This window comes from Paenibacillus sp. tmac-D7 (assembly GCF_006519665.1).
In the GTDB taxonomy this organism is placed as follows: domain Bacteria; phylum Bacillota; class Bacilli; order Paenibacillales; family NBRC-103111; genus Paenibacillus_G; species Paenibacillus_G validus.
Window position 1 is genome coordinate 1 of the sequence record NZ_VIDW01000031.1, and the last position, 57,671, is coordinate 57,671.

A 57,671-nucleotide genomic window follows, 5' to 3' on the forward strand; every position below is an offset into this window, starting at 1 on the left:
CGCTGCATCGGCAAGAGCAGCAGTTTGCCCGCTTAGGGTACATCCTGTCGAGGCAAACGATGGCAAACTGGATGATCTACGGCGCGGAGCAGTGGCTGATACCGGTAGTGGCGGTAATGAAGGCGTACTTGCTGAAGCAAGATATGCTGCATGCGGACGAGACGACGTTGCAGGTGCTGCGAGAGCCGGGGAAGTCGGCAGAATCCGCCTCGTATTTGTGGTTGTATCGGACAGGGCGTGACGCACAGCCCGCCGTGGTCTATGACTACCAGCGGACGCGAGGCGGGGAGCATCCGCGGAACTTCCTCTCGGGCTTCAACGGCTATCTGCATGTCGATGGTTATCCGGGTTACCACAAGGTGACGGGCGTCACGCTGGTGGGGTGCTGGGCGCATGCGCGGCGCAAATATGATGAAGCGCTGAAAGCAGCGCCGGAAGAACGTCACCAGGCACGCGCAGAGCGAAGCCGTCCGGTGCTGGATGCTTACTATGCGTGGCTGCGCCAACAAAAATCCCGGACGATGCCAAAAAGCCTGATCGGCCAGGCGATTGCTTACAGCTTGAACCAATGGGAAAAGCTTACGGCATTCCTGAAGGACGGGCGGCTGGGGATCGATAACAACCGCAGCGAGCGTTCAATCAAGCCGTTTGTGATCGGGCGTAAAAATTGGCTGTTCGCCAACACGCCCAGAGGTGCTGCGGCCAGCGCAGCGATCTACAGCGTGATCGAGACGGCGAAAGAAAACGGGCTGCATCCGTTCCGGTAACTCATGTACCTGTTCGAGCAACTGCCGCAGCTTGCCAATCCGTTGGATCCTCAGGCACTGGAGCCCTTTATGCCGTGGTCCCCGTCGCTTCCGGACTCTTGTCGCCTCACCTAATCTTTATCCATCATACATTCGCTCCCATCTGACTGCTAGGTGGGGGCTATTTGACGCTGCTATGAACGTGACTTGTCAAGTCCCCGTATTTGATCTGCTAGAGCACTGAGCACGAAGGCAAAATGTGAGCGACGGTTGGCACACTGCTATCCGTGGGTTGGGTACCACATGGTAAGCCTACGTCAAAGGGGCTGCCGCTAACTCACTTCGCATTTCAGGAAAGATTTCATCCTGATGCAGCGTCAAACCGCGGGTTCTCCCTTATACCTGTCCTTTGCCTTCGGGTTCAATGCTCTAACGGGAGCTTGTCAAGCGAACTCCTTGACAAGTGGATTAATTTTACCGACACTTTCAATTCCCTCACCCCGTTTTGCGGGTGAGACGCCACACGGCGAGTGTGGGAGTGCAGGGGGCAACGCCTCCTGCGTATCCCCCAGCGGGGGACGGAAGGGGGCTTCGCTTCCTCTAACATTCAAGCATCCTCTAATGTGCGCGCAACGGCCCAGATGAATCCTGTCAGTTCCCGTGCTACAGCGCCGATTGCTACATTCGCAGGCCTTCCTTTCCCATAAACCAACCGCTTATACTTGCCATGTAGGCGTTCTTGCGCTTTCCACGATATTGCTTGAACTTCGGCGGACTGTCCATCCAGTCGTTCTGCTAATTCTCCTTTGACGGCTGGGCTATAACGGTAACTCCAGGAAGCTTCAACGATGGCTCTGCGTAAGTGGGAATTCCCTGCTTTTGTCATTGATCCCCGCCGTACAGTTTGACCCGAGGAGTGCTCCCGGGGCACCAATCCCAGATACGCCATCAGTTGCGCAGGAGATCGGAATCGCTCGAAACTTCCAATTTCTGCCGCAATCGTAACGGCGGTTAACAGGGCAATTCCACGTAACGATTGCAAGACATGAATGACCGACGCTTTTGCTCCTTTCGACGCTTCTTCCATGATGGCAGACTCCAGTCGTTTCTGCCGTTGTTCAGCCTCATGGACAGCATATTTGTATTCTTTCCACATGGCTTGATGGGCGGGTTGCGTTTCAAACTTGAGCGTGTCCAGCCAATTCCGGTGCTTCTGCGTCCAGCGTCGTTTGATCGTGACGGGAGGATGGATTTGGTGACGCAACAAAAACTTGATTAATCGCTGTCTGGCACGATGTAAGTCCTCCCTTGCATCAGATCGTGCTCGAATCAGATCGCGCAGTGCTTCATCCTCACGAGTTGGGACGTAAATAGATGTCAGCTCCCCGGCACGAAATAGCCGCGCCAACTGCAGCGCATCACGGCGATCCGTTTTAATGCGATCCCCTGCACGCTTGGGAATCAGTGTAGGTGCGATTACACAACATTGTGCCCCCATCGACGTAATCCACCGATAGGCTTCATAGCCGGTTGGTCCGGCTTCATAACAAAAGGCCAGCGTTTCTTTATCTCCCAGTTGTTTAATCAATTTTCGAAGCGCCTAAGCGGTATGTGGAATCGTACCGTACCATCTGGGCTCTTCTCGACCTGCTTCAGCAACAGCAACAGCAATTTTTTCCTTTGAGACATCTAAACCAATGAATTTTGTGGTAGACTGCATACTAACAGCTCCTTTTGCTTAGTAGCTCTGAAATGGTTGGTTTCCTTACTTTCCATTTTAACCTACGATTCTCAGCAAATACGGAGCTGTTTCACGTTCATCATAACTCACCAATGTCTTCTCGATGTGGCTCCATCAAGAAAAACTGGTATTACATTCAATTCTTGGATCACTCCCATATATCTTCCTTCATCAATTCATCCTCTTTAGCCCCTTTTTGAACTTGGACAGTCAACCCCTTATTCCGATACAATAAAAGTAGCCGGAGGGGAACAGGATGATGAGAAATCAGTACGATCTAAACTTCAAGAAAAGCATAGTGAGTAAAGGGCTTGAGATCGGGAACATGACAGCGGTGGCCCGGCAGCATGAGCTGGATCCCAAGATGGTGTTGCGTTGGGCCAGAGAGTTGAAACGCAAGGACATAGATCAATTAGATGGTGATGGTAAAAAACAACCAAAGTACGTACCAACAGCAGAAGATTACGCCCAGCTTGAGAAAGAACTCGAGCGCATGAAGAAACTCTATGCCGAGTAAGCACTGGAGCGTGAGATTCTCAAAGACCTACTAAAAAAAACGAACCCTCACTTAAGGATAAAATAGAGATTGCTCAGAAATACATCGGTGAAGGACACTCGGTATGTCAGGTGCTGCGTGTGCTGGAAGTGGAACGATCGACGTATTATGCACATCTTCCAAAGTCGAGCCACCAGCAAGGCGCAATCCACAGAAAAGGCCGTCCCGTACCTGGTTTATCGTATACACAAGCTGGGAAACCAGTAAGTGACGAACAGATTCAGGAATGGATTATGGAGTTCCTGTCCGGAGAAGGATCGGTCTACGGCTATCGAAAGCTAACAGTACTGCTTAGACGCAGACATGAGCTGGTAATAAACAAAAAGAAGGTTTACCGGCTGTGTAAGCATCTCGAGGTGCTTCGTCCACAGCGGCAGTTAAAGTTGAAGCATCCGAGACGATTCGCGAATAACCGCGTCTTAACCACGTCCAATGAGCTGTGAGAGACGGACATTAAGTATGGCTGGATTGCCGGCGAACAACGCTTCTTCTTCCTGATGTGCATTATTGACGTGTTTGACCGGACGATCATTTCCTACCACATTGGCTTGACCTGTGAAGCAAAAGATCTCGTGCAGATCACACAGGAAGCGCTCATGAAGCGACAGCTCTTCAGTCAAGAGGCCAAGCCGATCACTCGCTCAGATAACGGCCCACAGTTTATAAGCCACCGCTTCGAAGAGGCTTGTGCGGAGTTCAAAATGACACATGAGCGCATTCCTCCAAAGACACCGAACAAAAATGCACATATTGAAGCGTTTCATGCAATCCTTAAACAAGAGTGCTACCAGCGCAATGAATTTGAAACGTATCCGCAGGCCTATGAAATTGTGAGTGAATTCATTCAAGAATACAACCAAAATCGCATACATGGCAGCATTTATGATCTGTCGCCCTATGAGTACAGAGCAGCTTTGAAAGCAGGTTCCGTAAAGCCGATTGAGGTTAAGGTCTAATAAATACCGGGTAATAACGAGCAATTCGGAGCATTATGGGATGAAATGAATAAGAGGTGCAGTGTCCAGACTAAGGGAGTTTAACCGCATCCACTACATACCGAGCATCTTCAGCAACTCCACCTATCAAAGCTGAACCTCTACGGTATTGCCAAGGTAACCCAAGGAAAAAAAGTCCACGAATGGAGCTTTTACCTCTCTGATGAATCGGTTTTCCTTTATCATCGAATGCCTTATTTATATCGATCCAGTTATAGTCAGAAGTAAATCCAGTGGCCCAGATTATATTCTTCACTTGAACCGAGCTTTTATCTTCAAATAAAGCGACATCCTCTGTCATCTTGTACGTTCTCGGTTTTAGAACGACTTCGCCATTCTCAATACATTTTTTTAGCTCATATCCAAAAATCGGATCATACTGCTTACTGATCCATCTTCCAAGCTTAGAATCGATACTTGCACTTAGAATTCCCAGCTTTTTGAACCACTCAAAAATACTTTTACCAAAAAACTCAAGGGGAAGGAATTTCATTTTGTGACCGACAGATAGTATTACTTCTCGTTCTTTCGCAAGCTCGACTGCGATTTGTGCGCCTGAATTTCCAGCTCCAATCACAAGAACTTCTCCTTCATTTAATTGAGAAGGATTTATGTAGGAAGAACTGTGGACTTGGAAAATATCATTACTTAGATATTCAGCCATCTTGGGAATAATCGGTTTCTGGAAAGGACCTGTTGCGACAATAATATGCTTGGCTGTATATTGGCCCTGATTTGTCATTACTCTAAATCCAGTAGATGTTTGTTCCAAGAGGATAATTTCCGTATTCATTTGAACCGGTATTGAAAAATATTCTGCGTAGTATTCTAGATAATCTGCAATTTCATCTTTACCTGCATACCCATTGGGATCGCCTTTTAAGTTTAACCCTGGCAAAGAACTGTACCAGCGGGGAGTAAACAAAACCAATGAATCATAACGATTTCTCCAGCTATCCCCGACGCAAGTCCCTTTATCTAGAACAACAAAACTGTAATTATTTTTCTTCAAATAATAACCCGCCGCGAGTCCAGCCTGACCGGCACCAATTACAACCACATCATATTCACGTTGCAATTCCATCACCTTCAAATAGATTATTTTATTATATGAGAATTTATTCATGTATAATTATTGTTAAATTTTTGCTGGTTGTCAACAAAAAAACAATCTCATGCGAGATTGTTTATAAATTAATACATGGTGGTGTTCTATGCTACGGCGAACATCAATGAGAGGTATCCGCATACTACAAAGAACGCTGAAGCTGCCAACGACCAAAGGGTTCTTTGTTTTTTCCAAGCCATATATAAACCGATGTATAATCCAAGAACCGCTATAAGAAAGAGAGTTATACTTAAAGCATCAGGAGAAAATGAAAGCGGAATGACTTGCTTCAAATCATTTCCCGCCACAGACAAGAACAGAGGCGACGGCCCCACCTCTTTTATAAATTCCTCAAGATCTTCATGCACAGGAGATTGCTGGCCCATAAAGGCCGTAACCGCAAAGAGAACAACAACGAATATGCCTTCCGTTTTCAACCAAGGTAAAGGATTGGAGGCAACTTTGCGGAACAGGAACGTATTTAGTAACGCCAATCCTAATATAGGAACAATCAGCAAATGTTTTATCAACATGGCCTGGCCATAAGATGATATCCAAGAGTTTAAATAATTGGGGGTTACTTTGCTCATCAGCAACAGGCCGGCAGCTATTGTAACCAAGACACACCCAATGGCTAACGGCGTAAACCAACGCAGGAAGGCTGTCCAGTGAACAACCTCCTTAACGAACCAACCGATGACCAGCATGACCCCGATCCATACAATTGCAGCTAAAAAATGTAATGTATGTGCGGCAAAACCAATCCATTCATGGACAGTTGCTGAATGACTCGCCCACCCCATGGCCAAAACCAAGAAAAAATTAAAGACGGAGATACCTATCCATTTATAGCTCAACATTTTGGAATCGGGCTTTAAGCCCAGAAAATACAAGATTCCCATCGCCGCAAATATTGTAACAAACCATGCATTGCCGATTTTATAGTCGCTAAGGACTGTGAACGTAATATATCCGATCTCATACCCCAAGTTAACTCGAAAAAATATTATAAGCTTGATAACCTGCACCGATGATAACACGACGATTCCGAGTACTGCCCACGTTAATATCGTATCGGACATCTGAATGATAGGCTTCTTCCGTTCCGGAACGATCGCAAGCACACATGCTCCTGTTAACAAAGCGAAACAGACATAGAGCAAGGCTTCAGAAAGAACATAAATCAATTATTTCTTCCTCCTGGTTAAGACAACCAGTGAGATGGCAACCAAGATCGCAAGGGCTCCAAGCAAGTACACGACTGTGTTAGAAGACGGTGCTGTATCTTCAGGGTGATCTATCTGTCCGGTATTGCCCCCGCTGGACTGTGGCGTCGCCGGGGCAGTCGTCGTATCCGGTTGTTTTTGCTCTGGTTCCGTTGGTGTTTGAGGCGGCGTTTTAGGTTGTTTTGCCGGTTCTGCCACGGGCTGTTTGCTTTCCGGTACATTTACATTGAAAGAAAACTGCCCCTTAATCGGATGACCGTCTTCTCCGACAATCGTCCATTGAACCTGATAGCTTCCATTCGCTAAAGGTTGGGCCAATTTCCCCGACATCGTTTTTTCTTTTATTTGTATATCCGTTACGTCTACATTTTGATTGCTGCTGTCCAAGAGCTTAAACGTGCTCAAGTTTTCCACCTTACCGGCAAAGGTCAACGAAATTTCCTTTAATTCGGTAGTAATCTCTTCTCCATCTTTTGGATTAGAAGCTTCAAGTCCTGTGTGAGCCGTAACGCTAACCGAAAGAATCAAGGAAAGAAACAAAGAGAGCAGGGTTAACCAAAATGTTTGTTTGAATTGTCGACTTTTAAGTAACATAGCCATTGCTTATTCCTCCGTTTATCGATTCAAATATTTCAAAGGGTTTTGCTGCGTACCGTTTTTTCGAATTTCAAAGTGAAGATGGATGCCGGTTGAATTCCCTGTGCTTCCCATGACGCCGATCTTTTCGCCCTTTTCAACCGTTTGTCCGCTTTTCACCTCAATCTTACTTAAATGGGCGTATAAGGTTTGATATCCGTTTTGGTGATCTATAATGATGCAGTTTCCGTACCCGGATTTTTCCCCTGCAAAAGCGACTTTACCACGATCAGAAGCTAGAATAGAACGATTGGACGAAACTGCATCGGCTCCGGCATGCAGCTTACCCCAACGTTTTCCAAACTCGCTTGTCAGTTTCGGCGAAACTATAGGCCAAACAAACTTGCCTGTCCCGTTACCAGGAATCACTTTCGTGCCCTGTCGCACGATTTTATCGACTGGTTCTTCAAGCACAACCTCATTCTCAGGTACTTCCTCCACCAGCTCACCATTGATTTTTGTCAGACGGTATGTAATTTGCTTGATACCGTCTTTTCCTTCCTGGACTACCTGGGAAACGCCGACTCTCATAGACGGATCGTTCTGAACTTGTGTACCACGGGGAATGGTTAATGTATCCGTACGCTTTTCCAACGATTGCACCGAGAGAATTGGTTTGGATACCGTCAAATCCAATACATCCCCGATATTAATAAAATCATCTTGAATCCAAGGATTGTTTTTATAAAGAAGGGCCAAAGGTATATTAAACTTTTTCGCAATACAAGAGACACAGTCTCCTTCTTGTACCGTATACTTCACCGGTTCTACCCCGCCTGTTTCCAATGTGCTGCGAATTTGATCAACCGCACTGATTTTATCCGGTGATGTTACCGTTTTTTGCAAACTCACTTCTTGTACAAACTGAAGCGATTCTAAAACAGGTTTGCCTGTCTTATCGTCATTATCCGCCGCGGAAAGCGAACGCACTTCATTCGCATTTAATGTATCTGGGTGATATTTACGTTTAATCCCTTCAAGTAAAGCCTGGGCTGTATCATAATCCTTGACAACCCCGATGGCTTTGCCGCCTATACGTATTTCAACACCTACTGCAGCTGGCGTCAAACGTTTTTCCAGTTCGGTAATGACAAGGTTATTATCATAATCCTTTCGGATCGTTCTCTCCAATTCAAACCGGACTTGCCCGCCTTGCAGCTTCATGCTGGCATGCGGGAATTGCGCGGATAAAGCTTGTTCTTTCTTTTTGATCCATTCTTGTACTATTTCTTGATTGCTTACAGAACCAATATAGGTTTGATCAAGATACACACGATATCTATCAATCGCGCTTGCATTAACATAGGCAACAATTCCAACAGCTCCGAGAATAAGTGCAATTAGCGTGAAAATCCACTTTCGACGATGGTAGTTGAAAAGATCGACAGATAATTTCACAACAACCTCCAGTACGTAAACAATGTTGTTCTTTCACCTTATTCTTAACATATCACATGGCCATTGGAATAAAAACGATGTTTTATAGTTTTATTTGACAAGTTTATGAAGCAAGCAGCACAACAACGATAACTGCCATTGAAACCAACGTACCCAAAATACCTCCGAGTAACCAAGACTCTTTCTTCTTCATGAAGAAGGACAATAATAAATGTAATACAAACGGTGCCAGATACACAAACAATCTTATGCTTTCAGGAAGTCCGATAAATTTGTCTACCGCAAATGCTATCAGCAATACAATAATGATCTGGATTGCACTGTTTCTTACTTGCTTAAAGTCCAACACTCCGGAAATATGAAAATGCATGAATTGTCTCTCTCCTTGTAGTTATGGACGAACTCCTGTCCATAGACAGGAGTTCGTTTTGCATGGAACGATCTATTAAGGCTTGCTCTTTAAAAGTCTCATCCCGTTAGCAATAACAATAAGTGAACTTCCCGTATCAGCCAGCACCGCCATCCAAAGCGTTGAACTTCCGGTAAAAATAAGGATTAAAAAGATCGCTTTAACCAACAGTGAAAATGCAATGTTTTGTTTGATGATATTTAGTGCTTGGCGGCTCAATCGGATCGCAAAAGGTAGTTTGCTTAGGTCATCCGACATTAATGCAATGTCAGCCGTCTCCAAGGCCGTGTCTGTGCCTGCAGCCCCCATGGCAATGCCGACCGTTGCAGTCGCCAGTGCAGGAGCATCGTTCACACCGTCACCTACCATGGCTAAGGACCCGTGCCGCTCCATAAGCTCACGGACGGCAGTTAACTTTGCTTGGGGTAGCAGCTCTGATTGGACATCAATCTCCCCCAATTCCGCCGCTACGGCTTGTGCCGTGCCTCGATTATCCCCTGTGAGCATGACCATTCTTTCTATTCCTTCTTGTTTCAAAACCTGCAGTGTCTTCCGGCTCTCTGGACGTATTTCATCCGATACAGCAAATACCGCGATAGCTTCAACATCTGTACCAAGGATCATAACGGTTTGACCCTGTTGTTCCATATTTTGAATCGTAGTTTTTGCTGTTTCCAAAGAAACATTCAACTCATGTATAAACCACCGTGGATTACCGATATAATACGTTGTTCCTTGAATGGTTGCCTTGGCTCCTTTTCCGGGAAACGAAGTAAAATGCGAGCTCTCCAGGATTTCAATATTTCGTTCTTGAGCATGTTTTACTATCGCTTTAGCCACAGGATGCTCCGACTGCTTCTCAACCGCCGCCGCAACGGAAAGCACGTCGTCATCTTTGTATTGTCCAAAAGCCACAATCTGGTTTAATTTAGGTATGCCCCGCGTTAACGTACCGGTTTTATCAAATGCAATAACGTTTACAGCGCCTAATCTTTCTAGATGAGTGCCGCCCTTAATTAGTACCCCGTTTCGGGCTGCATTGCCGATGGCCGAAACGATGGACACGGGAGTAGAAATCACTAAAGCGCAGGGGCAAGATACAACAAGCATCATAAGCGCACGATAAAACCAAACGTCGAACGGTTGATTTAAGAATACGGTAGGAATGATGGCAATTCCTAATGCTACAACTAGAACAATCGGAGTGTAGTATTTAGCAAAAACATCAACAAATCGTTGAGACGGTGCTTTCTGGGCTTGCGCTTCTTCCACAAGATGAATGATTCTCGAAAGCGTGTTGTCTTGGGACCGGCGTGTCACCCTTACTTCCAAGGAACCGTGTTCATTGATGGTACCCGCAAACACATCATCCCCCGTTTGCATTTCTACCGGAATGGACTCACCGGTTATTGGTGCTTGGTTGACCGCTGAAGCCCCTTTGACAACAACCCCGTCCATTGCGATTTTTGAGCCCGGTTTCACGATCATGATATCGTTAATCTCAATCTGATCGACGTGAAGCATCATCTCGTGGCTTCCCCTACGAATTAAAGCTTCTTTTGGAGAAAGATCCATCAAACCGCGGATCGATCGTCTTGTTCGGTCCATGGTATAAGCTTCTAACGTTTCACCGAGCGAGAACAGAAATACGACGGCGGCCCCTTCTTCCCACTCCCCGATTAACGCCGCTCCAAGTGCAGCAATCGTCATTAGAAGATCCATACCGATGGTACGGGACTTCAAGCCATACAATCCTGTCTTGGCAATCCGGTAACCTCCGGAGATCATGGCAGCTGCGTAGAACACATTCGATGTAGATTCCGGAATGAGTTCAAAGAATGAGAGAAGCCATCCGAGAATAAATAATGTACCCGATATAAGCGTCGGAACCGCCTTTTGGTTTCGACTCCAGAAACTTGCTTCTTCAACAGATCGCGAAGACGTGCCGCTCTCAACTGTTGCTGAATACCCAGATTTTCGAACAGCCTCGCTTATATCCGTGATAGCTGAACCATCGTGAACTACCGTCATTTTGGCGGCACCGTAATTAACTGATACATCCTTTACAGCTGGAAGTGCGCCTACCCGCTTTTGCAATTTTTGAGCGCAGTCGGCACAATCCATACCATCAATTCGGAAAATAGTTTTCACCGTGTGATCATCATTATGATAATCCACGCTGTAGCCAAGCTGGCTTACCTGTTTCTTGATTACGTCAATAACTCCCTCATCCTGATACTCCACTTTCATCTTTGCCGTGGCGAAATTCACAGAGGCCTTATCGACTCCTGCAAGCCGTGAGACAGCTATTTCGAGCTTCGCGGCACAGTCCCCGCAGTGCATCCCTTGAAGGACTAGCGTCGAGTGAATCGAATGTTTGGCATGTTCCGAGTGATCTGAGTGTTCATGATGGTGAGAACCGCAGCAAGCTTCATGCTGATGAGTCGTACGTTGCTCAACTGCTGTAACTTGGTTATGGTTATGATCATGACCGCAGCCACAAGATTCTTTTTCCGACAAACATGTTTCGTTTTCTGATGAGATCCGGGCGTCACACGCTTTGTCGCTCATACTCTCCAACTCCTTAATCATTACATATGAACACTTATTCATTTATTAATTTTATCATATGTTCTTTGAAGTTGAATGTCAATCGTGCTTATGTCTAATTTTCATTATTTTGCGAATTTGATGGCTTCAATAAAAGCATGCACATGATTATAAGCAAGAAGGCAGTCAACGCTAAGAAAGGAATCGTAATAAAACCTAACCAATCGATGTAATCAACGTTGCAAGGAACTCCTTGCGTACACGGTTTAATCTCTACAAATCCCGGTATTTTCTGAAGCATATAATGGTATAAAGAAATGGAGCCACCGATGATGGACAACGGCAACACATACTTTTTCAATGATTTTTCATTGTAATAAGCAGCAATACCAAGGATCACGCTTAGAGGGTACATAAAAATTCGTTGATACCAACACAAATCGCAGGGGATAAAACCTAATACTTCACTAAAATAAAGACTTCCTGACGTTGCAACTACCGATACGATCCAAGCAAAATATATTAAATAATTTTGAATAAAAGATGGTTTACCTGTTTCCATCATTGTTTATCCCCTATTTCTTTATCTATCAGTTCTTTGATCATATTTATATCAAACGGATTTTCCAAGACCGTACCGTTGATCATGACTGTAGGCGTTTGTTTAACCCCAAATTTCTGCACCAATTCATTGTCTATTTTAACCCTTGAGGCTACTTCTTGATTTTTCAAATCTTCTTTCAGTTTTGTCAGGTCAATCGTTGGAGCTGCCGTTTTGACAACTTCCAAAATTTTCTCTTCCGTTATCCATAGTCCGTCATGATTTGCTTGGGGTTGAGCTTCATACAACGCTTTATGGAACATCCAAAACGCTTGTAGGTCTTGCGCAAAAACGGCTTCCCCGGCGAGAGCGGCCAGTACGGACTCCTGCTCGTGAAATAATACATTGATATACGCAAATTTCAGTTTACCGGTATCAATGTACTCTTTTTGCAACTGTGGGTAAACAACATTACTCCAAGCTTTGCAGGACGGACATTTATAGTCTCCAAATTCAATAAGGGTTACAGGAGCATCATCGTTTCCGAGAACTGGCTGATTTACAAGTGAAGGTGGCTCTTGAAATACTGTAGATGGTTGATTTTTATTTGACGCCATGTTTGAGAATATAAATAGAGCTATAAGTAAAACAATAACTGTTAACGTTATGATAACAAGAGGTTTGGTAGAGTTTCCGGTTGGCTTCGACGAGTAATTCATGTGTTTATTTTTTGACATCTCAGTTTCCTCCAGCTAAGATTTTATGAATTGCTTAAATATTCCTTATTCTTCCTGCTCGTCAGAACGTTCTTTTCGGTACCATCTAGAAAAAAGAATACCTAGAGCTATACCGAATACGCCCTCCTGCATAATTTTCATGATGACTCCACCCAATTGCTGGTCTCCAAGAGGCGTTAAAAAAGGAAACCATGGCTGTACAGCATGAAAGGGTTTGTAAATGAGATTATCAGCAAAAATAATAAGTGCACATGCTGGGTATAATAAAAAACCGTTTAACACAACGTAACCTATCTTCTTCAAATGACTTAGTTGGTTGAGATCCGGATCAGGACATGTTACGACAAACCACATTTGCATAGCAGTCAGGAATAAAAGAGTATGAGCAAACACAGCAGCTAACGGCTGTTCTCCTGACATTATCCAATCGTAAATCGCTGGAAAATGGTAAAAAGATAATAAACCATTAAATAAAAAAACTGCTAAAATTGCATTTGTAATCTTAGGCAATATTTTTTGTCTAAAAGCCTGTGGAAGTATGCTTCGAAACAACCAAGTTGGGATTCCTGCCCATAATAAAGGAGGGACGACGAAATAAAGCAGAGACTGCTGGAGCATATGGGCGCTAAACAAATAATGATGTCCGAGAGTGCTTAATGGGCTTCCCAGCGCTCCTCCTGCGACGATCAGGCCTAAGACAAAATAAAACCTTTGGATCGTCGGTACCGGTTCTCCTCCTTTAAATTCTTTGTGGAGAGGTCCGGTAATTAGTAAATAACCGATCAGTAAGCAAATCACCACAAGCCAAGCATAGGGGTTCCACCAATCCAAGAAAGTTAAAGACTTGCTCAAATTAATCATCCTCTACCATTCGAAATAACTACAACGCATCGTTTTAATGTTATTTCAATTCCAAGGAGAGTGTCAATACGTCATATGAACATTTGGGAATATGTTCTTTTTTTGGACAAATAAAAAAGCGAGGTTTGTCCTCGCTTTAGTTATAAACAACTGAATATTACGATAGTTGTTACAAGCATTCCTATTCCAACGGATGATACTAAAGTTTTGTTAGAGAACAACTCCACACCTTGTCGTTCTTCCAAATCTAAAATTTGCTTTAACCGATAATTGATCGCCGTTTTTGAAAAATCAGCACAAATTGGAACGAAATGTATAGAGCCCAAATTAATCATTTTAACAAGTGCGGAAGCAATTGGTGTTGAATCCTCCATTCTCTCAATCGCAAATCGGTCGGCCAAAAGCTCAATCCAGATGGCGTAATAATTCGATAAACCTTTAAGAACAGGGATATAAAACATTACTCGCGCTAATCGTTTCAGTAACCATTTTTTAATGGGATGGCGATAAGTAACGTGGTAAGCTTCATGAAGGAGAACGGCTTCCATTTCTTTTTCATCTAAACCTTGAATTAGTCCTGTAGAAAGTATTATTTTTGGATTACTTATACCCGATGTCAATGCCAAAAACTGTTGTTCCTTAATAACGAGGATCGGCATTCCCAGGAAAGCAAATTTCCGATTCCAATGTTCAGATAACCTTTCATCCTTATGCTGTCGGACGAACCGATTCCAGCGCAAATGATCGAAAACATCCTTGAATCCGTTAAACACCAGGGCACTAATTGTGATGATTGAAATAAAAGTTAAAACCGTTTCCCCAAAGGAATGGGCAAACCAGAAATCCTGCCAAACAAAGCGGGAAAGCCGCATAAAATCAGGTATCCAATTGAGGTCATTAAACTGATGAAAGAAGGACCAAGCGAGCTGAATCCATATAATACAAGCAACGGCCACGAAGACACCAAAAGCGAACTCAGCTGGATTTTGAATTTTTTTCATGCTGATTCCTCTGTTTCGCTTCTTGTAATTTCAGCTCGACTTTTTGCAGCAGCTGAGGGTCCACCTCTTCCAGAACATCAATCATATGAGCTACAATCACTTCTCCGAAATCTTTGACTAAACCTTCTGTTACATTTCTTGTTTGCTCTTTAATAAAGGCTTCCCTGGATACTACAACCTTAAACTGAGCAAGTTTACTTCGGCCTCTTCCCCCAGCTTGTTTCTTAATAATACCTTTATCGGCTAGTCTATTTAAAACCGTCATAATCGTATTAACCGAATAGTCGTATTCTTCCTTTAAACCCTCCCGAAGTTGATGAACATTCATCCAGTCCTCAGATTCCCACATTAATTCCATGATGCGTGATTCTAAAGAGCCCAGAAATCGGTTTACCCCTTCCTCTTGCATACGATATCCAACTTGTTTCATCTTCATTCGCTCCCTTCCTCAGCTATGTTTAACGTGCTGAAGCATCTGTACAAAAATTTGTTCGATATGTTCGTCGTCAAGTGAATAAAAAACGGTTTTTCCTACTTTTCGCCGCTTGACGATACGAAGATTTCGCAAATACCTGAGCTGATGAGAAACTGCGGATTGCCCCATCTCTAATACTTGAACGATATCATGAACGCAAAGCTCGTGTTTGAGAAGGGTATGGATGATCTTTAGGCGTGTAGGATCCCCTAGAGCCTTGAAAATTTCAGCTAAACTTGACGCTGTTTGTTCCGATATTAATTGCTCTTGCAGCACATGGATATTCGATGTTCCCCCACATGTATCTTCACATTGCTCCTGAATGATATTCTCCATTGTGTTTCCCACCTTTTGACGATAAAACTTACGATTAGTTTATTATAACAGAAATCATTTTATTTTACCGCCAGCATTAGACATGAATATCCGGGAATAACAAAAGATAAACCATTTCCAAGGATGGGACGTCAACGGCAGGGGAAACATAAAAATAAAAGTACGAGAAAGAATATGGCTACCATACTTAAGAACAAACGGCTTATCCAAAGGCAATAAGAATAAGAAGGTATGTTAACATTAAATATTGCCTTTCACGACAATGTGGAATATAATAACATATGAATAGTTGTTCATATGTTATTATGGAGGAATGTACGATGTCAAACAATATTCATTCGCATCATGATCATGACCACCACGATCACAACCATGCTCATCGGCATGGACATAACCACGGACATGCTCACGGGCATGGACATTCGCATGCACCCAATAATAAAAAAGGATTAACAATTGCTCTTATTATAACGAGCGGAATCATGTTATTAGAATTTTTTGGAGGTTTGATCACTAACAGTTTGGCCCTCCTTTCGGATGCTGGCCATATGCTCAGTGACGCCGCTTCTTTAGCTCTAAGTTTGATTGCTATGTGGTTTGCTGTAAAGCCTGCCTCTCCTCGGAAATCGTATGGGTTCTATCGATTTGAAATATTAGCCGCGTTATTTAACGGAGTGACGCTGTTTGTCATTGCAGCTTTCATCATCAAAGAAGCGTATGGACGATTTTTCGATCCGCCAACCGTTTCCAGCGGATCGATGATTTTAATCGCTTTGTTTGGATTGCTGGCCAATCTTTCGAGCGTATGGGTGCTGCTCAAGCAAAGTGATGTCAAAGATAACATTAATGTACGCAGTGCTTATCTGCATGTCATCGGAGATGCTTTAGGTTCTGTCGGCGCCATCCTAGCCGGATTGCTAATGCTTTTCTTTGATTGGTATATCGCTGATCCTATAATTAGCGTCCTCGTTGCGGTACTTATTCTGAAAAGCGCATGGGGGGTCATACGCAATGCTGTTCACATCCTCATGGAAGGTACACCGATAACGATTGATTTAAATCTAGTGAAACATACGTTAGAAAAAATCGATGGCGTAATTAATGTTCACGACCTTCACGTATGGACAATTACTTCAGGCCTGGACTCATTAAGCTGCCATATCTTAATTGAAGATTCCAAAGACAGCCAAGAAGTATTACAAAGCGCTGTTCAAGCAATTGAACAAACGTTTAAAATCCAACACACGACGATCCAAGTGGAGAAATCAAATTTACAACACGCTGAATGTAAGGTCTGAGGAGCAAGAGTAAAGACGAACTGTTCCATTGGACGGTTCGTCTTTTGATTAGAGCTTTATTAATTTTTATCTGCCTTTACTATTTTTTCAATACGGGTTTGAATATCACGTTCCGTCATTTCTCCGACAAATATGTCTTGTATGATTCCATTTGCATCAATGTAAAACGTTGTCGGATAAGAAGAGACTTTGTATTTCTTCCTTATTTCATCTCGGTCCATAAGAATAGGGAAGCTTATATTATACTGCTGTAGAAACGAACGTACTGTTATCGGACTTTCATTCAGATTAATACCAACAATCTGTACCTGCTTATCTTTCCAAACCTTGCTCTGCTTCTCCAAGGCCGGCATTTCTCTTACACAAGGCGGGCAGAACGTCCCCCAGAAGTTCAGGACCAAACCACTCCCTTTAAAATCCGATAACTCATATGTTTTCCCATCCAAAGACGCCAATTTAAAATCAGGAGCTTTTGCCCCTTTCTTCACTTCTTCCGAGTCCTTCGCGGCAGAACTCCAAAATGCAAACGCCCCGGCCGCTATTACACACATTAAGATCCCCATTTGAATCCACCGTCTGCGCAACGTACCACACGCTCCTCTGAAAAATAAATACAAACTGAATACAAATATCCACCTACACGCTAGACTTGAAGCCTGTTGTATTTTTTCTCTTGTGAATCCCATCGATTGCTAAAAATAATAATACCGAGGGTTGGGAGCAGCACTACTCTCGAGATTAAGTAACTCATTTCGAGCGACCCTCTTGTCACGAATTCCACAAGCGTAAACAAAACAGTCAGTGTTATTCCAAAGCCAATGAAACCATTTCGAAAGACATATCTTTGCCTACCCAACTTCCGCGTGCTGGCCCATTTAAGCAAAAAACGACCATTGGGATTTTCCATTGTTTGTTTCCTCCCACTATTATTTAATGTTTTCTCGCGTTTTCTCACTCGTTCTTAGATTTTCAACCATCGACCATCCTGAAAGATGGAGAAGTCATGTAGCTATGACATAATTATCTGGAGGAGGCGGAGGCGGGAATAGAGGTTGGGACGCTGTTCCCAATCTATGGATGAGTCGTATGACCGCACTCTGGATATCCACTCTATTCCCCCGACGGCTTACCCTCCTCCCATGTCACGCTGGGTCTTAGCCCTTACATTCCTTCGTTCTGCCTCTCGAGGTGTGGACGCCGTTTCCTTGCTCCTTTACTGGGTCGTTGCCCTTATGGAAATAGATCCTACGGCTGCTCCGTGCTTCAATTGTCGTTGGTTTATTTCAAGTTCTGTGTGAGAAACGTGAAAATGGTTTGAATTAAGCTGCCATCTGTAACTGGGCCTGACGTACCGGCCCCAGAACATCGGATGGCTGGTACGGAATGCGTTTGGTGCCTAGCGTGTACAATACTCGGATTAATTTACCACAGAGCGCCACAATGGATTGCTTCTTTTTCAGCGGGTTGTGACTTCGCTTCGTGAAGTACTGGTGCAACGCCTTAAACTCGGCGTTCTTCGCCACCATCGGCATCATCGCTCGGAACAACAAAGCCCGAAGCCTGGATCTGCCACGCTTTGTAATCGTCGATTTGCCTTTCTTCTTGCCAGAGCTGTTTTCTTTTAGATTTAAGCCAGCGAGCCGAATAATCTGCTGGCCGTGGTCGTAACCACTAAGGTCCCCGACTTCAGCCAGGAAGCCGGCGAGCGTCACGATGGCAACACCAGGGATGGTCAGCATTTCTTTCGTTCCCGGAATTTGAGCTAACAAACGCTCCACTTCCATCATGATGTCCTCAAGCTGCTTGGCGAACATCTCGTATTGCTCCAGAAGAGTCTTCAGCTCGATTTTCGCTGCTGCCAGTCCTTGTTTAAGGCCGATGGAGGTTCTCGCCGTTTCAAGCAACTGCGACGCTCGTTTGGGACCGACGGCGCGCTTTACGTCTTCTTTCCAACGACGCACGATTGCGCCCACACCTAGCGCCGCAATCTCGCTCGGAGTCGGGAATTCACTCAGCGTAATCAGCGAAGCCTTGCCCTCCCAGTCCTTAAACACCTGGCCATACTCCGGAAAGAAGCGGTCTAACCAATTCTGAATGCGGCGCTGGACTTGGCCGAAGTTAACCATGACCTTCTCCCGAAGATTCATCAGGATCCGAAGATCTGCGTAGACGTTCATCGGCAATTTAGGCTCGCTGTATTTCCCATTGCGCACCAGATCGGCGATAACCTTGGCGTCTTTGTAATCGTTCTTGGTCGGTGAGTTGTCCTCAAGCTCTTTGCTCTTGTTTACGTGATGCGGGTTAACAACGACGACTCTTACGCCTTCACGCTGCAGATATTCAGCCAGTGGAAACCAGTAGTGTCCGGTGGGCTCGATCCCCAAGACGATTTCCGTCTTGTGATGTCGCCGCTGAAGCTCCTTCATCCACGTTACATGTTTCGTTAAGCCTTGATGATCATTGCCGAACACGCAGTCTTTACCGAGCTCGATTCCGCGGAAATCGACGGCTCTGGCGACATGTGTTTTCTTGGCAATGTCGGCTCCGACAACAAGAGTTGATTCGGTAATTTGTTGAATTCGTTGATTCTGTTTCCTGGCGTGTTTATACTTCATTGTAGAGTGCCTCCTGCGCTGGGATTTGTTCTTTGGTCGGAACGTTCCCCAGTATACAGAAGGTACTTTTTTCATTCAAACCTCGAATTCATTCATTACAGGAATGGCTCCTATTTTTCTGCAAGACCCACCGCACCCTTGCCAATACTGAGATTCATTTTTCGAATATTAAACCACCAAAGGAAGCTCATAAATGTAATAAGTAATCCACGGCCAAATGGCATTTCCAAATGATTCATAAGGTTAAATACACCATGAAAACAAGCTGGGAGGAGGATGGAAAGAATATAGTACCGTATTTTCGGATTGTTTTTCATTTTAGCAAAATAGTATCCCATAGTAATCCCAAACAAAACGTGTCCGGAAACAGGAAGCAGTGCACGCGTCCAGATTACAGAAAACTCGTTTCCGTTCCCTAGAATAACATAAAAAAGGTTTTCAACCGTTGCAAAACCAGCCGCTATCGCTACGGCGTACACAATTCCATCAAAAAATTCATCAAACTCAGTATGGTTGTATATTAAAAAGTACAGCAGAAACCATTTGATGAACTCCTCAAACAATCCCGACAGCAGGAAGGACTCGATCCATATGCCCCCATTATAAGGAGCAAGTATACTCTGCACAACGATTAACGGAAACACGACTAATCCGCCAATGATAAACACTTTGATTACCAGTTTAAAAGGCTCTGGTTTTAACTGGTCTTTTAAATAAAAATAAGCAAGCAGGCACACCCCCGGTGCCACGGCTCCTATAAGCTTTGAAATTACCTCCATGCGCACCACCCGGTTTTCGGTTCTTATATAATAGGCCATTCTGTTAACATCAGAATCCCGTAAATCCTCCATATAAACGAATAAAGAAAATGGTAATTTTCGTCATCTGATCTGTATATAGAAGTATGCCGACGACTACCATCATCCCTCCCCCAATTTTCATCATCAAGGCCGAATATTTCAGGAATATTTTAATCTGACTAATAAAAAAGCTCATAATGAAAAATGGTACGGCAAATCCGATCATATAGGCCGTTAAGTAGTACACCGATTGCTCCGGATTTGTAACCCCGAGTGTCATAATTGTCGTCAAGATCGGTCCAATGCACGGAGTCCAACCTGCTGCATAGGTAATGCCAACAAGGAATGAACCTACATACCCTACCGGTCTTGAATTCAACTGAACCCTCTTTTCCTTCAACATCCATGTTGGCTTGAAAATCCCTACCATTGTTAGCCCCATAACCACAATCAAAATTCCGCCCAACTGTCGTAGTAAATTTTGATTTGACGTAAACAATTGTCCTATCAAACTTGCCGACATACCTAAAGCGATATAAATGATTGAAAATCCCATTATAAAGAAGAGCGTATGTAAGAGCACCCTCTTTTTCTGCAAATGATTTCTCTCTTCAATATCCTTGACAGAAACACCGGTAATATACGAAATGAAGCTTGGATACAGCGGTAAACAGCATGGTGACACGAAAGAAAGAATTCCCGCTCCTAATGCTACCCAAATTGTAATATCCGTTGTAAACATAGATCACCTCGTAATGTTTATCCGTATGCAGGCCTACTAAATTAATAAATGATCATATCATTATATATAAAGTACCACATCGATTATTGATTAAATACTATGCGATGTAGTATATTAATGACAATCTCATGAAACTTTTAGAGACTCTTAGTATAGCACCAAAAGATTAGAGGAAGTTCTATTGAGAATGTTCAAAATATCGCTTCATTTATTTAACTAACTGCCTTTTTTTTCTTGTATAATAAGTTCGAGATATCCATTTTACAATAGCGTTACAGTTTTGATTTGGTTTTGTGAAAGGGCCGTGTTTGTTTTCGGGGCCTTCATCATGACTATTTTAAGGAGAAGAAATGGTATATATTACTGAATTCCTTTTATATTGTTGCTTTTGTATCTTAGTCGGACATCAAATATTAACATTTGTACCTGAACATAAGCGTCCTGAAATTATAGTTCCTGATTGGTTAGTGAACGTATCTATAGTCGGAATAGCTGTTTTATCCTTTTTCCCACTTCTGAGGATTACGACTATGCTTTCAGGAGAATTTGAAGCTGAGTTTGGAGTTATTTTTAAAGGAATACTGTTTGATTTTAATATAGGACACGCTTGGCTGATAACATTAGTATTAGCCGCTGTATTGATAAGTGTACGCTACATTAAGAAAAATACAAATGAACCAAAACTTGAATATATAACATCAATATTTACATTTGCTTTAATATTGGCATTTGGCTGGGCCAGCCATTGCACAGCCAGTTATCAGTTAAAGGGCTTTATTCCACACGGAATTCATTTTCTGGCCGTATGCATTTGGATAGGTACTTTATTAGTCGTCTCCTGGTTTTCCAAGAACAGTGATAATTGGCTAGCTTTTTTAAAATGGTTTAGTCCAGTTGCTTTAATTTGCTTAGTCGCAACAATAAGTGCTGGCTTCTTTTTAATGACGCTTTTAGTACCCGATTACGTGAATTCGTGGATCGTTCCTTATGGTCAAGCTTTACTATTTAAACACTTATTTATTATACCTTTGCTGACATTTGCCTTTATAAATGGTGTTTTGGTAAAAAGAAAACTATACTCTAATCCACAATTTAATCCGATACCGTGGGTCAAGGCAGAAAGCATTTTTGCTTTACTGGTTTTCTCTGCAATGGCGGTAATGGGACAGCAATCTCCAACAGAGAATCTCGCGGCTGTCATCCAATTTGAGAAGCCATCTGCATTGTTCCAAACTTTTTATCAGGAAACAATCGAGCCTTCAACTTCAATACATTTGGTGCCAAACGAAACCAGCATTTTGTTAGCATTTATTGCAGTACTCTTTTTGCTCTCAATGCTGATATTATTCCAAAAGCGAATAAACAGCGGATTGGCAACGGTTTTTGGGATTTTATTTGTCTGTACCGCTTATACTGCATTAATGTTAGGAATTCAATAATATTCTGCACTCCCAAGCGGAGTGCTTTTTTAATACTCCCAAAGGCTGAATCAGTTCATCATGCACATCATAAACATCATAGAACCGTTCATCATGGAACCATTCATCGTTTCATCTGCCCTCCCTGCTTCTATGTAGTGGATTCATTTAAAAATCCCCCTAGTTGCATGAGGCCACTGAAGAACTATCGTTTTTTTGTCTCAATAGCCTGAACAACCACAAAAAAGACATCTGTCCTCAATATTGGGACGGATGTCTTCTTTTTTAGATCATATCCGGTCATTCGAGCTAGAAGTTTTAATCAGCTAACTTCAATATTCGCTTGAGATTTATGGCAAATATGGCCATAGCGCCTTGAAGCTCCATGCCAAATAGACCCGAGGATGTGGCTACATCATACCCGTGCCTGTGTTTGAGCTCACTGTTTTTCGCTTCAATTTTGTAGCGCTCCTTGGACTTTTCTTTAAAATACTCCGTCTCTTGGAAAGCTATTTGCTCCGAGTGTTCTTCAGATTTAATACTTACGGAATAGCTCTTGCTTTTGGCGCCTTCCTTGTAACAGCCTTCTTTGAGCGGACAACGCTTGCATCGCTCTACATCAAAATAATAGGTGTCCACCTGGTTTTTACCGACGCCTTTCTTGCCTTGTCGAGCTTTACGGATGGCCATGTGGCCAGCCGGGCATACGTACATGCCGGCATCTTTGTTGAAAAGAAATTCGTCCTCTTTCTTACGGTTGCCTTGCGTAATGAGTGGATTAAGCTTGGCTACCAGTTCAATCTTATTATTCTTCGTGTATACAATGTTATCTTTCTCGGAGTAAGCTGTATCGCCTATGACGGTTTTGATCTGCATGCCGGTTGCCTTGCTTTTTTCGATGAGTGTCTGCAATTGTTTACCGTCATTCTTTTCGCCCGTTGTAATAACAGCCGCTGTAATGATGCGTTCCTCGGTGATCGCCAGATGTGTTTTGTATCCAAAGAAGGCAGAGTCTGTACTCTTATGTCCGACCCGCGCATCCGGATCCGCCGCCAGACGAAGGTGTTCAACGTCATCCGCTACGGTTTCCTTCAGCAGGTTAAGAGGCTCTAGAATTTTCGGCACTTGTGCGATCCCGGATTCGGTTTCGATGAAGGCGACGAGCTTCTGACAATACTCGATTTCGTCTTCAAGTACATGGGTAGTGTTCTTTGCTGGCATTTTCGATTTAGCCGACTCATCCATGGTATACACCGCTTTACGCAATTTCCGCGCACGATCTTGCAGGATTTCTTGCGGTGACTTCTGGTTGTAACGTGCTTTCGTATGCGTAGCGTCCACGATAATGGAGTTACTCTTCAGAATATTCTGCTCAATAGCAAGAACCACCGTCTTACCAATGAGCATGTCCAACAAATTCATATCTCTTAACCGCAGTTTGCGGAATTTTGTCAGGGAGCTCGGGTCGATAACAGAATCCTCCGGTGCCATGCCGAGGAAGTATTTAAACGACATGTCGTACTTCGAGCGTTCGACAATGTCTACGTCAGACAGTTCAAAGATGGCTTTCAGCGCAAGTATTTAAACATGCGAATGGGATCAATGGCGTTACGTCCATTGTCCAGACAGTATTTCGCTTCTAGTTCTTCATAAATGAAAGTGAAATCCACCAGTTCGTTGATTTGACGGAGCATATTGTCCTTTGGAACGACGATGTCATACAGTGCCGCATAAGGACTCAGAACTAAGGTTTGTTGTTGCCGAATCATCCGCTCTCACCCGCTTTTCGTGATGACTCCATTATACGGCAAAAAAGGTACAGCCTCTTCAATTTTCTTGAAGAACTGTACCTTTTTCTAGATGGCGGACTTTTTCAGTGGCCTCAGTTGCATAGGGGGATTGAGCAAATTACTTAGCTGATATCAATCCGTTACGCGGCCATGGCCCTGCAAGCTTTCGCACAGGAGAAGCACGCTTCGGCACAACGTTGATAGTGCTCGTGTTCATGCTTTTTGCATTCATTCCCGCAAGCCTCACAAACCTCCGCACAGATACGGCAGAGCTCTTTCGCGTAGGAACTGTTCATCGACATTGCTTGCGCGGTGAAGGCACAAATATCGGCACATTCCCGGTCCAAACGAATGCATTCTTTCATCATCGCGACATGATCTTCTTTTAGACAAGCGTCATAACAGTGATTGCACCCCCTTGCATACAACGGATACATTCCTCAATGCAGGATTGAAATTGTTCGTGCGACATGGGTAGTAGCCTCCTTTTGTTTGTTCTATATGGTTACCCCATTTGAGAGTAAAACCATTCATTAATGTTTCATGCCCGGCATGCTAAACATATCATGTCCTGCTGATCCTCCGGTAGTATTTGGCTGTGTGGTGCCTGTGTTCGTTGTGCCACCACCATGACCTCCATGGCCTTCCCCAGATGCGGATACGATCTCAAGCATCGTATCGATCTCGCCCTGTGCCGCGGCGCTAAGTGCGTCATCGCCGCCGGTTAACCAAGCATGATTGTAAGGCCCTTCGGTGGGAGATTCTTTATACTTCGGTTGAATAGACATCACATACGACATAACGGAATCCGGCATCTTAGCTTTATTGGTCCAAAGCAGCGGCGCATGTTTACCTAAATGGGAGAACGGCGCAGCGGCCAGCGCCAAGGCTGGCGTATCCTTACTTACAAACGAAAAATTGTGTCCCGGCGTGGTAATGCCCCATCCAAAACCGGTTGCTGGGTCTTTGTATTTCGCAAACGCAACGGCATTTTCATACGGATCGTTCCCGGCAATCCGAACAACCTTCCCGTATTCATCCAATTGCTTTTCCACGTTTGCGGATACTACAGATTCCGGTCCAAGAATGTAGATATTGGCTTTTCCTCCACGCGTTTTTAGGGCATCTATAGTTTCCGCAGGAACTTCATCCTTTTTGACATAAAGCAATGGCTCCGGCATGTGAGCGATCCAGTTTACCGCAGGGATCGTATATTCCTGACTGTCCATCGAACCAACGATGACCGAAGGCGGATTCTCACCTGCGGTTTTCGTATAATAGGCATCAATTGCTTTGGCTACCGCTGCTGGATTGCCGCCTGCGATTTTATCCGTTTTCAGTCCAAGCTCCTTGACTTGATCCTCTACTTTTTGACCGAGATCGCCGACGAGCACGACCTGAACGCCGCTGTTCATCTCCACGCCTTTCGGCTTTAGCCGCTTGAGTTCGTTTAAGGTGACGTCGGGAATCCCCTCCTTATTCACGAATAACACAGGACCGTTATTCGGATGGTGAATCAAATCCGCGCTAGCCAGCGTCGTTTGCCAATCCTGTGGATTCGCAAGGACCACGCCGCCCGGCCGGTTATCATCACTTGTGGCCATCCAGAGGGTTTGCGATATAACGGCGGCAGCCTCGGCCGGATCGTTTGTGTTGATGCGCGTCGTGTTTTTCGATGCCAACCATGGACTTTTAACCGCTGTCGCCGGTTGACTTTGGGTGGTACTCTCCTGCTGCCCCACACCCGTATTATGTCCCTCTTGCTGCGAGGACGAATCGTTATTGTTGAAACAGCCCGTCAAAGCCAAGGCCGTAGCCACAGAAACGATTCCGACTTTCATTATCTTGGCCATGTTTTTTTTCATTTCACAACCTCCTATTCATGGTTTTTTTTGGCTTGTCCTTGATCAACGATTTGCTGCCAAGCGACACCATTATCAGTGGAAACATAAACGTCTTTTTTTCGGTGGCGGAGGCCCATTCTTTCGGACTGGTCGGGCTCCCCGATAGGTACGCAATCACGTCACCGTTTTGCACCGGCGTTTTAATGGTGACCGGTTGTTTCGTTTCCAGATTAACGTTAACCAGTTCGGATTTTCTGGTACCGATCAGCAGCTCCCCTTGATCCGTAAAAGCTTATGCAGAAACCGGCTGGTCGGTATAAACAGCGGCAAACGTTTGACCGTTATCCTTCGAAAGATAAGCACCCGAGGTTGTGCCGATGGTGACGATCGTGTCCTGTGTCGGATGAACTGCGAACGCCGTAATCTGCCCGGAAAGACCAGTCATTGGGCTGTTCACCCACGTCTTGCCCTCATCTCGACTGTAGAACAACCCAGCATGCTTCATTTTCGATTTTGGCTCGGAATTCAGGACATAAACGGTATGCGTTCGGTAACTCACGCTCATGCCATGAAGTTCCACTTCACCCTCCAAAGCCAGAACGGTAATGGATTTCCCTTCATCGGTACTTTTAATCAGGCCCATGGGATTTTTGTAGGTGGAACCGACTGCAGGATGACCGCTGCTGTAAAAACCGTTATCGGCCATCGAAAAACCCATATAATCATGCTTCTCCCCTGGGGCGTCACTCCACTTGCCATCGGCATAAACTTTTAGCCCGTTAAGTGCCGGAATCAAAAGACGTTTGCCGTCGCTGGAGTAACCAAGGCCATGAATGTGCGTAAATGCTGTACCCCCCGCATCGTGGGAGCCATGCCCATCGTCGGCCGTTTTCTTGGAACATGCTGTGACCGCTGCTGCTATGACAACTGCCATCGCGAGTGTGAAGATTTTTTTCAGGAAAACATCCCCCTAAACCGATTTTCTATGTGTTGATCTCCGCGCCAAGTCAGACGATTGGCTGGATAGTATAAGTATAACCAGCACTTGTGAAGATCCTGTGTAGATGTACAGGTGTTTGGCTTAAAATGAACGGTTTTCTTTAGGCAGTCGGATAGTAAACTTGTTCCATGCTTGCTTTCTGCCCACACTTGCCCGCCATGAGCGGTGACTAGCTTCTTTACGATAGTTAACCCCAAACCGCTGCCGCCGGTTTTCCGGTTTCGCGACTTGTCCCCCCGGTAAAATCGCTCAAAGATATACGGTAAATCCTCTTGCCCAATGCCGCTGCCCGAATCCTGCACGCGAATCAGCACGTCTTGTGGTTCCTCGACAGCTTCAACTTGCACCTGTCCATTTTCCGGCGTGAATTTCAATTGAATCGGTGTCCATAATCCCCCCATCCAAACCGAGACGGCAAGCAAGTGGACAAGATCCATGCCCACAGCGAAGTATCCCCCATAACGCGGGTAAGTGGAATGGCCGGTAGAAAATGGCCAGATCAAAACCGCGACCACCAAGCCTACGAGCTGAAGTTTGTTGCGCAGCAGAAGGGTGCTGGTCGACAAAAGGATGATTTGCAAAATTGGAATCCAGACAAACTGCAAAGCTAAAAATTCAGACAGCGGCATTTGCTGCAGTTCCAAACGTCGCAGAATAATTAGTAAGAAAAGCACCACGACACTGGAGCCGTATAACTATAGCTTATTCCGACAAAATTTGACTTTAAAAACGATGTATTGTAGTTTTTATTATGGTAGTTCTTTTGAATCTTTGCTGCAGAGGAGGAAACATGAGAAAAAGCTACTATTTCATTATTTCGACTTTGATACTGTCTGCCATTCTCCCTAATACCGGGATTGCTCAGATGAATCAAAGTCAAATTAATCAAGAACTAAATAAAATTAATAAGTCTATCACCGAAGAAAAAGCAAAATCATCAACAATAACGAAAGAAATTAACCAAATTGAGCAACAAAAAAAACAAATAAAATCGGAAATAACAGCTATTCAGGGTCAGATGGATGCTGCAGGAGAGAAACTTTTTGATCTTCAGCAGAAGCTGAAAATAAAAGATTCAGAACTTCAGGATAATGTGAACCGGTTAAATGAAGCCATTGAACGAGTTGATGAACGCAAAAAATCAATGGAAACTCGGTTGAAAGTGATGTATATGAATGGAATGATTTCATATTTCGACGTTCTTTTCAGCTCAACTAGTTTCGGGGATTTTATCGAAAGATTTGAAGCCCTCAAGTCTATTCTGGAGCAGGACAAGCGGCTATTAGATTCTTTGGAAAAAGACCGTGAAATGATTGCTCAAACCAATTTAGCCATTAAGCAGCAGCAGGAATCATTAAAGCTATTATTACAAGAAGCAGAACGTGTAAAGTCCGAGCTCGCTCTAAAAGAAAAAAACAAAGAAGTTGCTATCCTGTCACTAAATCAAAAAGAAGAATATCTGGAGGAAGTATCGGAAGAACAAGAAAAGAAATTGATGGCTTTAGCGAGTAAGCAAGCTGCACTGCTGAAAGCCAGAAGCAATACTAGTGTAAAATCGTCAAATAGCAAGCTTCAGTGGCCTCTTCCTAAAAAGTACCCCATTACATCGAATTTTGGAACTCGTATCGATCCTATAACTGGTAAATCGGGGGCTTCTCATAATGGTCTCGATATCGGCGCCCCTTCAGGAACATCCATCCTCGCAGCTGAAGCAGGGACAGTAATTGTTGCTCAGTGGTGGAGCACTTATGGAAATACGGTAGTTATCGATCATGGAAACGGTCTTTGGACCCTATATCCTCATATGAGGATGAACGGCATAAAAGTGAAAAAAGGGGATTTGGTAAAACGCGGCCAACTCATTGGTGAAGTTGGTTCTACTGGCCGTTCCACTGGACCTCATTTGCATTTTGAAGTTCGGGTTAATGAAAAGGCAATAAATCCAGAATCATTTTTGAACTAGTGACCCATATCGTCATGTCTAGGTAAATTTACTACCTTCCGAATAAGCAATCAGAATACTGTGTCTACCAAATATCGAAAGGGAAGCAAGGCTATTTAGGGCTTGCTGAACGAAAGAAAAAGCCAATAGTAGCAAGGGTTTGGCGCCTCTTTTGTCGAAATGAAGTGCAAGGAAAACAGAGGCTTACCGTGAAAAACCTTGCACTTGGAGGCGTCCGAATTGTATCAGCGAACCGAGAGCCAAATGATCATGCCAGGCGACTTCTTCCTGCCGTTCGGCGGGAAGCTCGCAGAAGATAACCGCTGGGTGCTTCTGGCCCAGATGATTCCCTGGTGGAAAATCGAGGAGAAGTATGCGAAAAACTTCAAAAAGAGCCTCAAGGGTCAAAAAGCCGTATCGATCCGTGTCGCGCTCGGCGCGCTCATCATCCAGGAGCGGCTGGGCACCGACGATCGGGAGACGCTTCGGCAGATCCTGGAGAATCCGTATTTGCAGTACTTCCTCGGTCTTCCGGAATACCAATACCGACGTCCGTTTCATCATTCGCTCATGACGCATTTCCGCAAGCGGCTGGGCGGCGAGATCATCGATGAAGTGAATGAGTGGATCGCACTCGAAGAATCGCGCAATAACAGCGAATCTCCAGATCAATCGGACGACGACGATGATCCAAGCGGCGGAGCTGCCGCGCACACATCCGACGAATCGGCAGAACCGCAGCCGCGGCAGATAGAACTGACGAACGAGGGCGAACTGCTGCTGGATGCGACCTGCGCGCCGGCGGACATCGCCTACCCGACGGATCTGTCTCTTCTGAATCAGGCCAGAGAAAAGCTGGAGCAAATCATCGACATCCTGCATGAACCGGAACGCGGAAAGACTCGCAAGCCAAGAATATACCGGGAGCGTGCCCGCAAAGCCTATCTGGCGGTTGCCAAGCAAAGGCGCGTGAAGCCGCGCACGATGCGCAAAGCAATCCGCAAGCAGTTGCGGTTCGTGTCCCGTGATCTGCGCATCATCGCCGAACTTGCCTCCACGGGCGGCCTGACGCGGCTGCCACGCCGCATGTACAAGGAACTTCTGGTCATTCAGGAACTGGTTCGCCAGCAGCAAGCGATGTACGACAAACGTACGCACAGCGTACCGGATCGGATCGTCAGCATCGCGCAGCCGCACGTGAGGCCGATCGTGCGCGGCAAAGCCCGCGCGAACGTCGAGTTCGGGGCGAAGCTGGCGATCAGCGTGGTGAACGGTTATGCGTTCCGGGAGCACCTGTCCTGGGACAACTACAACGAAGGCCAGACGTTGCAGGCTGCAGTGGAACGCTACCGCGCTCGGTTCGGCACTTATCCGAAAGCGGTGCTGGCCGATCAGATTTACCGCACGCGGGACAACTTGCGCTTCTGCAAGGAGAAGGGAATACGATTGAGCGGACCGCAATTGGGTCGTCCGTCAGCCGATCAGCAAGAGCAGAAGAAAATCGCCAAGGCGGATACAACCGCGCGCAATGCGGTGGAAGGAAAGTTCGGCGAGGGCAAGCGCAGCTACGGGCTTGGCCGTATTCGAGCGCACCTTCAGACGACGAGCGAGACCATAATCGGGCTGCAACTGCTGGTGATGAACCTCGAAAAGAGACTCCGGGTTCTCTTTTTGCCTGTTTTGCAATGGCTGTTGTCGAGACTCGCAGTCCGCTTGCTCCTGCTACCGTAAAATGTGACCCGTTCAGCAAGCCCTATTTACCATCGCTTCCCTTTTGAAAATTCCTCCTTGTAAAACTTGTTATTCACCCTGTTCTCCACTATACAGACAAACACTTTGCGTACAGTTTTTGACACCCTCATTTTTTGCCTTAGGAAAAAATTGTTGTACTCGTAACACTTTTTTTGTGATATCATAAAATATACACATGAACATTTATTCATTGGTTTTTTACGACCTAAAAGTTGCCCTAGGCAAACATTGTGGCGGTTTGCTCAATTTAACGAGGAGGATGAATCCATGAATGCTCCCCATCTTATCCCTCTATCTGAATGTAAAACTGGACAGTGTATTCAATTAGTAAAGTGTGAAGTGCCCGGTGTGCTGCGGAGAAGACTGCTTGACCTTGGATTTGTACCTGGCACAATAGTTAAAGTGCTGCAAAAAAGTCCGTTAGGCGACCCCGTTGCTTATCGTGTAAGCAATACAACCATAGCACTACGAAGAGAAGAAGCAAATCTGATTTTTGGCGAACTAAAGGAGGCAGAATAATATGGTGACCTTCCGGATTGCTTTAGCAGGAAATCCTAATACGGGAAAAAGCACCTTGTTTAATACATTAACGGGATTGCGTCAACATACAGGTAACTGGGCAGGAAAAACCGTTATTCGAGCCGAAGGGAGTTATGAATATCAGAATCAAACTTACAAAGTCATCGATCTCCCGGGTACTTATTCATTGTTCACTAACTCCGTGGATGAAGAAGTAGCTCGTGACTACATTATTTTAGAAAAACCGGATGTAACCGTGGTGGTCCTTGATGCTACATCTTTGGAAAGAAATTTGAATCTCGCATTACAGGTTCTCGAAATGACCAGCAAAACGATCCTTTGTATTAATTTGATGGATGAAGCTCTAAAACTTGGAATTGAAATTGATGAAAAAAAGCTTTCCGAAAAATTAGGAGTTCCTGTCGTGAAGATATCGGCCCGCAAAAAAGAAGGAATCCAAAGCTTAAAATCATCGATCTATGATGTCGTATCAGGAAATATTGTACCTAAACCCAGACAAATTCTATACAGAGAAGAAATAGAAAATCGAATTAGAGCTATAGAGAGTGAAATTAGAAATTTGCTTGGCGACAGTTATCCTTCAAGATGGATGGCACTCCGTATTTTGGAAGGTGATCAAAGCATTCTGGACGCCATGGAGAGATTTGAAAGCAGTGGTGTTGGAAGGGAGCTGAACACCTATGGAAACTCAAGCTGTCACACATAATTCAGCTGTAAATCAATTAAGACAAAAGTTTCTTACAGGTGACGAAACCATCCGTGAACAGATGGTCAGCGATATTTATGCCAATGCAAGAGAATTATGCCAGGATATCCTGATTTATAAAGATCGTAAAAAGTTAATGAGTACGTACCATTTGGATAAAATCTTGACATCACCGATTTGGGGATACCCAATCATGCTCGCCATACTCGGCATCGTATTTTGGCTTACCATTGCCGGTGCAAATGTTCCCTCATCCATGCTGGCTACTTTCTTTGGATGGATTGAAGGCTATTTAGTTACAGGATTTGAAGCTATCAATGCTCCAGCTTGGCTGACCGGTTTGCTGGTCTTAGGACTGTTCCGCGGCACTTCATGGGTTATTAGCGTGATGCTCCCTCCGATGGCCATCTTCTTTCCCGTTTTCGCCCTATTGGAGAATTTCGGCTATCTCCCCCGTGTTGCCTTCAACATGGACCGGTTGTTTAAGAAGTCCGGCGGGCATGGCAAACAGGCCCTTACGATGTCTATGGGATTCGGATGCAATGCAGCTGCCATTATGTCAACAAGAATTATTGAATCGCCGCGTGAACGTATGTTGGCTATTCTGACCAATAATTTTGTGCCATGCAATGGCAGATGGCCTACTTTGATATTACTCTCTTCCCTCTTTATGGCTGCTGGTGTAGCTGGTCAACTACATTCTCTGACCACCGCACTGGTCGTTATGGGAATGGTATTGTTCGGCATTGTGGTTACATTGACTATATCTTGGGTGCTTTCCAAGACAGCGCTGAAAGGTGTTCCCACCCATTATACGCTCGAACTTCCTCCATATCGCCGGCCTCAATTTTTAAAAACAATTTTGATCTCATCCAAAGACAAATCTTGGTCTGTATTAAAACGTGCGATTATTATAGCTGCACCTGCTGGAGTTATCACTTGGATTTTCGGAAATATTTTCATTGACGGTACCAGTGTGTTAAATCATATGGCCTCATTTTTTGATCCATTTGCCCAATTACTTGGACTCGACGGTTTTATTTTGATGGCCTTTATTCTCGGCCTTCCGGCAAACGAAATCGTGCTACCGATTTTGCTTATGGGTTACCTTTCTTCAGGGGCAATGGTGGACGCAGATGGTTTTGAGAATATCAAAAGTATCTTTCTCGATCAGGGATGGACGTGGTTGACCGCTCTGAACATGATGTTATTTTCACTCCTTCACTATCCCTGCGGCACAACATTAATCAATATCTTTAAAGAAACACGTAGTCCAAAATGGACATTCCTGGCATTCTTGATACCTACCTTTATAGCCATTTTCGTAGTTTTTGCCACAACACAACTCGCCAGAATTTTTGGATGGGTATAAGTAAAAAAGGTAGAAAGAGTCAGCTTTGTAATTCGACTCTTTCTACCTTTTTTTGCAGTCAATTCAATAAATAATCTAATGGCTTTTCAAACTAAACAATGAGGTTATCTCTAAATCACCCCATGTGTTGTGGGGGTACCATCAGATATCCTTTGGCTATAGCAAAATAAAACAAAAACATACTCATTATTAACAAAACAGCCCAAATGCTCGCTTGAAGTTTTTTGCCCTGAAAAATGCGGACAAAAGCCAAGCCAAAGAATGATCCCATGACCACCAAAACCAGGATCCAAACAATTGTTAACATATTGAATTCTCCTCATACCATAGAAGTTAGCAAATAAGCACATTTTAATAATGTCAGTTGTATGAATGGATCACCTCGTCATCCGTTCCGTGTGCCGACTTTCTTTGATTGACGAATAATTTTCGTCTACCTAAAAATAACACATATATCCATTATTAAATACTACGTTTGATAGTATATTAATGACAATACCTTGAAACTTGTATAAATCATCTTCACAATATTCCTTTAATGATGTTTTTTCCATTTGTCCATAAAATTTCCCCTTAAGAGGCTGTTCAAAAAGCACTATTTCAGTTTGAAGACAGCAGCATAAGTAGCCAATAGAGACTCCAAAATTGGAAATGAAAGGGGTGCCATGGGATCGATTAATCTTCATCGGCACCGATTCAATTTCAGTCCTTAATTTTGGACAGACGTATCCCTTGTGCCGTGATTTTCTTTTTTTTTTCAATTGCTTCTGGAGGTGATTTACCCTGCCAGCGGCAGCGAGATTTGCTCCACTTGAATCTCTTGCAGCTTTTTCATGTTTGCAACATGATTCGGTGGTAGAACCGTCTCCCGTACATGCGCAATCATTCGCTCAATCAACCGAAACGCATCTCGCAGGATGAACCATTTCTCGACGCATTTGGTTGTACGAACCGGCACCTTCTTATGCTTCATGACGGAAGTCAGCTGATTCGACTCTTGTGCAAACGCCAACTCCACCTGCTTACGGAATTTCAGCATGTGTTCTTGCAGCATGCTTCCCTGTGGTACAGGGCCGTGGAAAACCGGGGGTTCCGTGAAGGAATAGTCGAACTGCTTCTCGCAAAGGCCTTGAAGCGGACAGGCGGCGCATTTCTCATCGTCTCCGCGAAACCAGGCGGTGTATGTATCTTTATCGAATCCGTCGAACATAAGGACATGACCTTGCTCGCATTCCGGTTTTCCTTCGGGGGAGCAGTGTTCAGGAATGATGGTGTTTTTCTTGTTTTCCGTTACGACCGCCACATCGTGCTTCAGGAGCGCCTCCTTTTGATCGTCGGCATCGAAATAACCCAAATCCGCCACCAGATAGTCGACCTTCAATCCTTCGATCTTCTTCATCATTTCAATGAGCGGCAGCATCACTTTGACGTCCGCCGTATCATTGGGGAGGAGGATAGAGAACAAGACAATTGGACCTTTCGGGCTGGGACAGACGATAGAATGCTTCCGGTAGCCAATGAAAAACTTGTTCTGGTTCGCCTTCGTTCGCTGCACACCGCAGGTGGCATCCGGATCGGAGTATGTCTTCTCACAAGCGCACTTGTTCTGATCCGGGCAAGAGCAGCGTTTGTGCTTGTATCCGTTGACGTTAGCCCAAATCGGCCTGGAATCGATGCCCGTAAGCGTCGGCAGTAAAAAATCCTTCAGTTTTAACGCTTGGGCAATGAGATCGAAAAGAATGGCATAAAACAATTCGGCACTGACTTTGGCTCGGAAGTTGCTCAGGCAGCTGTGAGCCGGCACCTTTTTGATATTGGGGACCCCGATAAAGTTACGCTATGCTTGGTTTTTGGGCTCCTTTAGTTGCATCACCAGATCCCGAGACGAGGAGATCTCCGGGCGTGTAAAGTAAAGGTAGTGCATCCGAAAGCAGACTCTTGGGTCGATAGGAGGACGACCGCCATCTTTGTAAAGCGGTCTAATTTTCTCAAGCAAGACAATTCGCCGATTTCGTGCTGAACTAAAATAGCTATCTTCAGGTTATCCACATTCCGCATTCATGTTCATATGAATGTCAGGAAAATTTAGAAAAACGACAGAAATACTTGACGATTTTGTGAACTTGATGAATAATATACAAAAAAGGAGAATGAGTGAAATGGAATCATATGTAAAAATATTAAATGCTGTGAAATATATAGGTGGTACTGTACTAATAATTGGAATTGTCATTTTCTTGTACGGTTTTTTTGTAACCGATTACAGTTCAGTAACAGGCATTGGTATCGGTACAGTTATGGGCGCTGCTTTTATCTTTTTAATGGGGGTGTTTCTAGTAGCTTCTGAAGAGATGGTGACAAAGATTAAAAAATAAAGTGAATATGTAATTTGCATATATAGATGTGTGTAGGAGGAATAGTAGATAAAATTAAATGGTGGCTGCGCATTACATGAACAAAAAGAGAGCGCCGGATAGACGCCCTCTTTGATACATTCGTATTATTAGTAGTATCCCCAGATCAATGTTAGTAAAGTACCGAAGACGGTAACTAGAGCTATGAATAATCCATAATATATGCTCGTATAGATTGATTTTTTATCCTTAGTTTCACCAGCGTGCATAAACACAACTAGCTGAACGGCTGCCTGTATGAATGCTGTTACAAGAAGAATCGTCGAGCCTACTGTGAATGACATGTCAAAGAAGTAAACAGTTAGAGCAACTGCAGTAAGGATCAGTGAAAATACAAAGCCCACTACTTGTTTGCGCGGGAATAATTCTTTCATGTTTACATCATTCCTTTCAGGTAGACGAAACTAAAGATGAAGATCCAAACTACGTCCAGGAAATGCCAGTAAAGAGAGAAGATGAATGCTTTATTGGTTGTTTCAGGAGTCAACCCGCGCTTTTTAACTTGTTGGATGATGAATAATCCCCAGAATAAACCAAATGTAACGTGCGCTCCATGCGTTCCTAATGTAAGTAATAGGATAGCTGTAAATGCACTAGTTTGTAGTCCTGCTCCTTCGTGAACATACATAACGAAATCATAAATTTCAACTCCTAAGAATCCTAGACCAAGAAGTAGCGTGATAGCAAAGAATGTCATCATCGCTTTTTGCTTGCCGATACGCATTGCGTGAATACCAAGACCAATAGTAAAACTACTTGTTAAAAGCAAGATTGTTTCAATTAGTACTGGGGTAATTTCGAAAATCTCTGCTCCAGTAGGACCGTTTCCAGTCCGATCAACTAATGTGAAATAGGATGCGAAAAGCGTTCCAAAAAGCGCAATTTCCGCTCCAAGAAAAATCCAGAATCCTAAGATATTTAAGCGATTTTGTTCCGTGCTATATTCAAGTGGCAGCGAGTGATCTATTTTCATTAGTTAGCACCTCGCAATTTTTTTTCTGTCTCTTCAATTTCTTCAACAGGGATGTAACGGCCGTGATCTTTTTCAAATGAGCGGTGGGCCATACAAGCAAAGATACCGATTGTTGTAAGGATTGCAACAGTCCACATGCCGAATACAAATGCAAAACCCCATACGAAGAAGATGCTACCCATGATAAACGGCACGCCACTGTTATTTGGCATATGAATTTTCTCTATTTTACCATTGAATAATTTAAAGCCCTTTTTCTTCGAATCCCAGAATGCTTCAGTTGAATTAACTGTTGGTACAATTGCAAAATTGTATTCTGGTACTGGACTATGAGTAGCCCATTCAAGAGAACGTGCATCCCATGGGTCAGCATGAATATTTCTTGGTGAGTAACGAATACTGTAGTAAACGTTATAAACAATTAGAGCAAACCCGATCGCTAGCCCGATGGCTCCAATGAAAGAAATCATGTTCCATAGACCAAATCCAGTTGATTCAGAGTACGTGTACATACGACGTGCTTGACCATCTAAACCAGAGATAAACATTGGGAAGAATGTTACACAAACGCTGATTGAGATAAACCAGAACGCCCATTTCCCAATTCTTTCATTCAGCATGAAACCGAACATTTTTGGCCACCAGTAAGTGAGACCGGCAAGCATAGCGAATACAACACCAGGAATAATTACCAAGTGGAAGTGAGCTACTAAGAACATTGTATTATGGTATTGGTAGTCAGCGCTTGCCATTCCAAGCATAACCCCGGTCACCCCACCGATTGTGAAAATCGGAATGAAACCTAATGAATAAAGCATTGGAACGGTAAAAACAATTTTACCTTTTCTAAGCGTGAACAACCAGTTAAAGATCTTAATCCCGGTCGGAACAGCAATCGCCATAGTTGTAATCGAGAAGATACTGTTAACTAGTGCTCCCTGACCCATTGTAAAGAAATGGTGAACCCATACTAAGAATGAAAGCAGAGAGATAGCCACCATAGAGATTACCATTGATTTATAGCCATACAGGTTACGACGTGCAAAGGTTGAGATAATTTCACTATAAATACCGAATGCCGGCAAGATTAAGATATAAACTTCAGGATGTCCCCAAACCCAGAACAAGTTCGCCCAAAGCATGTCCATCCCGCCATTAGTCGAAGTAAAGAAGTTTGTTGCAAATAGTCGGTCCATTGTCCCCATTATAAGCGCCACTGTTAATACAGGGAAAGCGAAAACGATGATAAGGTTAGTGATTAAGGCAGACCATGTGAACATTGGCATTTTCATTAATGTCATACCAGGTGCTCTCATTTTAAGAATGGTAGTGATAAAGTTAATACCCGTTATTAATGTACCAAGACCTGAAATCTGAAGAGAAAACATATAATAGTTCGTTCCTACAGATTCACTGAATTCAGTACCTGCAAGTGGAAAATAAGAAGACCAACCTGCATCAGGAGATCCACCAATTACGAAAGAGATGTTGAACAACAGCGCTCCGAAAAAGTAAAACCAAAAACTTAGTGCATTTAAACGTGGGAACGCTACGTCACGAGCTCCAATTTGTAATGGAACAACGAAGTTCATTAAGGCCATAACGAATGCCATAGCCATAAATATAATCATAACAACCCCATGCGTAGTGAAAATTTCATTATACTCCTGTGCACCTAGCAACGTGTTTTCAGGCACAGCAGTTTGGGCACGCATCATAATAGCATCTACACCGCCGCGGAATAGCATTAGCAAAGCAGATATCAGATACATAATACCGATACGTTTATGGTCAACTGTCGTTAACCATTCACGCCATAAATAGCCCCATTTTTTAAAATAGGTTAATCCAACGATTATCGCGATAAGAGTAAGAGCAATGGCAACCATCGATGCGTAAATCGTAGGACCTGGATTAGGTACGGCAAATCGATCAAAGAAATCCATACTTTTGTGACTCCTTTCAGGAAATATATTGCTTTAATGCAAAACTAGTTGTTTTATCGAACGATTGTTAAATCTTAATGATTCATGTTGTTCATGTTGCTTTGGTCAGAATTTTTTTCGGGTGAATCTTCGTCAGATTCATCGGATTCCTCAGAGTCAGTTTCTTTAGTGTCAGATGATTCTTGGTTATGATGACCTTCTGGAGGTGGTGAGAAACCTAAATGAGTTCCAGTGAACGTGGACTGTCCAAGGTGACCTGGTTCTAATAATTCATAGAATTTTTCTTTAGTAAGAGGTTCAGCAGTAGCTTTAATTTCATCTACCCATTTATCGAATTCTTCTGGAGGCATTGCCTTAACGTTGAACGTTTGCTGAGCAAAACCTTCACCGGTGAAGTTTGCGTTTCGACCCATATATTCCCCTGGAACATCAGCTGCCAAGTTTAACGTGTTAACCATGTCAGCCATCGCATATTTTTGTCCTCCAAGTTGAGGAATCCAGAAACTGGAGATTGGTCCATATGAATAAAGTTTAAATTGAATTGGTCGGTTTGTTGGTATAAACAGGTAATTAACAGTTTCAATATTTTCTTCCGGATAACTAAAATGCCACTTCCAGTTAGATGATGAAGCGTAAATAACTAATGGTTTTTGTTCGTATCCTTTCGGTATTGCCTCAACTTCATATGTCGATTTAACCGTAACAACTGATAGGAAAGCTACGATTATAATCGGGATAGCCGTCCAAATTATTTCAAGTTTAAGACTACCTTCAATATGAGGAGGTTCATAATCTTTTCTTTGTTTAGACGCACGGTATTTTATTATCATAAATACGTAAAGCAAGATAACGACAATGACAACAATCGCCATTGTCCAAATCGATATCATAATGACATCGGCTGTCGTTCGAGCTTGAGGCCCTTTAGGATCCAAGACCGTTAACGGCTTTTCGCAACCGGTTAACACTGTGATAATAGTGAAAATGAAAACAAATAAAGCCCATTTTACTTTCATACAGATTCCCCTTTCTTTGATTTGGTTGTAGTTAGATAATTGGATTTACAGCAATTAATCGAGCTTCTTGAAGATACCCTAAAAAAGACAAGCAAGGAAATCCAAAAAATAATCAAAACTCAACTTCAGCAATGGATCGCCGGCCTTCCCAATTACATTAAGGCTTATTTGTTGAATTCACTCTGCGAAGTTTGAGTTCATAACATATCCCTTTCTTAATTACTGAATTCCACCTTCCTAATCATAGTTTACGGATTATGACCTTAGATCCGCTTAAAAAAGATGGTACAATAATTTAACTATATTGAGTAGTTATTTATTCATTTGTCAAAACATATTCATTCTTTGTTCACCGGTCTCACACAAATTAATCACAGAACGTTCATAGACTTTGATAATCGTTCATAAGCGCATGGTATTAAAGAAAATATACAATTTTTGTAAATGCAACTGACTCTCTTAAGAACAATTAGGGAAGCGTTGCAAGAATTCAACTATTCCTATATAGGCGAGTTTGAAGTGCGGTGAAAAACCTTTCCATTCTTAATTTTGTTAGAATATCGGATGCCTACAAGTCGGTGTCCATGATTTATTTAGTTATGCTGGAATGCTTCAACCAGCAGTAAACCAAAAGACTAAGATATGCGGGATAATCTCAACCTTGACTACAACAAGACCAAAGAAAAATAGTCTTAATGATTACATCAGTAGACCCGCATCATTATCGTTGCCTTTTGCTTTAATCTATAATTTGCCATGCTCCCCGTTCACAACACCGTCTCACTCCAAGGTTCAATGCAGATCGGAACGTAAACCGCTTGATTTCACAAATTTGTCAAGCTAGCAGCAAAACCAGCTAATGTTTGTCATGCTCTGAGATCTTGGCTTAGAATCGAATTGCTGATGTAATTTTCTGAGCATGCCAAATAACCTCCATTGGCGTGGAGGTTTTTGGTTAAATATGGTTTATGCGTGGTAGGGCTGGTTCTTATTCAAGGTGGCGTAAATGTGATGCAATAGCTTGTTGGCGCAAGCAATCACCGTCATCTTGTAGGGCTTGCCCTCTAGTCTTTTCTTATCATAGTAAGCCTTTAGCCTTGGGTTCGTGCCGCGCCTTAATCCGCATTGAGCTGCCATATACAAGGCTCTACGCAAGCGTTTTGAGCCCCGCTTTATTATTCGGTTGCTAGAGGCCCTAAATTGTCCGGAGCTGTATACACCAGGATCCAGCCCCGCAAATGCTACAAGCTGCTTGGCATCTCCTAATTGGCTTGCGTCTCCGATTTCCGACACTATGGCTGCTGCCAGTTTATCTCCCTATCCCCGGAATACTCTTTATGAGTTCGACTTCCGGCAGTAATTCCGCTAGCCGATCCATCTGCTCTTCAACCGTTTGGAGCTGTTCCCGCATGGTGAGAAGTAACGAAACCATACTCGACAGCATCTGAATTTGAGCGGCGCTCTTCTTCTCCCTTGACCACACTTGCAGGATCTTACCCAACCGCTCTGTTTTCGTACCTATCCAGGATTCGGAATGCGACTTCCCGGCAACCTGACGGATGAGTTCATCCAATTCTTGCGTCTGACCAGACAAGCAAGCCTGCAAAGCCTTTAGAGCCGTGACTGAGTAGAGATCGTAGAACACTTCCTCATAGGCAGGAAACACCTGATCCAGCAGCGCCCGCATATTGAGCTTCGCCTGAACATAAAGCGAGGTGACGAATTCGTGCTGTCGGGTTACATGCTGAAGTTCCGTATAATTCTCGTTCCAGCTTCGATGCGGGTGCACATCGCCGCGGTAATACATCTCGGCCAAGTGCCAAGCGTCCGCCGCATCCGTCTTCACCTTTCGAAGTTGTGCGCTCTTCGCACGTTTGGACAGAAGCGGATTGACGATGATATGTTTGATTCCGCTTGTTGCCAAATACGCCACCACGACACGGTGATAATGGCCTGTCGCCTCCAGAATGACAACCGGTTCTTCTCCGTACGTTCTCTGAGCTCGATCAGCACTTCCCCAAGTCGCCTAAATCCCAATTCTGTGTGCCTTATGGATTCCGATTTTCCATAGGCCTCATTACGCTTAAGAAATGCTTGGATCATACTTGTCCCTTTCGATACATCCAAACCTACAACCGGTTCCATTTCATCCTCCTGAATTATAGTCCGCCGGCACTCCCACGATGGTTCCAAACCCATAGCTTCGCTTGTGATGCGAGGTCATAGCCTCAACCAGCTCAAACATGGTCATTGGGGGCAGTGGGAGAACAGTTTTTTTGACGGGGTCGAACCCCAAAAAAGCCCACGTTCTCCCGGCTACCGCCATCGTAATGCACCTAAGGAAATAGGCCAACCAGAAGCTTATGGGACAGCCCCTTATATTTTTATTTATCGGGATATAGTTTTTTCAGAGATTCTTTCTGTGATGGCTTAATATCAATGATGTTCCGGATGCTCTTTGCTTTTGCCTCAGCTTCATCAAGCGTAGAACTTAATCCCAAAGCAAGTAAGGTACCCGCTGCTACCGTACCGGTTCGTCCCTTTCCTCCGCCACAATGAAACGCAACCTTCTTGTTTTGATGATAAGCTTCGGTGACGGCCCGGATCGCTTGCTCAAAGGCTTTTTCTTGCGGCACAGCAGCATTATCCGCTAACGGAATTTGAATCCATTTCGCATTAGCCGCTGGATAGGCGCATTCCGTTGCTTCGCCGCGCAGATCCACGATCACGTCGATGCCTTCATTTTTCACCATCGACTCAACGTCAGCTGCCGCGCCCATGAAAATTTTATCCGGGATCAAAGCATGGTAGTTTTTTTCAGACGACATGGACTACACTCCTTTTTTAAATGATCCAAATTCAATCGGAACCGGGGCCGCTGGCGGCGCGCAGCACAATGACAAATCCCTGGCTTCGCCGGCTGATTCAAATTCGGAATCTTCTTTGGTGTAGAAAATCTCCCACGCGTTGCCGTCCGGGTCATACACCCAAACTTTATCCTGCACCGCATAGCAGCATGTAGTATTCATCTCGTCAATCAGCAGCAGCCCGCTTTGACGAAGCCGTTCCCCCATCGCCAGCACTTCCTCGGTGTCATTCACTTGGAATCCCAAGTGATTCAGCACGCCTTTTTGCTCGAACGGCCGGACATTGAGCGAAAAATGCAGCGCCGGATCTTCTAATTCAAATTTGGCGTAATTATCTTTGATCTTACTGGGCTCTGCTCCAAAAAAAGCACGATAAAAGTCAAGGGACTTGTTTAGATCCGTACAGTTTAATGCGACATGCATTCGTTTGATCATGGAATCCACCTCATTTCCCTTCTTTGACGAACTGCTCAATCCGGCTCTTAATCGAGTCACGAACGGTGCGGAACTGATTCATGATTTCGTCTTCCGTTCCGGTAGACTTTGCCGGATCATCAAACCCCCAATGCCATTTGGTGACGTTCTTGTTGGAAATCACAGGGCAATGCTCGTCGGCGTGGCCGCACAAGGTAATGACATAATCGGCACGATTCAAAATATCCGGATCGATTACATCGGAAGTGTTTTTGCTAATGTCCACGCCAGCTTCATTCATTACTTGAACCGCACGCGGATTTAGTCCATGCGCTTCAAGACCTGCGCTTTTCACTTCATATTTGTCGCCTCCCAAAGCCTTTAAAAAGCCCTCCGCGATTTGACTTCTGCAAGAATTTCCGGTGCACAAAAAGTAAACTAAAGGTTTTTTCTCCATGGTGAACAATCTCCTTTATGAGTTCGAATGGTGAAACAGTTAAGCGCCTTGATGCCCTCGTTTAGCTTGTTTACTTCCCAAAAAAGTCTTAATAATCATCGCAACCACCACAAGCACACCAACAATCGCTGCGATACATAGCCATACATTCACCTGTAGCGTTTGGAGAACATAAAGCCATGCATAAAGACCGGTGAGGGTAATGAACAACGTGGGAATGGTTAACAGAATGCCGACTTTAAAATAATAGCCCCAGCTGATTTTGACATTTTTGGTGGATAACACATGCAGCCAAAGCAGGGTTGCAAGGGACCCGATTGGCGTAATTTTCGGACCTAAATCCGAACCAATCACATTGGCATAGATGAGCGCCTCTCGAATGAATCCCTCGGTTTGTGTACCTTGAATGGCCAGTGCATCAATCATGACCGTTGGCATGTTATTCATAATGGACGACAGGATCGCTGCGATAAAGCCCATGCCTAGGGTAGCAGCAAACAGTCCTTTGTCTGCGACTGCTTGAATCACGCTGCCTAGTGCATCCGTAAGCCCGGCATTACGCAAACCATAAACGACCACATACATGCCGATGGAGAAAATCACGACTGCCCAGGGCGCGCCTTTTACGAGTTTCCAGGTATGAATCGCAGGACTTTTTCTCGCGGCGAAAAGAAACGCTATTGCGGCTATACCGGCAATAATGGACACGGGAATGGTGAAAAATTCACTAACGAAATAGGCGACGAGCAAAGCCCCTAAAATGACCCAAGATAATTTAAACAGCCTCATATCCTTAATGGCTTCCTTCGGCTTTTTTAACTGAGTGAGATCGTAGCTGTTCGGGATGTTTTTCCGAAAATACAAATACAACACAATCAGGCTCGCAATGATGGAAAAGAAATTCGGCACAATCATACGGCTCGCGTATTCCGCAAAACCGATGTTGAAATAATCGGCAGATACGATGTTGACCAAGTTGCTGACGACAAGCGGCAATGAAGCCGTATCGGCGATAAACCCACTCGCCATAATAAACGGCAGGATCATCTTGTCATCAAATTTAAGCGCCCGAACCATGGCGAGCACAATCGGCGTAATGATCAAGGCCGCTCCATCGTTGGCAAACAGGGCCGCGACCGCAGAACCAAGCAGGATGATAAATACAAACATGAGTAGACCGTTACCACGTGCCAGCCGTGCCATATGTAAGGCTGCCCACTCAAAAAAACCGATTTCATCGAGCACCAGGGAGATTAAAATAATGGCTACAAACGCCAAGGTTGCGTTCCACACGATGCCGGTTACCGTTCCGACATCCGCGAAGCTCACTACGCCGAAAATTAATGCAAGAATCGCCCCGGTACTTGCGGACCAGCCGATATTTAATCCCTTTGGCTGCCAAATGACAAACGTTAGGGTCACTAAAAAAATAAGAAATGCAGTAATAGCCATGTAATCCTCCGCACTAATCGCAATCATTTTTGATTTGATCGATTTTTTCTTTTAACGATGGAAGGTAGCCCATAATCGCCTGAATATAGGGCTTATCTTCAATATTTAACGAATAATAAATCCATTGGCCTTTACGTGTTTCGTTCACAAGCCCCGCGGCTTTTAATTTACGCAAATGCTGGCTGGCGTTGGGCTGTGATGTTTCCAGCAGCTCCACGATATCACATACGCAAAGGGCGCGTTCTTTCAATAAGGCCATCATCGTGAGTCGAGTTTTATCTCCGAGCAGTTTCAAGTTCTCTGCCACTTCATTGATTTGTTCCATGTCATACCTCCCCTCAAGCGGTGTATCCATACTATTGTATTTCACACCAATAAATATATACGAATTCGCTTATATAATCAATGAATTATATTGTAAACAGTTTGTAAATCGAAAATAACGCCTTTAGGAAACGACAAAAAAAGCTCCTGCAGATGCAGGGGCCTTTGTTGTTTGAACGTGACAGGTGTTTTCACTCTCTCTTGGTTCGTAGTAGCCGCAAGCTATTTAACGTTACGATCAGCGTTGCTCCCATATCCGCAAAGATGGCAAGCCATAACGTTAGCCAACCCGGAACAATCAGCAGCAAGGCGATCAGCTTAATGATCAGCGCAAAAGCAATGTTTTGTTTAATGATGTTCAGCGTATTCCGGCTTAATCGGATCGTAAAGGGCAACTTCGTTAGATCATCGGCCATGAGCGCAATATCGGCCGTTTCTAATGCGGTGTCGGTACCGGCTCCCCCCATGGCAATGCCAACCGTTGCACTAGCTAAAGCCGGAGCGTCATTCACACCATCACCAAGCATCGCGACTTTGCCGGTTTCTTTTAGTTGCTTAATCGCTTCAAGCTTATGCTGCGGCCTGTCATTGTAACGATATGGTCACCGCCGGAATACCCTTCGTTAACGTCCCGGTTTTATCAAAAGCAATGACCGATAGATGGCCCGTTTCCTCTAGGTGAATCCCGCCTTTAATCAGCACGCCGTTTCTCGCGGCGTTACCTATGGCCGTTACAATCGAAACCGGCCCATTTTTTTCTCGTTTTCAAAGGTTCCACGTTTTATTTTACAGACCCGAATAAAACAAACGGGGGGAGATTTACCCAGCACAACAAGACAATTTAGAAACGTCTTTATCGAACGTCAGAGCTGCCAGTTTTAATCCTTCTGCAATCGTTAAGTACGGCGCAAAGCTTTCACGTAAATCCTCAACGGTTAGACCGAATTTTACTGCTAATGTCGCGGCGTAAATGACTTCCCCAGCGTTTTCAGAGACAATATGGGCACCTAATACTTTCAACGACTTTGAATCAGCGACTAACTTAAAGACACCGGTTGTTTGTCGATTCACAAGCGCTCTCGGAACGGCATCCAAAGGTAGAACGGACGTCTTCACTTCATAACCCTTTGCCTTTGCCTGTGCTTCCGTTAATCCAACAGAAGCAATCGACGGGGAAGTAAATGTAACGCCTGGAACGGATTCAAGGTTGACCTTACGTTCTAATCCCCTGATAGCATTATCTGCCGCGATCCCCCCCTCATAAGCAGCAACATATACAAATTGTGGACCCATGGTGACATCACCAGCCGCATAAATGTTGGGGTTTGCGGTCCTTAAGTATTCATCAACAATGATTTCTCCCCGTGAACCTGTTTTTACTCCAGCCACACTAAGATGGAGTGCTTCCGTATTCGGTTTTCGTCCTGTAGCGATAAGAAGTTTCTCGGCCTTCACTACTTTGTATTCGCCATTTACCAAAAGATAAACCTGTTTCAGGTCGCCAATGGCTTCAACGCGTTCATAGGTTACACCGGTAATAACCTGAATGCCTTGTTCTGTTAATGCTTTGGTCACTGCGTCGGATATTTCCGGGTCATACTCTTTCAAGAGCCGTGGACTTCTTTGCAGTAACGTGACTTGTGAGCCTAATTGGTGAAACAGCTGACCTAATTCCATGGCGATATACCCCGAACCAATAACAGCAAGGGTTTTGGGTAATTGCTTCAGCTCCAACAAGGACGTGCTAGTCAGATAATCCACTTCTTGTAAACCTGGAATGTCCGGAATGGAAGGGGAAGCGCCTGTGGCGATTAAAAATCGTTTAGCCCTAAACTTTTGATCATTAACCTCTATCGTTTTTTCATCAATAAATTTGGCTTCGCCGCGAATGAGTTCAAATCCATATTCTTCAATTAAATCGACATACTTGTGCTGGCGAAGTTCGCCAACAAGTTCATCTTTTTGCTCAACCAATTGTGCCAAATCAACTGACCCAGCCGATGTGGTTAGCCCCAAGAAAGGGTTGCTTTTAGCGAGATGATGGATTTCACCGGCACGAAGCAGTGTCTTGGATGGAACGCAGCCAATATTTACACAAGTTCCGCCTACGGTACTACGTTCAATGATAGCGACTTTTGCGCCATGTTCGACCGCCTTAATTGCGGCCGAAAAAGCGGCTCCACCTGATCCAATAATCAATAAATCATAATCACCCTTACCGTCGAGAACCGGTTTGTCATAAGACTCCATGACTTCCGCATCTCCCGATTGATATTTCGCTTCGTTGATGGCTTGCTTTGCGGTTTCAATATTTACGTCGTCTGGTAATTCAAGTGTGGCTTCTCCCCGCCGAAAACTGGCCTTAATATTTCTGGCCCCAATACCTTCAAGTGCTGTTGCAACGTGTTCTTCGCAGCCCGTACAGGTCATGCCTTTCACTTGGATTCGATATTTTTTCATGATAAACAAACACCTACCTTAACGATAGTTTTTCACAACTTATTGAATACCATATCCTAAATCAATCACCGTTTTTTGAATTGTTTTTAGATCCGTTTTGCTTTTATCAAATTCAACTTGCGCCGTTCCAGAACCGATCTTACTTTTAATTTGTACATTCTGGACACCATCTACACTCTTTATGGCACTTTCTACAACAAAATCACAACTCGCACAGGTTAACCCTGTGACTTCAAACGACGCCTTTTCAATATTTTCTGCGTTTGCGACTGTAACAGCGCTTTTGCTTTCGTTTGGTGTTCCGCAAGCTGAAACGATAAGCGCAAAAGATAACATCAATCCAGTGAACAAGGCGATTTTACTTATTTTCATAAGATTCACCTTCCTTAAACGTATCCCTTAGCCAAAAGGGTATAAGTAAACATGCCCAACACCAAAACAGTCGAAATCCATAACGTGATAATCGTACTTTTCTTTTTGCATTGCCGTCCATAAACATAATAAAAAGAGATCGCTAGAAGAACGACAGTAATAATCATAAGCACCGATTGGAACTTTGTAGCGAAAATCGCGAGTGTTCCTGCAAACCCTGTTAATCCAAGGGGGATTAAAATTAAGGGACCCAGGCAACAACCCGACATCACAAAAGCGCTAAAAACAGTGGCCAAACTCGACATTTTTTCCTTCTTCAATACACCTCATTTTTGCTTTGGAATACTGCAACAATCTATCGCTGCGCTAGTTTTCCCGGTTTTCTCTTGTTTCCCTATTCGTTTAAACATCATGAACAAAGAAAAGGAAAAGAGGCTTCCGAAAATTATCCCAGCGGTTGTTTGATGAACGCGCTATAAGTCCCAAATGTTGTACCAGCAAGCAAAGGAATAATCTAACGAATTAATGTTTCGATGATGGGGCATTCATGAATCGCTTTTTCATCAGGACAACGCTTTTTTAAATTAGATAACATCGTTTCGATTCGTTGAAGGTCTTTAATTTTTTGCTGAACGTCCTGCAGTTTTTCGACAACAAAGTCATACATGTCTGCGCATCTAACATCTTCTTTATCCACAATGCCAAGCAATTTATCAATTTCGGAGAGTGTGAAACCAAGCTCCTGCATTCGCTTAATGAACATTAATCTGTCCCTCGTGTTTTCGGGATACAGTCGATAACCTACATCACTTCTTACAGGTTCGGGAATCAATCCTTTTCGTTCATAATAACGCAGTGTTTCCTTATTGACGTTGCATAGTTTGGAAATGTCTCCTGTACGATATTTCATCTTTTCTCACCCCGTAATAAAGTATAAACCCTGTACCATAGTACAGGGTCAAGAACTTTTATTCACTCAAAATGGTGTTAGTTATAAGAACGTAACCAATGGCAACCAATACAATCTGTATGATCGCGTCCATACAAAATTAAATCCGAAAAGATCGCGCACAATGACCTCAGAATACTGCAATTTATACAACATGAACTCGAGTAATAGAGCAGCTGCGTCATACCCTATTAAACGGGTGCAAGAGCTTTTGGTAGCGTGTCGGTTAGGCACTTCTTAATGATGAATCGGAACTTCTTTCAAAGTATAGATCGCTTTGGCTGGGCGCGTGTTCCAAAAGGGCATCCGTTTCAGGAGTCCTTTTTTCAATCGGAGAATGGGCATGAATAAGCGAAAAGGAGACGTTTGATCACAAATAACAACTCCAAACTAACATAGTATGGCCCTAATGTTACTGAAAATCTTTTATGTGGTCATATGATCGATCCACTATTCATACATCCGCATTTCGCCGGGTACGACAACGCGGAAGGGAAAAACGACCTTGCTGCCATCCGCTTTCCAGGCTTCCACTTCCATATCAATCGTGCCTGCAGCGTGCAGATAGTTTCCAGTCAATTTATACATGCCGTCGCCGAGATCAAACGCCGTATTTTCCTTTGTCCAATCCGGAGGCATAAATAATTTCACTTTCACTTGCTTTAAAGCAGGTTTGTCATCAAAACGCAGAAAAATATCATTCGTTGCCAGGCTGAGCGGAGAGATATCGACACTCACTTTCAAATCTTGCTGTACGCTACTGCTTGGGAAAATTCCCTGACTTGCCGCGCTTGGCGAGGATTCAATGAGTACGGTAGCTGCGAAAATAATAAGCATTGCATATAGGAGTTCGATTACTCCCCTGCGCACCAAAGCCTTCATTGCTTTTTCGGACATTCGTTGCAACCCGCGGCGCTGCCAATACGCGAGTGCGACAATGGCTAACACCAGTAGGACCTTGATTAATATGGCTTTGCCCCAATCGCTAACCATCAGGCTGCTCACCGTAAAAGATGGGACGTATTGAAGCGTCATGCCAATGCCCGTCAAAATGAGTAAAATAATAGCCCAAAACGCCCATTTGGCATATTTGCTGCCGGCCTGCTGCAGCCAGGAAAATGAATTATCTTTTGGAATCATCACTAAAAGGGCCAATAATCCACCCATCCAGACCGAGATGGCAAGCAAGTGGACCATATCCATACCCACAGCGAAGTATCCCCCATAACGCGGGTAGGTGGAATGGCCGGTTGAAAATGGCCAGAGTAAAACCGCAGCCACCAAGCCTACAAGCTGTAGTTTATTGCGCAGCAGGAAGGTGCTGATCGACAAGAGGATGATTTGCACAATAGGAATCCAGACAAACTGTAACGACATAAACTCGGACAGCGGTATTTTGCCAAGTTCCAAGCGCCTTACGATAATCAGTAAGAGCAGCCCCAACACACTGGAGCCGTATAACAACCAAGAAACCTTTGTCCATGGCCTGTAATTCCCCATTTTTCCTGCAATGATCACCTGAAACCAAGTGCCGCCAACGAGTGTCAATAATCCAAGAAATGTGAGTTCATGCGCTGCATGCTTAACACCTAATGGATTTTTGAAGGTTGGAGGTAACGTGATGTCCTGGTTCGACACGAGGGAAGTCACTTCACCTACGGAAAAATAAAATACCCCCAAGAATTCACGTTGGTTCGTTGTGCCATCGGGATTGAGCGGAGCTGCATACCAGGTCACTTGATATGTACCCGGAGACGGTGACGTCTCCAAAGGAATAATGATATGCCGGGGGTCTGCGGAATCCGCGCACGGTTCCTTGGTGACAACATTCGTATCCTTACCAAAAATCCCAAACGCACTGACCTTGGCCGGGTGCGAAAACCAAAGATCCATTTGTGCAGGCGCGACAGTAGCTATTTCCCCGTCCATCGGGTTCGATTTAACTAAACGAAACTCATCTTCGGTTTGGGTGGTCGCCTCTGACTCTGTGACCAAAAATTTGAACTGATCGCTAATGACGAAACCATCCAAAGCAATCAGATTGTATTGTACCGTATAAGCGCCCGCTGGAAGATTCTCCTGGACAAATAAGATAATATGCCGCGGATCTTCAGTATCGGTAAATGGTTTCCCCCGTTGCAGTTCATTTCCCTTTTCATCAACCACTTGGATGGATTCGGAGTGGACGATGACGGGATCTTCAAACCAAAGTTCTACCTTTGCAGGAGACTTATCTACGATGGCGCCAGCCGCAGGAAATGTTTTCTCCAAAGTGGAATGTGCTTGCGTCGTTGCAGGAAAGAAATAAGCAAAACAAAAAACGACAACGGATACGATTACTAGCCATTTCCATTGCCATGGCATCGAGTTTAGAATCATGTTTGACACCCCTCTATTTATATGAAGCCCACCTGCAATGTTCCAAAAGAGCTCAAAGATCATTCCCGATTTTAGCGCAAAGATGTGATGAAACTGTGTGGAAAATAAGACTCCTTTGCGTCCATTTGAAGTGAGCAGCCTTACAAACAGCGAACGGAGTAAATACGGAGACGTGGCAACCCTTGAAAATTCAGTAAAGCTGAACAGTAGTACTGAACAATAATAGATGGGGTCCGGCCCAATACATGCTGAAAGCGCCCCGAATCGGGACGCTTATAGCGGTCGTTTCAATTACAGCCATCAATTTCTCGAGTGAATTGATTTATTTTTGCATATCCATGTTCATGTCCATCTGTTGATCCATCTTCATATCCATTTTCATATCCATCTGCGTGTTCATCTTATCGCTCCCCGTTGAGTTACTGAACATACTTGGCTTAAGCGCTCCGAAAGGCATTGCGATCAGACAGAAGACAACGATAGCCGCGCTAATAAGCCCAAAACGAATTTTTATCCGTTTTTCCTCTGTTTTCTGTTTAAAAATGAGTCCTAGTTCCATAAGTGCAAGAGGGAGAAGGAATACCGGAGTAATGATATAAAACCCTACCGCGACGACATCCACCCACGTCAACCATCCACCTGTTTGGCTAAGTGGAATGACTAACGTATTCAAGAGATAAATCGAAATGCCCGTAAAATAGAAACCAATAAAGATAGAAGAAAGTTTATTGATCCGCACTAAGGTACCGCTGGTTTGACGCTTAAAAACAATAAAAAATTCCATAATGGTAATGGCTTCAATCATCAGGATGGGAATGGCGAGAAAGATAATGAGATTCCATGGCTGGTTTGCCATGATCAGTGACATATAATTCGTCATATGAACAGTTTCTCCTTTGTTGAAATTTCACATTTACTTTTAGCGTAACATTGATGATTGAACCTGTAGCTTACATTTCCATGTCCATTTTCATATCCATGTTATCGTTCATCGGCATCGGATTCATGACACCAGGATCAACCATTCCTAGAACCATAGCGACATGGCCGATAATAAGGAAACCGCTGACCAGCATAAAATGAACTTTCAGCTTTTGATCCGCTGATTTCTTCTTATAAATCAATCCTAATTCCAACAAGGCCAGCGGAAGCGTGAACAACATTCCTGTCACATTGATAATGACCGCAGCTGCATCCACCCAACCTAGCCAACCGCCGGTAAGGGTAACCGGAATGACTGCATTGAACATGAGATAAATTGAAATGCCAGTGAAATAAAATCCGAAGAAGATACTGCAAAACTTATTAATTAACTTTACAGTACCGCTAGTTTTACGATTAAAAATAAGGTGAAACTCGGTAACAGCGATCGTTTCAATCATGAGCATCGGAATGGCCATAAAAATAATGAGATTCCAAGGATGATTTGCACCAAGTAGTTGCATAAAATGACTCATTTGCATAAAAGTTACCCCTTCTGTTTTGAATGATTAGTTTTACATATACGTGGTACGATTTCTGTGAATCGAAACATATGAAGTAGCATTCCCCCTGACTATCCCCTCCCTAATGTTGATTGCTGTCTCCATAACCTTGCGACCACCGCTTGATGATCAATAACAATGACTATAAAAAAAGGTTTTGTTCAAAACGTGGGGAATCTGTGTTGAAATGATGAAGTTCCACCAATTGAATCGAAATCCCGTAGCCCCTGCAACAAAAAAGCGACGAGGCTAGACCCCATCGCTGTTATTAAGCATCCTAAAAAATGATTAGGATATTTCCCATTTTGACAATCTTTCATCGGCGAGCTGGACCACGTTGTTTGACTGCTTGGCCTTCAAATCCTCAATTTCCTTCATCTGTTTATGGTTTTGTTCCATGAGATCCGCCATCTTAATTTGCAGTTGCTGAGACTCTTGTTGAGAAACAGAGGTGTTTACCGCACCCGTTTTCTTATTTTTATTTCCACCGAACATGCCCTTCATACAAAAGAGCATCATCAAAGGGCATGCTAAAAAAGCAAGCAACTGTAACCAATTCATCGATCTTCCTCCCTCGCTTTTCAGATAATCCCAATATAACTGAAACGCCAGTATCCGGAAATGCCGGGATCTACTGGCGTTATATATTTTCATTCTTGCAGTAACGCGGCTTTTGTTACCGCATATTCCTCGACGCTTATTCTGCCCTCAATGTGCACTTTGTGTTCAATCTCTCTTCTTATCATCGTAAGAATCCATAAACGTGCTGCATGCGCTTATCATTTCCTGTCCTTCGGGGGAGTTCATGGCACTCATCATCTTCCGCATGTTTTCGTTCCCCATCATCTGCGTCATGCCCGACATGCTGTTTTCGTTCATCATGTTGCTCATATTGCCGTTGGCGATGTTATTGTCATTTGCGGCAAACACCCCTTGCCCCACAACCAAAACCGCTGCAAGAGCAAACGAAACCATCAACAACGTTTTTTTGTTCTTCATGCTAATTCTCCTCCTCCATATTTTGTTCTTACAAGGATAGTCTAATTCATAGATGTGTTGAAAACGTGATGATTCTATGAGGGGGCAATGAAGTTTTATTTGCCGGTTAATGCCGCCTTTTTCCGTTCAAATTCGTCTTGGTCCATTTCTCCCCGGGCAAACCGTTCTTTCAAAATGTTCAGTGCCGGATCTTCTTTTTTCTGAAACGTTTTAGACACCAGCAGCAATACGGCATAAATGACCATCCCAATGATCAGAATCCAGAACACCATCATAAAGAGGCTCCAACCCGGTCCCATCATCCGCCATCATGTGCACCACTCCCTTTCCTCATTTTTGTGTGGATGTGCCCTTTCCCTGATCGACAATTTTCGTCCAACGCTTGCCACCGTCTGATGAGGTATATCCATCTTTATTGAACGTCATGACGGCGAGCTCTTGTTCATTCACCGGATTTTGTGCGATGAAGGCGATGGCATCTTCGGTTATAGCTGGGATATTGATATTCCCGGTTTGTTTCGCATCGATGTCCATACGGATTAATGTTGCCGATTTATTGTCTATCCCACCTACAAACAAGCTGCCCTGTGCATTAAAGAACAAAGCAGTAATTTGCCCGGTAGGTCCGATTTGTTCAAAATGCTGTCCGTAATCTCTCGACACAAATACACCTTTTTCCGTGCCCACGGCCACCACCGCCTCATTGGTCGGGTGTACCGCAAGCGCCACGGGCTGTCCTTCCATGCCCTTCATTGCCGTTTTCGTCCAGCTTTTTGCTTCATCGGTTGAATAGTGGAGCCCGGTCGTTTTCATTTTGGCATTCGGTTCAGGATTGAAAACATAGATGGTGTGAGATTTGTAGCCGACACTCATGCCATGAAAGTCAATGTCGCCATAAAGGGCAAGCGCTTCAAAACTCTTTCCTTCATCTGTGCTTTTAACAATGCCGAAAGGATTTTTTTTGTTCGAACCTGGTGCTGGATGCCCACTGCTGTAGAACCCGTCATCCACCATGGAAAAACCCATGTAATCATGCTTTTCACCGGCTGGAAGTAGCCATTGATCCTTTTCGTAAACACGAAGACCGTCATGAACGGCAAAGAAAAGCTTGTTCCCGTCAGGAGAGTAGCTCATCCCATGCGCATGCTCCATCGTGACCTCTTTCAACTGCTGGGCTTCTGTTTCTGCAGTGGTTTTGGACCCTCCGCTTAGAACGGCGAACCCGCTGATGAGTACAGCCACGAATGCGCCAATCGCCGTCCATTTGAATACCTTAGCCGCTTTGGCGAGCTGCTTCCGTTTTGCCCGGTCTGCTTCATTTTTTGCATTGTTTAGCTGCTTCACCTTTTTGCTGATAAGAATAAAGCTGAGTAGAAGGATGAGGAATAAAATTACGATGCCAAAGAAAACATAATTCCCAAGCAGGCTTTCCCTTTGATGTTCCTCTTCCGTTCCATGTGCAAAAATTTGAGCCGGAAAGACAGTCATTGCCGCGAACATGAGCGGATAAATTTTGCTCATTACTTTTTTCATTTCGGATCCCCTTTTTTTCTCTTGAATATGAGATACAATAATCCCGCGATTAGAGCCGGAATGCCGATCCACATACATATACGCAATAAGTTGTATAGATACGGATTCACTGTAGCAGGATTCATCATGGACGTCGCCGACATTGTTAAACAAGATACACCGATCACCACAAGGGATATGGCAATGACCCACTCGATCCATTTCACTGGCTATCCCCTCCAATCGGAAGTGTAATTTCGAAACGAGTGCCTTTTCCTAACACGCTGGATACTTGAATCGTTCCGCCCTGCATGTCCACCAGCTGCTTGACGATAGCAAGTCCTAACCCGGTACCTCCATGTTCTCGGGAACGCGATTTTTCCACCCGATAAAAGCGCTCAAAAATAGAAGGCAATTCCTCTGGGGGAATGCCGATCCCGCTGTCTTCCACGATCGTAACCACATGGCTAGGCTCTTGCCTGAGCTGCACCTGAATCGTGCCCGTTTCCGTATAACGGATCGCATTGTCTAGCAAATTCATAAACACCTGCCCCATTCGTAGGCCATCGGCGTACACCAGCGGTAGCCGATCCGGTTGTTCCACGCGAATATCCAGTCCCTTACTTTTTGCTTTTGGCTTCACTTTTTGAATGACATGATCCATGACTTCGGTCAAATCGATCCATTCCATGTGAAGGATGATCTTGCCTTCCTCCATCTTCGATAATTCAAATAAATCATGAATCATATGCGTTAACCGAATCGACTCTTGATGGATAATGTCCAAATATTTCTGTTTCTCTTCCTCCGTCTCGTACAACCCGTCTCGTAACACCTTTGCATAGCCTTCCAAATACGTCATGGGGGTCCGAAGTTCGTGGGAAATATTCGCAAAAAATTCCCTTCGCGTATCACGGTACCGCTGCAGATCAACCGCCAAATCATTGATGGCTTTGGCCAAAGAGCCGATTTCATCGTTCGAAGGGATCTGAACCCGGGTGTTCAGGTCCCCTTGGGCAATCCGACGCGTCGCCGTCTCCATGCGAACCAACGGGTCCGAAAGTTTACGGGAAAGGACGAAGGTAAAGCCGAGCGCGAGGAAAAAAGCCCCTATACCTGATAGAATCAGTGATTGCCTTACTTTTTGCAGGGATTGATCAATTCCATTAACAGAGGACAGCACATAGACTGCGCCGTAAAAGTGTTGTCCAACAATGATCGGTTGGCCGGAGGCAAGGAAACGTTCGCCTGATCCAGGGTCGACCATTTCCATTTCAAGTGCCCTTCCTCTTATCAATTCCTGCATTTCTTCTTCCGGAATGGGTGAGCTCTGCGGTTTCCAAGCAACGCCGGAATTTGCCATAACTTTTCCTTCCGCATCGACGACCATCATTTTCACATCCGAAAATGACGACATCATTTCGATCATATTAACGGTCATGGTGCTCCGACTGGTGGCGACCTCATTCGCATACCGCGCAGCCAATCGCTCGATATGCTGCTGCACCTGATTGTAATAAAAACCTGAAAAAATTTGATTAATCACATAGCCCAATGGAAGGAGGACGACCAGAAACAGCAAAATCATCGTGGAGCCCAGTTTGATGACGATCCGGTTCACATTCATTTGGAATCCTCGACCGGATGGAATTTATACCCCACGCCCCATACGGTTTGAATCGGCACATAAGACAGTCCTGTAGCGCGTAACTTTTCCCGTATATTTTTCACGTGAGTATCCACGGTGCGCGTATCCCCGAAATAATCGCTGCCCCAAACCTGGTCTAAACAGATTTCCCGCGTGAACGCCCGGTTCGGATTCTGTGCCAGAAAACGCAGCAGGTCAAATTCTTTGGGGGTAAGCTCAATCATCTGATCCTTGACCATCACTTGTCTAGCATCGGGATCGATTTGCAAGTCCTGATAAACGATGGCTGCAGGACGAATTTCGGTGGCATCGGCCATACTGCTACGCCGCAGCAAGGCAAATGCGCGCGCGATCAATTCTTCCGGTTCAAACGGCTTCACCAAATAATCGTCGGCCCCCATATTAAGTCCCTGTACCTTGTCTTTCGTTTCAGTACGGGCCGTCAGCATTAAAATAGGGGTTTGGCTCGTTTTACGAATTCGTTTGCACACTTCCCACCCGTCCATACCGGACATCATGATGTCCAGCAAAATTAAATCGAATGGTTGTTGTTCAATTAACGCAAGTGCTTCATGGCCGTTACTGGCTTCTGAAACTTGAAAACCACTCTTGGTTAGGTAAATGCGTAAAAGGTTTCGCATATTCCATTCATCATCAACGACTAGCGCATGTATTTTTGGCATTGGCATTCCCTCGATCCCTAATTTACTTCAAAATATGTTGAAAATATGAAGGTCTTATCAAATCTTGATTAGAGCCCCCAATACGTAATCGTATCACTGATACCCAGTAGAATTAAAAATGCCCCGGATACTTTATAAACAATACGTCCCCATTGTCTGGCTTTTTTTAAGATCGTCCGATCCAAAC

Annotated in this window: 56 protein-coding genes and 6 pseudogenes; 13 read left to right on the top strand and 49 right to left on the bottom strand. The window is 44.2% G+C overall.

Annotated features, from left to right (window positions below):
- Positions 1-881 (top strand): annotated as a pseudogene (locus FKP33_RS18855) (IS66 family transposase); the annotation flags it as partial.
- A 472-nt stretch (positions 882-1,353) separates the two neighbouring features.
- Here the strand turns inward: FKP33_RS18855 and FKP33_RS18860 are convergent.
- Positions 1,354-2,334 (bottom strand): IS110 family RNA-guided transposase, encoded by a 981-nt coding sequence (locus FKP33_RS18860; RefSeq protein WP_258313491.1) that lies wholly within the window; start codon positions 2,332-2,334, stop codon positions 1,354-1,356.
- A 409-nt stretch (positions 2,335-2,743) separates the two neighbouring features.
- On the opposite strand from FKP33_RS18860, the gene FKP33_RS18865 reads away from it, so the two are divergent.
- The 3 genes from FKP33_RS18865 (at position 2,744) to FKP33_RS18875 (ending at position 3,999) form a co-directional block, all read left to right on the top strand.
- The gene (locus tag FKP33_RS18865; RefSeq protein ID WP_141336057.1) at positions 2,744-3,004 is read left to right on the top strand and encodes a transposase; all 261 of its coding nucleotides are present in this window, start codon (positions 2,744-2,746) and stop codon (positions 3,002-3,004) included.
- Between the two features lie 128 nt (positions 3,005-3,132).
- A complete protein-coding gene (locus FKP33_RS28570) occupies positions 3,133-3,486 on the top strand; it encodes an IS3 family transposase (RefSeq protein ID WP_373423919.1) in 354 nt (117 codons plus the stop codon).
- 9 nt (positions 3,487-3,495) lie between these two features.
- Positions 3,496-3,999: an integrase core domain-containing protein gene (locus tag FKP33_RS18875; RefSeq protein ID WP_141336059.1), complete on the top strand. Its 504-nt coding sequence runs from the start codon at positions 3,496-3,498 to the stop codon at positions 3,997-3,999.
- Between the two features lie 70 nt (positions 4,000-4,069).
- Here FKP33_RS18875 and FKP33_RS18880 read toward each other — a convergent pair whose 3' ends face one another.
- From FKP33_RS18880 to FKP33_RS18935, 12 genes are all read right to left on the bottom strand, one after another.
- Positions 4,070-5,116 carry a flavin-containing monooxygenase gene (locus FKP33_RS18880; protein WP_141336109.1) on the bottom strand — a complete coding sequence of 349 codons (1,047 nt, stop codon included), beginning with the start codon at positions 5,114-5,116 and terminating at the stop codon, positions 4,070-4,072.
- Between the two features lie 134 nt (positions 5,117-5,250).
- Entirely contained in the window at positions 5,251-6,333 is a 1,083-nt protein-coding gene (locus FKP33_RS18885; protein ID WP_141336060.1) for a copper resistance D family protein, read from the bottom strand.
- On the bottom strand, positions 6,334-6,972 hold the full coding sequence (locus tag FKP33_RS18890; protein WP_141336061.1) for a copper resistance CopC family protein: 639 nt from the start codon (positions 6,970-6,972) through the stop codon (positions 6,334-6,336).
- Positions 6,973-6,987: 15 nt separating this feature from the next.
- Positions 6,988-8,406, bottom strand: a complete 1,419-nt coding sequence (locus FKP33_RS18895) for a peptidoglycan DD-metalloendopeptidase family protein (protein ID WP_141336062.1) — start codon at positions 8,404-8,406, stop codon at positions 6,988-6,990.
- 103 nt (positions 8,407-8,509) lie between these two features.
- Positions 8,510-8,776 carry a hypothetical protein gene (locus tag FKP33_RS18900; RefSeq protein WP_141336063.1) on the bottom strand — a complete coding sequence of 89 codons (267 nt, stop codon included), beginning with the start codon at positions 8,774-8,776 and terminating at the stop codon, positions 8,510-8,512.
- Between the two features lie 75 nt (positions 8,777-8,851).
- Positions 8,852-11,386, bottom strand: a complete 2,535-nt coding sequence (locus FKP33_RS18905; protein WP_258313492.1) for a heavy metal translocating P-type ATPase — start codon at positions 11,384-11,386, stop codon at positions 8,852-8,854.
- Positions 11,387-11,480: 94 nt separating this feature from the next.
- Positions 11,481-11,930 carry a disulfide oxidoreductase gene (locus FKP33_RS18910; RefSeq protein ID WP_141336064.1) on the bottom strand — a complete coding sequence of 150 codons (450 nt, stop codon included), beginning with the start codon at positions 11,928-11,930 and terminating at the stop codon, positions 11,481-11,483.
- Positions 11,927-12,643 carry a DsbA family protein gene (locus FKP33_RS18915; protein WP_230876291.1) on the bottom strand — a complete coding sequence of 239 codons (717 nt, stop codon included), beginning with the start codon at positions 12,641-12,643 and terminating at the stop codon, positions 11,927-11,929. Before FKP33_RS18915 ends, FKP33_RS18910 begins: the two co-directional genes overlap by 4 nt.
- 45 nt (positions 12,644-12,688) lie before the next feature.
- A complete protein-coding gene (locus FKP33_RS18920) occupies positions 12,689-13,495 on the bottom strand; it encodes a cytochrome c oxidase assembly protein (protein WP_181410211.1) in 807 nt (268 codons plus the stop codon).
- Between the two features lie 149 nt (positions 13,496-13,644).
- Positions 13,645-14,505, bottom strand: a complete 861-nt coding sequence (locus FKP33_RS18925) for a M56 family metallopeptidase (protein WP_141336066.1) — start codon at positions 14,503-14,505, stop codon at positions 13,645-13,647.
- Positions 14,480-14,941, bottom strand: a complete 462-nt coding sequence (locus FKP33_RS18930; RefSeq protein ID WP_141336067.1) for a BlaI/MecI/CopY family transcriptional regulator — start codon at positions 14,939-14,941, stop codon at positions 14,480-14,482. The genes FKP33_RS18925 and FKP33_RS18930 overlap by 26 nt, the downstream gene beginning before the upstream one ends.
- A 12-nt stretch (positions 14,942-14,953) precedes the next feature.
- Positions 14,954-15,316, bottom strand: coding sequence for an ArsR/SmtB family transcription factor (locus FKP33_RS18935; protein ID WP_141336068.1), 363 nt, complete (start codon positions 15,314-15,316; stop codon positions 14,954-14,956).
- 320 nt (positions 15,317-15,636) lie between these two features.
- On the opposite strand from FKP33_RS18935, the gene FKP33_RS18940 reads away from it, so the two are divergent.
- Complete coding sequence (locus FKP33_RS18940) at positions 15,637-16,614, top strand: cation diffusion facilitator family transporter (protein ID WP_141336069.1); 978 nt, start codon at positions 15,637-15,639, stop codon at positions 16,612-16,614.
- Positions 16,615-16,673: 59 nt separating this feature from the next.
- Here FKP33_RS18940 and resA read toward each other — a convergent pair whose 3' ends face one another.
- From resA to FKP33_RS18960, 4 genes are all read right to left on the bottom strand, one after another.
- Positions 16,674-17,198, bottom strand: coding sequence for a thiol-disulfide oxidoreductase ResA (gene resA, locus FKP33_RS18945; protein ID WP_174351133.1), 525 nt, complete (start codon positions 17,196-17,198; stop codon positions 16,674-16,676).
- Positions 17,199-17,933: 735 nt separating this feature from the next.
- Positions 17,934-19,229: an IS110 family RNA-guided transposase gene (locus FKP33_RS18950; protein ID WP_141336071.1), complete on the bottom strand. Its 1,296-nt coding sequence runs from the start codon at positions 19,227-19,229 to the stop codon at positions 17,934-17,936.
- Positions 19,230-19,339: 110 nt separating this feature from the next.
- Positions 19,340-20,008 carry a PrsW family glutamic-type intramembrane protease gene (locus FKP33_RS18955; protein ID WP_181410212.1) on the bottom strand — a complete coding sequence of 223 codons (669 nt, stop codon included), beginning with the start codon at positions 20,006-20,008 and terminating at the stop codon, positions 19,340-19,342.
- Positions 20,009-20,057: 49 nt separating this feature from the next.
- On the bottom strand, positions 20,058-20,771 hold the full coding sequence (locus FKP33_RS18960) for a cytochrome c biogenesis CcdA family protein (RefSeq protein WP_141336073.1): 714 nt from the start codon (positions 20,769-20,771) through the stop codon (positions 20,058-20,060).
- Between the two features lie 350 nt (positions 20,772-21,121).
- Between FKP33_RS18960 and FKP33_RS18965 the strand changes: the two genes are divergently transcribed.
- On the top strand, positions 21,122-22,210 hold the full coding sequence (locus tag FKP33_RS18965; RefSeq protein ID WP_141336074.1) for a copper resistance D family protein: 1,089 nt from the start codon (positions 21,122-21,124) through the stop codon (positions 22,208-22,210).
- A gap of 297 nt (positions 22,211-22,507) precedes the next feature.
- Here FKP33_RS18965 and FKP33_RS18970 read toward each other — a convergent pair.
- The 5 genes and pseudogenes from FKP33_RS18970 to FKP33_RS28575 form a co-directional block, all read right to left on the bottom strand.
- Positions 22,508-23,958, bottom strand: a pseudogene (locus tag FKP33_RS18970) (IS1182 family transposase).
- Between the two features lie 161 nt (positions 23,959-24,119).
- Positions 24,120-24,451, bottom strand: a pseudogene (locus FKP33_RS18975) (four-helix bundle copper-binding protein).
- A gap of 61 nt (positions 24,452-24,512) precedes the next feature.
- On the bottom strand, positions 24,513-25,832 hold the full coding sequence (locus FKP33_RS18980) for a cell wall-binding repeat-containing protein (RefSeq protein ID WP_141336112.1): 1,320 nt from the start codon (positions 25,830-25,832) through the stop codon (positions 24,513-24,515).
- 283 nt (positions 25,833-26,115) lie between these two features.
- Positions 26,116-26,757, bottom strand: a complete 642-nt coding sequence (locus tag FKP33_RS18985; protein WP_141336075.1) for a F510_1955 family glycosylhydrolase — start codon at positions 26,755-26,757, stop codon at positions 26,116-26,118.
- A gap of 20 nt (positions 26,758-26,777) precedes the next feature.
- Entirely contained in the window at positions 26,778-27,452 is a 675-nt protein-coding gene (locus tag FKP33_RS28575) for a sensor histidine kinase (protein WP_141336113.1), read from the bottom strand.
- A 161-nt stretch (positions 27,453-27,613) separates the two neighbouring features.
- Here FKP33_RS28575 and FKP33_RS18995 point away from each other — a divergent pair, with 161 nt between their 5' ends.
- The 5 genes from FKP33_RS18995 (at position 27,614) to FKP33_RS19015 (ending at position 33,135) form a co-directional block, all read left to right on the top strand.
- Positions 27,614-28,786 carry a murein hydrolase activator EnvC family protein gene (locus tag FKP33_RS18995; RefSeq protein WP_181410213.1) on the top strand — a complete coding sequence of 391 codons (1,173 nt, stop codon included), beginning with the start codon at positions 27,614-27,616 and terminating at the stop codon, positions 28,784-28,786.
- A 219-nt stretch (positions 28,787-29,005) separates the two neighbouring features.
- The gene (locus tag FKP33_RS19000; protein ID WP_141336077.1) at positions 29,006-30,496 is read left to right on the top strand and encodes an IS5 family transposase; all 1,491 of its coding nucleotides are present in this window, start codon (positions 29,006-29,008) and stop codon (positions 30,494-30,496) included.
- Between the two features lie 288 nt (positions 30,497-30,784).
- A complete protein-coding gene (locus tag FKP33_RS19005; protein ID WP_141336078.1) occupies positions 30,785-31,036 on the top strand; it encodes a FeoA family protein in 252 nt (83 codons plus the stop codon).
- A gap of 1 nt (position 31,037) precedes the next feature.
- Positions 31,038-31,763 (top strand): FeoB small GTPase domain-containing protein, encoded by a 726-nt coding sequence (locus FKP33_RS19010; protein WP_141336079.1) that lies wholly within the window; start codon positions 31,038-31,040, stop codon positions 31,761-31,763.
- On the top strand, positions 31,738-33,135 hold the full coding sequence (locus FKP33_RS19015; protein WP_141336080.1) for a nucleoside recognition domain-containing protein: 1,398 nt from the start codon (positions 31,738-31,740) through the stop codon (positions 33,133-33,135). Before FKP33_RS19010 ends, FKP33_RS19015 begins: the two co-directional genes overlap by 26 nt.
- Positions 33,136-33,250: 115 nt before the next feature.
- Here FKP33_RS19015 and FKP33_RS19020 read toward each other — a convergent pair whose 3' ends face one another.
- From FKP33_RS19020 to FKP33_RS29485, 3 genes are all read right to left on the bottom strand, one after another.
- Positions 33,251-33,442, bottom strand: a complete 192-nt coding sequence (locus FKP33_RS19020; RefSeq protein WP_141336081.1) for a hypothetical protein — start codon at positions 33,440-33,442, stop codon at positions 33,251-33,253.
- 471 nt (positions 33,443-33,913) lie between these two features.
- On the bottom strand, positions 33,914-34,888 hold the full coding sequence (locus tag FKP33_RS19025) for a transposase (protein ID WP_181410214.1): 975 nt from the start codon (positions 34,886-34,888) through the stop codon (positions 33,914-33,916).
- Positions 34,889-34,972: 84 nt separating this feature from the next.
- Entirely contained in the window at positions 34,973-35,131 is a 159-nt protein-coding gene (locus tag FKP33_RS29485) for a transposase (protein ID WP_474323896.1), read from the bottom strand.
- Positions 35,132-35,294: 163 nt separating this feature from the next.
- Between FKP33_RS29485 and FKP33_RS19030 the strand changes: the two genes are divergently transcribed.
- Entirely contained in the window at positions 35,295-35,510 is a 216-nt protein-coding gene (locus FKP33_RS19030) for a hypothetical protein (protein WP_141336083.1), read from the top strand.
- Between the two features lie 128 nt (positions 35,511-35,638).
- Here the strand turns inward: FKP33_RS19030 and qoxD are convergent, their stop codons facing one another.
- The 4 genes from qoxD to qoxA form a co-directional block, all read right to left on the bottom strand.
- Positions 35,639-35,923: a cytochrome aa3 quinol oxidase subunit IV gene (qoxD, locus tag FKP33_RS19035; protein ID WP_141336084.1), complete on the bottom strand. Its 285-nt coding sequence runs from the start codon at positions 35,921-35,923 to the stop codon at positions 35,639-35,641.
- Between the two features lie 2 nt (positions 35,924-35,925).
- Complete coding sequence (gene qoxC, locus FKP33_RS19040) at positions 35,926-36,522, bottom strand: cytochrome aa3 quinol oxidase subunit III (RefSeq protein WP_141336085.1); 597 nt, start codon at positions 36,520-36,522, stop codon at positions 35,926-35,928.
- The gene (qoxB, locus tag FKP33_RS19045; RefSeq protein WP_141336086.1) at positions 36,522-38,468 is read right to left on the bottom strand and encodes a cytochrome aa3 quinol oxidase subunit I; all 1,947 of its coding nucleotides are present in this window, start codon (positions 38,466-38,468) and stop codon (positions 36,522-36,524) included. The genes qoxC and qoxB overlap by 1 nt, the downstream gene beginning before the upstream one ends.
- A gap of 74 nt (positions 38,469-38,542) precedes the next feature.
- Positions 38,543-39,484 carry a cytochrome aa3 quinol oxidase subunit II gene (qoxA, locus tag FKP33_RS19050; RefSeq protein WP_141336087.1) on the bottom strand — a complete coding sequence of 314 codons (942 nt, stop codon included), beginning with the start codon at positions 39,482-39,484 and terminating at the stop codon, positions 38,543-38,545.
- 45 nt (positions 39,485-39,529) lie between these two features.
- Here qoxA and FKP33_RS27985 point away from each other — a divergent pair.
- Positions 39,530-39,679: pseudogene (locus FKP33_RS27985) on the top strand (IS4 family transposase); the annotation flags it as partial.
- 771 nt (positions 39,680-40,450) lie between these two features.
- On the opposite strand, the pseudogene FKP33_RS29490 reads toward FKP33_RS27985, so the two are convergent.
- From FKP33_RS29490 to FKP33_RS19155, 20 genes and pseudogenes are all read right to left on the bottom strand, one after another.
- Positions 40,451-41,629: pseudogene (locus tag FKP33_RS29490) on the bottom strand (IS110 family RNA-guided transposase).
- Positions 41,630-41,868: 239 nt separating this feature from the next.
- Entirely contained in the window at positions 41,869-42,312 is a 444-nt protein-coding gene (locus FKP33_RS19065) for a protein-tyrosine phosphatase family protein (protein ID WP_141336088.1), read from the bottom strand.
- A 3-nt stretch (positions 42,313-42,315) separates the two neighbouring features.
- Positions 42,316-42,783 (bottom strand): ArsI/CadI family heavy metal resistance metalloenzyme, encoded by a 468-nt coding sequence (locus tag FKP33_RS19070; protein ID WP_372814071.1) that lies wholly within the window; start codon positions 42,781-42,783, stop codon positions 42,316-42,318.
- A gap of 13 nt (positions 42,784-42,796) precedes the next feature.
- Positions 42,797-43,222, bottom strand: coding sequence for an arsenate reductase (thioredoxin) (gene arsC, locus FKP33_RS19075; RefSeq protein ID WP_141336090.1), 426 nt, complete (start codon positions 43,220-43,222; stop codon positions 42,797-42,799).
- Positions 43,223-43,261: 39 nt separating this feature from the next.
- Positions 43,262-44,674, bottom strand: coding sequence for an arsenic transporter (locus FKP33_RS19080; protein ID WP_141336091.1), 1,413 nt, complete (start codon positions 44,672-44,674; stop codon positions 43,262-43,264).
- 13 nt (positions 44,675-44,687) lie between these two features.
- A complete protein-coding gene (locus FKP33_RS19085) occupies positions 44,688-44,999 on the bottom strand; it encodes an ArsR/SmtB family transcription factor (RefSeq protein ID WP_141336092.1) in 312 nt (103 codons plus the stop codon).
- A gap of 190 nt (positions 45,000-45,189) precedes the next feature.
- Positions 45,190-45,745, bottom strand: a pseudogene (locus FKP33_RS19090) (HAD-IC family P-type ATPase); the annotation flags it as partial.
- A gap of 72 nt (positions 45,746-45,817) precedes the next feature.
- Complete coding sequence (merA, locus tag FKP33_RS19095) at positions 45,818-47,458, bottom strand: mercury(II) reductase (protein ID WP_155615818.1); 1,641 nt, start codon at positions 47,456-47,458, stop codon at positions 45,818-45,820.
- A 39-nt stretch (positions 47,459-47,497) separates the two neighbouring features.
- Complete coding sequence (locus tag FKP33_RS27490) at positions 47,498-47,830, bottom strand: heavy-metal-associated domain-containing protein (RefSeq protein ID WP_155615817.1); 333 nt, start codon at positions 47,828-47,830, stop codon at positions 47,498-47,500.
- A gap of 14 nt (positions 47,831-47,844) precedes the next feature.
- Positions 47,845-48,135 carry a mercuric transport protein MerT gene (gene merT / locus FKP33_RS28580; RefSeq protein ID WP_181410215.1) on the bottom strand — a complete coding sequence of 97 codons (291 nt, stop codon included), beginning with the start codon at positions 48,133-48,135 and terminating at the stop codon, positions 47,845-47,847.
- Positions 48,136-48,344: 209 nt separating this feature from the next.
- On the bottom strand, positions 48,345-48,740 hold the full coding sequence (gene merR / locus FKP33_RS19105; protein ID WP_141336094.1) for a mercury resistance transcriptional regulator MerR: 396 nt from the start codon (positions 48,738-48,740) through the stop codon (positions 48,345-48,347).
- Between the two features lie 489 nt (positions 48,741-49,229).
- Positions 49,230-51,158, bottom strand: coding sequence for a copper resistance CopC/CopD family protein (locus tag FKP33_RS19110; protein ID WP_174351127.1), 1,929 nt, complete (start codon positions 51,156-51,158; stop codon positions 49,230-49,232).
- Between the two features lie 322 nt (positions 51,159-51,480).
- A complete protein-coding gene (locus tag FKP33_RS19115) occupies positions 51,481-52,038 on the bottom strand; it encodes a DUF6803 family protein (protein WP_196427005.1) in 558 nt (185 codons plus the stop codon).
- Positions 52,039-52,108: 70 nt separating this feature from the next.
- Entirely contained in the window at positions 52,109-52,621 is a 513-nt protein-coding gene (locus FKP33_RS19120; RefSeq protein WP_141336096.1) for a DUF6803 family protein, read from the bottom strand.
- Positions 52,622-52,930: 309 nt separating this feature from the next.
- Complete coding sequence (locus tag FKP33_RS19125; RefSeq protein WP_141336097.1) at positions 52,931-53,203, bottom strand: DUF2933 domain-containing protein; 273 nt, start codon at positions 53,201-53,203, stop codon at positions 52,931-52,933.
- 165 nt (positions 53,204-53,368) lie between these two features.
- Complete coding sequence (locus tag FKP33_RS19130; RefSeq protein WP_141336098.1) at positions 53,369-53,641, bottom strand: hypothetical protein; 273 nt, start codon at positions 53,639-53,641, stop codon at positions 53,369-53,371.
- 95 nt (positions 53,642-53,736) lie between these two features.
- A complete protein-coding gene (locus tag FKP33_RS19135) occupies positions 53,737-53,916 on the bottom strand; it encodes an SHOCT domain-containing protein (protein ID WP_230876382.1) in 180 nt (59 codons plus the stop codon).
- Between the two features lie 55 nt (positions 53,917-53,971).
- The gene (locus FKP33_RS19140; protein ID WP_141336100.1) at positions 53,972-55,174 is read right to left on the bottom strand and encodes a F510_1955 family glycosylhydrolase; all 1,203 of its coding nucleotides are present in this window, start codon (positions 55,172-55,174) and stop codon (positions 53,972-53,974) included.
- A gap of 202 nt (positions 55,175-55,376) precedes the next feature.
- On the bottom strand, positions 55,377-56,780 hold the full coding sequence (locus tag FKP33_RS19150) for a sensor histidine kinase (RefSeq protein WP_141336102.1): 1,404 nt from the start codon (positions 56,778-56,780) through the stop codon (positions 55,377-55,379).
- The gene (locus FKP33_RS19155) at positions 56,777-57,484 is read right to left on the bottom strand and encodes a response regulator transcription factor (protein WP_174351125.1); all 708 of its coding nucleotides are present in this window, start codon (positions 57,482-57,484) and stop codon (positions 56,777-56,779) included. The genes FKP33_RS19150 and FKP33_RS19155 overlap by 4 nt, the downstream gene beginning before the upstream one ends.
- Positions 57,485-57,671 lie beyond the last annotated feature (187 nt).

Coding starts and splice junctions, on each gene's coding strand:
- FKP33_RS18935 (WP_141336068.1), bottom strand. CDS start 15,316: ATGGAGAATATCATTCAGGAGCAATGTGAAGATACATGTGGGGGAACA.
- FKP33_RS18960 (WP_141336073.1), bottom strand. CDS start 20,771: ATGTTTACAACGGATATTACAATTTGGGTAGCATTAGGAGCGGGAATT.
- qoxA (WP_141336087.1), bottom strand. CDS start 39,484: ATGAAAGTAAAATGGGCTTTATTTGTTTTCATTTTCACTATTATCACA.
- FKP33_RS18985 (WP_141336075.1), bottom strand. CDS start 26,757: ATGGCAGTTGTCATAGCAGCAGCGGTCACAGCATGTTCCAAGAAAACG.
- FKP33_RS18890 (WP_141336061.1), bottom strand. CDS start 6,972: ATGGCTATGTTACTTAAAAGTCGACAATTCAAACAAACATTTTGGTTA.
- FKP33_RS18965 (WP_141336074.1), top strand. CDS start 21,122: ATGGTATATATTACTGAATTCCTTTTATATTGTTGCTTTTGTATCTTA.
- FKP33_RS18980 (WP_141336112.1), bottom strand. CDS start 25,832: ATGGCCAAGATAATGAAAGTCGGAATCGTTTCTGTGGCTACGGCCTTG.
- FKP33_RS18925 (WP_141336066.1), bottom strand. CDS start 14,505: ATGAAAAAAATTCAAAATCCAGCTGAGTTCGCTTTTGGTGTCTTCGTG.
- FKP33_RS18910 (WP_141336064.1), bottom strand. CDS start 11,930: ATGATGGAAACAGGTAAACCATCTTTTATTCAAAATTATTTAATATAT.
- FKP33_RS19155 (WP_174351125.1), bottom strand. CDS start 57,484: ATGCCAAAAATACATGCGCTAGTCGTTGATGATGAATGGAATATGCGA.
- FKP33_RS19080 (WP_141336091.1), bottom strand. CDS start 44,674: ATGGCTATTACTGCATTTCTTATTTTTTTAGTGACCCTAACGTTTGTC.
- FKP33_RS18995 (WP_181410213.1), top strand. CDS start 27,614: ATGAGAAAAAGCTACTATTTCATTATTTCGACTTTGATACTGTCTGCC.
- FKP33_RS28575 (WP_141336113.1), bottom strand. CDS start 27,452: ATGCCGCTGTCTGAATTTTTAGCTTTGCAGTTTGTCTGGATTCCAATT.
- FKP33_RS19010 (WP_141336079.1), top strand. CDS start 31,038: ATGGTGACCTTCCGGATTGCTTTAGCAGGAAATCCTAATACGGGAAAA.
- merT (WP_181410215.1), bottom strand. CDS start 48,135: ATGTCGAGTTTGGCCACTGTTTTTAGCGCTTTTGTGATGTCGGGTTGT.
- FKP33_RS19125 (WP_141336097.1), bottom strand. CDS start 53,203: ATGAATTGGTTACAGTTGCTTGCTTTTTTAGCATGCCCTTTGATGATG.
- FKP33_RS19120 (WP_141336096.1), bottom strand. CDS start 52,621: ATGCAAATGAGTCATTTTATGCAACTACTTGGTGCAAATCATCCTTGG.
- FKP33_RS18900 (WP_141336063.1), bottom strand. CDS start 8,776: ATGCATTTTCATATTTCCGGAGTGTTGGACTTTAAGCAAGTAAGAAAC.
- FKP33_RS18915 (WP_230876291.1), bottom strand. CDS start 12,643: ATGTCAAAAAATAAACACATGAATTACTCGTCGAAGCCAACCGGAAAC.
- FKP33_RS19130 (WP_141336098.1), bottom strand. CDS start 53,641: ATGAAGAACAAAAAAACGTTGTTGATGGTTTCGTTTGCTCTTGCAGCG.
- qoxB (WP_141336086.1), bottom strand. CDS start 38,468: ATGGATTTCTTTGATCGATTTGCCGTACCTAATCCAGGTCCTACGATT.
- FKP33_RS27490 (WP_155615817.1), bottom strand. CDS start 47,830: ATGAAAATAAGTAAAATCGCCTTGTTCACTGGATTGATGTTATCTTTT.
- FKP33_RS19140 (WP_141336100.1), bottom strand. CDS start 55,174: ATGAAAAAAGTAATGAGCAAAATTTATCCGCTCATGTTCGCGGCAATG.
- FKP33_RS18930 (WP_141336067.1), bottom strand. CDS start 14,941: ATGAAGATGAAACAAGTTGGATATCGTATGCAAGAGGAAGGGGTAAAC.
- FKP33_RS19150 (WP_141336102.1), bottom strand. CDS start 56,780: ATGAATGTGAACCGGATCGTCATCAAACTGGGCTCCACGATGATTTTG.
- FKP33_RS19115 (WP_196427005.1), bottom strand. CDS start 52,038: ATGACGAATTATATGTCACTGATCATGGCAAACCAGCCATGGAATCTC.
- FKP33_RS18955 (WP_181410212.1), bottom strand. CDS start 20,008: ATGGAGGTAATTTCAAAGCTTATAGGAGCCGTGGCACCGGGGGTGTGC.
- qoxD (WP_141336084.1), bottom strand. CDS start 35,923: ATGAAAGAATTATTCCCGCGCAAACAAGTAGTGGGCTTTGTATTTTCA.
- arsC (WP_141336090.1), bottom strand. CDS start 43,222: ATGGAGAAAAAACCTTTAGTTTACTTTTTGTGCACCGGAAATTCTTGC.
- merA (WP_155615818.1), bottom strand. CDS start 47,458: ATGAAAAAATATCGAATCCAAGTGAAAGGCATGACCTGTACGGGCTGC.
- FKP33_RS19015 (WP_141336080.1), top strand. CDS start 31,738: ATGGAAACTCAAGCTGTCACACATAATTCAGCTGTAAATCAATTAAGA.
- FKP33_RS18905 (WP_258313492.1), bottom strand. CDS start 11,386: ATGAGCGACAAAGCGTGTGACGCCCGGATCTCATCAGAAAACGAAACA.
- FKP33_RS19110 (WP_174351127.1), bottom strand. CDS start 51,158: ATGATTCTAAACTCGATGCCATGGCAATGGAAATGGCTAGTAATCGTA.
- FKP33_RS19135 (WP_230876382.1), bottom strand. CDS start 53,916: ATGATGGTGTTCTGGATTCTGATCATTGGGATGGTCATTTATGCCGTA.
- FKP33_RS18865 (WP_141336057.1), top strand. CDS start 2,744: ATGATGAGAAATCAGTACGATCTAAACTTCAAGAAAAGCATAGTGAGT.
- FKP33_RS19065 (WP_141336088.1), bottom strand. CDS start 42,312: ATGTCGTCTGAAAAAAACTACCATGCTTTGATCCCGGATAAAATTTTC.
- FKP33_RS19085 (WP_141336092.1), bottom strand. CDS start 44,999: ATGGAACAAATCAATGAAGTGGCAGAGAACTTGAAACTGCTCGGAGAT.
- qoxC (WP_141336085.1), bottom strand. CDS start 36,522: ATGAAAATAGATCACTCGCTGCCACTTGAATATAGCACGGAACAAAAT.
- FKP33_RS18940 (WP_141336069.1), top strand. CDS start 15,637: ATGTCAAACAATATTCATTCGCATCATGATCATGACCACCACGATCAC.
- FKP33_RS19030 (WP_141336083.1), top strand. CDS start 35,295: ATGGAATCATATGTAAAAATATTAAATGCTGTGAAATATATAGGTGGT.
- FKP33_RS19005 (WP_141336078.1), top strand. CDS start 30,785: ATGAATGCTCCCCATCTTATCCCTCTATCTGAATGTAAAACTGGACAG.
- FKP33_RS18950 (WP_141336071.1), bottom strand. CDS start 19,229: ATGAAGTATAAACACGCCAGGAAACAGAATCAACGAATTCAACAAATT.
- merR (WP_141336094.1), bottom strand. CDS start 48,740: ATGAAATATCGTACAGGAGACATTTCCAAACTATGCAACGTCAATAAG.
- FKP33_RS19020 (WP_141336081.1), bottom strand. CDS start 33,442: ATGTTAACAATTGTTTGGATCCTGGTTTTGGTGGTCATGGGATCATTC.